General features: G+C 66.0%; 45 protein-coding genes and 3 tRNA genes (2 of these 48 cut by a window edge). 27 read left to right on the top strand and 21 right to left on the bottom strand.

The genetic code is table 11. The features are described 5' to 3' along the window. The 6 genes from ACZ52D_RS12660 to ACZ52D_RS12685 all read right to left on the bottom strand — a co-directional run. Positions 1-410: the 5' portion of an aminotransferase gene (locus ACZ52D_RS12660; protein WP_464441542.1), read on the bottom strand. Its footprint begins 943 nt before the window's first position; only the first 410 of its 1,353 coding nucleotides appear in the window; it begins with the start codon at positions 408-410; its stop codon lies off the left edge, out of view. Between the two features lie 201 nt (positions 411-611). After that, positions 612-686 (bottom strand) — tRNA-Gly (locus ACZ52D_RS12665). Between the two features lie 156 nt (positions 687-842). Then, a tRNA-Gly gene (locus ACZ52D_RS12670) sits at positions 843-917 on the bottom strand. Between the two features lie 101 nt (positions 918-1,018). Continuing rightward, complete coding sequence (locus tag ACZ52D_RS12675) at positions 1,019-1,921, bottom strand: NaeI family type II restriction endonuclease (RefSeq protein ID WP_222455852.1); 903 nt, start codon at positions 1,919-1,921, stop codon at positions 1,019-1,021. A gap of 93 nt (positions 1,922-2,014) precedes the next feature. Next, positions 2,015-2,974, bottom strand: coding sequence for a DNA cytosine methyltransferase (locus ACZ52D_RS12680; protein WP_222455853.1), 960 nt, complete (start codon positions 2,972-2,974; stop codon positions 2,015-2,017). 141 nt (positions 2,975-3,115) lie between these two features. Continuing rightward, a tRNA-Gly gene (locus ACZ52D_RS12685) sits at positions 3,116-3,190 on the bottom strand. Positions 3,191-3,348: 158 nt separating this feature from the next. Between ACZ52D_RS12685 and ACZ52D_RS12690 the strand changes: the two genes are divergently transcribed. Next, positions 3,349-3,531 carry a hypothetical protein gene (locus tag ACZ52D_RS12690; RefSeq protein ID WP_369924019.1) on the top strand — a complete coding sequence of 61 codons (183 nt, stop codon included), beginning with the start codon at positions 3,349-3,351 and terminating at the stop codon, positions 3,529-3,531. Between the two features lie 75 nt (positions 3,532-3,606). Here ACZ52D_RS12690 and ACZ52D_RS12695 read toward each other — a convergent pair whose 3' ends face one another. The 4 genes from ACZ52D_RS12695 to ACZ52D_RS12710 form a co-directional block, all read right to left on the bottom strand. Further along, a complete protein-coding gene (locus tag ACZ52D_RS12695) occupies positions 3,607-7,050 on the bottom strand; it encodes a pyruvate carboxylase (RefSeq protein ID WP_464441543.1) in 3,444 nt (1,147 codons plus the stop codon). Between the two features lie 336 nt (positions 7,051-7,386). Then, on the bottom strand, positions 7,387-8,541 hold the full coding sequence (locus ACZ52D_RS12700; protein WP_464441544.1) for an alpha-hydroxy acid oxidase: 1,155 nt from the start codon (positions 8,539-8,541) through the stop codon (positions 7,387-7,389). A 61-nt stretch (positions 8,542-8,602) separates the two neighbouring features. Further along, the gene (locus ACZ52D_RS12705) at positions 8,603-9,010 is read right to left on the bottom strand and encodes a ribbon-helix-helix domain-containing protein (RefSeq protein WP_464441545.1); all 408 of its coding nucleotides are present in this window, start codon (positions 9,008-9,010) and stop codon (positions 8,603-8,605) included. Positions 9,011-9,073: 63 nt separating this feature from the next. After that, positions 9,074-9,631, bottom strand: coding sequence for a DJ-1/PfpI family protein (locus tag ACZ52D_RS12710; RefSeq protein WP_222455858.1), 558 nt, complete (start codon positions 9,629-9,631; stop codon positions 9,074-9,076). 159 nt (positions 9,632-9,790) lie between these two features. On the opposite strand from ACZ52D_RS12710, the gene ACZ52D_RS12715 reads away from it, so the two are divergent. Then, complete coding sequence (locus ACZ52D_RS12715) at positions 9,791-12,139, top strand: ATP-dependent helicase (RefSeq protein WP_464441546.1); 2,349 nt, start codon at positions 9,791-9,793, stop codon at positions 12,137-12,139. A gap of 430 nt (positions 12,140-12,569) precedes the next feature. On the opposite strand, the gene ACZ52D_RS12720 is transcribed toward ACZ52D_RS12715, so the two are convergent. Next, positions 12,570-12,779, bottom strand: coding sequence for a DUF1127 domain-containing protein (locus ACZ52D_RS12720; RefSeq protein ID WP_222455861.1), 210 nt, complete (start codon positions 12,777-12,779; stop codon positions 12,570-12,572). Positions 12,780-13,130: 351 nt separating this feature from the next. On the opposite strand from ACZ52D_RS12720, the gene ACZ52D_RS12725 reads away from it, so the two are divergent. The 9 genes from ACZ52D_RS12725 to murD all read left to right on the top strand — a co-directional run bounded on the left by ACZ52D_RS12725 (position 13,131) and on the right by murD (position 24,584). Beyond that, positions 13,131-14,195: an Mrp/NBP35 family ATP-binding protein gene (locus ACZ52D_RS12725; RefSeq protein ID WP_464441547.1), complete on the top strand. Its 1,065-nt coding sequence runs from the start codon at positions 13,131-13,133 to the stop codon at positions 14,193-14,195. A gap of 874 nt (positions 14,196-15,069) precedes the next feature. Then, positions 15,070-15,573 carry a division/cell wall cluster transcriptional repressor MraZ gene (gene mraZ / locus ACZ52D_RS12730; protein WP_222455863.1) on the top strand — a complete coding sequence of 168 codons (504 nt, stop codon included), beginning with the start codon at positions 15,070-15,072 and terminating at the stop codon, positions 15,571-15,573. Positions 15,574-15,576: 3 nt separating this feature from the next. Continuing rightward, positions 15,577-16,572: a 16S rRNA (cytosine(1402)-N(4))-methyltransferase RsmH gene (gene rsmH, locus ACZ52D_RS12735; protein WP_464441548.1), complete on the top strand. Its 996-nt coding sequence runs from the start codon at positions 15,577-15,579 to the stop codon at positions 16,570-16,572. Continuing rightward, on the top strand, positions 16,569-16,928 hold the full coding sequence (gene ftsL, locus ACZ52D_RS12740; protein ID WP_369926268.1) for a cell division protein FtsL: 360 nt from the start codon (positions 16,569-16,571) through the stop codon (positions 16,926-16,928). The genes rsmH and ftsL overlap by 4 nt, the downstream gene beginning before the upstream one ends. Continuing rightward, entirely contained in the window at positions 16,925-18,712 is a 1,788-nt protein-coding gene (locus ACZ52D_RS12745; protein ID WP_222455866.1) for a peptidoglycan D,D-transpeptidase FtsI family protein, read from the top strand. The genes ftsL and ACZ52D_RS12745 overlap by 4 nt, the downstream gene beginning before the upstream one ends. A 20-nt stretch (positions 18,713-18,732) precedes the next feature. Beyond that, positions 18,733-20,232 carry a UDP-N-acetylmuramoyl-L-alanyl-D-glutamate--2,6-diaminopimelate ligase gene (locus ACZ52D_RS12750; protein ID WP_464441549.1) on the top strand — a complete coding sequence of 500 codons (1,500 nt, stop codon included), beginning with the start codon at positions 18,733-18,735 and terminating at the stop codon, positions 20,230-20,232. Then, on the top strand, positions 20,229-21,635 hold the full coding sequence (locus ACZ52D_RS12755; protein ID WP_464441550.1) for a UDP-N-acetylmuramoyl-tripeptide--D-alanyl-D-alanine ligase: 1,407 nt from the start codon (positions 20,229-20,231) through the stop codon (positions 21,633-21,635). The genes ACZ52D_RS12750 and ACZ52D_RS12755 overlap by 4 nt, the downstream gene beginning before the upstream one ends. Before the next feature lie 19 nt (positions 21,636-21,654). Then, positions 21,655-22,737 (top strand): phospho-N-acetylmuramoyl-pentapeptide-transferase, encoded by a 1,083-nt coding sequence (gene mraY, locus ACZ52D_RS12760; RefSeq protein ID WP_222455869.1) that lies wholly within the window; start codon positions 21,655-21,657, stop codon positions 22,735-22,737. A gap of 449 nt (positions 22,738-23,186) precedes the next feature. Then, on the top strand, positions 23,187-24,584 hold the full coding sequence (gene murD, locus ACZ52D_RS12765; RefSeq protein ID WP_464441551.1) for a UDP-N-acetylmuramoyl-L-alanine--D-glutamate ligase: 1,398 nt from the start codon (positions 23,187-23,189) through the stop codon (positions 24,582-24,584). Between the two features lie 90 nt (positions 24,585-24,674). Here murD and ACZ52D_RS12770 read toward each other — a convergent pair whose 3' ends face one another. Beyond that, positions 24,675-25,856, bottom strand: a complete 1,182-nt coding sequence (locus tag ACZ52D_RS12770; protein ID WP_464441552.1) for a BaiN/RdsA family NAD(P)/FAD-dependent oxidoreductase — start codon at positions 25,854-25,856, stop codon at positions 24,675-24,677. A 183-nt stretch (positions 25,857-26,039) separates the two neighbouring features. Here ACZ52D_RS12770 and ftsW point away from each other — a divergent pair, with 183 nt between their 5' ends. The 14 genes from ftsW to ACZ52D_RS12840 all read left to right on the top strand — a co-directional run bounded on the left by ftsW (position 26,040) and on the right by ACZ52D_RS12840 (position 42,856). Beyond that, the gene (gene ftsW, locus ACZ52D_RS12775) at positions 26,040-27,209 is read left to right on the top strand and encodes a putative lipid II flippase FtsW (protein ID WP_369926276.1); all 1,170 of its coding nucleotides are present in this window, start codon (positions 26,040-26,042) and stop codon (positions 27,207-27,209) included. 155 nt (positions 27,210-27,364) lie between these two features. Further along, the gene (locus tag ACZ52D_RS12780; RefSeq protein ID WP_222455873.1) at positions 27,365-28,456 is read left to right on the top strand and encodes a UDP-N-acetylglucosamine--N-acetylmuramyl-(pentapeptide) pyrophosphoryl-undecaprenol N-acetylglucosamine transferase; all 1,092 of its coding nucleotides are present in this window, start codon (positions 27,365-27,367) and stop codon (positions 28,454-28,456) included. A 4-nt stretch (positions 28,457-28,460) separates the two neighbouring features. Further along, complete coding sequence (gene murC, locus ACZ52D_RS12785) at positions 28,461-29,858, top strand: UDP-N-acetylmuramate--L-alanine ligase (protein ID WP_222455874.1); 1,398 nt, start codon at positions 28,461-28,463, stop codon at positions 29,856-29,858. A 70-nt stretch (positions 29,859-29,928) separates the two neighbouring features. Beyond that, entirely contained in the window at positions 29,929-30,183 is a 255-nt protein-coding gene (locus ACZ52D_RS12790) for a DUF2484 family protein (RefSeq protein ID WP_369926278.1), read from the top strand. Between the two features lie 110 nt (positions 30,184-30,293). Then, positions 30,294-31,217 (top strand): UDP-N-acetylmuramate dehydrogenase, encoded by a 924-nt coding sequence (gene murB / locus ACZ52D_RS12795; RefSeq protein ID WP_464441553.1) that lies wholly within the window; start codon positions 30,294-30,296, stop codon positions 31,215-31,217. 294 nt (positions 31,218-31,511) lie between these two features. Beyond that, positions 31,512-32,432: a D-alanine--D-alanine ligase gene (locus tag ACZ52D_RS12800; RefSeq protein WP_464441554.1), complete on the top strand. Its 921-nt coding sequence runs from the start codon at positions 31,512-31,514 to the stop codon at positions 32,430-32,432. Beyond that, entirely contained in the window at positions 32,420-33,316 is an 897-nt protein-coding gene (locus ACZ52D_RS12805) for a cell division protein FtsQ/DivIB (RefSeq protein ID WP_222455878.1), read from the top strand. The genes ACZ52D_RS12800 and ACZ52D_RS12805 overlap by 13 nt, the downstream gene beginning before the upstream one ends. A 1-nt stretch (position 33,317) precedes the next feature. Beyond that, entirely contained in the window at positions 33,318-34,652 is a 1,335-nt protein-coding gene (gene ftsA, locus ACZ52D_RS12810) for a cell division protein FtsA (protein WP_222455879.1), read from the top strand. Positions 34,653-35,025: 373 nt separating this feature from the next. After that, on the top strand, positions 35,026-36,771 hold the full coding sequence (ftsZ, locus tag ACZ52D_RS12815) for a cell division protein FtsZ (protein ID WP_222455880.1): 1,746 nt from the start codon (positions 35,026-35,028) through the stop codon (positions 36,769-36,771). A gap of 199 nt (positions 36,772-36,970) precedes the next feature. Continuing rightward, entirely contained in the window at positions 36,971-37,918 is a 948-nt protein-coding gene (lpxC, locus tag ACZ52D_RS12820; protein WP_464441555.1) for a UDP-3-O-acyl-N-acetylglucosamine deacetylase, read from the top strand. A 229-nt stretch (positions 37,919-38,147) separates the two neighbouring features. Further along, positions 38,148-38,999, top strand: coding sequence for an outer membrane protein assembly factor BamD (locus ACZ52D_RS12825; RefSeq protein WP_222455882.1), 852 nt, complete (start codon positions 38,148-38,150; stop codon positions 38,997-38,999). Positions 39,000-39,056: 57 nt separating this feature from the next. Further along, positions 39,057-40,706 (top strand): DNA repair protein RecN, encoded by a 1,650-nt coding sequence (gene recN, locus ACZ52D_RS12830; RefSeq protein ID WP_464441556.1) that lies wholly within the window; start codon positions 39,057-39,059, stop codon positions 40,704-40,706. Between the two features lie 85 nt (positions 40,707-40,791). After that, positions 40,792-42,474, top strand: a complete 1,683-nt coding sequence (locus tag ACZ52D_RS12835; RefSeq protein ID WP_464441557.1) for a chloride channel protein — start codon at positions 40,792-40,794, stop codon at positions 42,472-42,474. Between the two features lie 190 nt (positions 42,475-42,664). Further along, positions 42,665-42,856 (top strand): hypothetical protein, encoded by a 192-nt coding sequence (locus tag ACZ52D_RS12840; protein WP_222455885.1) that lies wholly within the window; start codon positions 42,665-42,667, stop codon positions 42,854-42,856. 332 nt (positions 42,857-43,188) lie between these two features. On the opposite strand, the gene ACZ52D_RS12845 is transcribed toward ACZ52D_RS12840, so the two are convergent. The 5 genes from ACZ52D_RS12845 to ACZ52D_RS12865 all read right to left on the bottom strand — a co-directional run bounded on the left by ACZ52D_RS12845 (position 43,189) and on the right by ACZ52D_RS12865 (position 49,852). Then, on the bottom strand, positions 43,189-43,530 hold the full coding sequence (locus ACZ52D_RS12845) for a DUF427 domain-containing protein (RefSeq protein WP_464441558.1): 342 nt from the start codon (positions 43,528-43,530) through the stop codon (positions 43,189-43,191). Positions 43,531-43,593: 63 nt separating this feature from the next. Next, positions 43,594-45,384 carry an aminopeptidase P family protein gene (locus ACZ52D_RS12850; RefSeq protein WP_464441559.1) on the bottom strand — a complete coding sequence of 597 codons (1,791 nt, stop codon included), beginning with the start codon at positions 45,382-45,384 and terminating at the stop codon, positions 43,594-43,596. 395 nt (positions 45,385-45,779) lie between these two features. Further along, positions 45,780-47,657, bottom strand: a complete 1,878-nt coding sequence (cobT, locus tag ACZ52D_RS12855; protein WP_222455888.1) for a cobaltochelatase subunit CobT — start codon at positions 47,655-47,657, stop codon at positions 45,780-45,782. A 166-nt stretch (positions 47,658-47,823) separates the two neighbouring features. Continuing rightward, positions 47,824-48,810, bottom strand: coding sequence for a cobaltochelatase subunit CobS (gene cobS / locus ACZ52D_RS12860; RefSeq protein ID WP_222455889.1), 987 nt, complete (start codon positions 48,808-48,810; stop codon positions 47,824-47,826). A gap of 418 nt (positions 48,811-49,228) precedes the next feature. Continuing rightward, positions 49,229-49,852 carry a DnaJ domain-containing protein gene (locus ACZ52D_RS12865; protein ID WP_222455890.1) on the bottom strand — a complete coding sequence of 208 codons (624 nt, stop codon included), beginning with the start codon at positions 49,850-49,852 and terminating at the stop codon, positions 49,229-49,231. A gap of 106 nt (positions 49,853-49,958) precedes the next feature. Here ACZ52D_RS12865 and ACZ52D_RS12870 point away from each other — a divergent pair, with 106 nt between their 5' ends. After that, on the top strand, positions 49,959-50,213 hold the full coding sequence (locus ACZ52D_RS12870) for a BolA family protein (protein WP_464441560.1): 255 nt from the start codon (positions 49,959-49,961) through the stop codon (positions 50,211-50,213). A 55-nt stretch (positions 50,214-50,268) separates the two neighbouring features. Here the strand turns inward: ACZ52D_RS12870 and ACZ52D_RS12875 are convergent, their stop codons facing one another. The 3 genes from ACZ52D_RS12875 to gatB all read right to left on the bottom strand — a co-directional run bounded on the left by ACZ52D_RS12875 (position 50,269) and on the right by gatB (position 53,873). Continuing rightward, positions 50,269-50,784, bottom strand: a complete 516-nt coding sequence (locus ACZ52D_RS12875) for a DUF4177 domain-containing protein (RefSeq protein WP_464441561.1) — start codon at positions 50,782-50,784, stop codon at positions 50,269-50,271. A gap of 135 nt (positions 50,785-50,919) precedes the next feature. Next, positions 50,920-52,161, bottom strand: coding sequence for a peptidase T (gene pepT, locus ACZ52D_RS12880; protein WP_464441562.1), 1,242 nt, complete (start codon positions 52,159-52,161; stop codon positions 50,920-50,922). 197 nt (positions 52,162-52,358) lie between these two features. Continuing rightward, the gene (gatB, locus tag ACZ52D_RS12885) at positions 52,359-53,873 is read right to left on the bottom strand and encodes an Asp-tRNA(Asn)/Glu-tRNA(Gln) amidotransferase subunit GatB (RefSeq protein WP_369926301.1); all 1,515 of its coding nucleotides are present in this window, start codon (positions 53,871-53,873) and stop codon (positions 52,359-52,361) included. 335 nt (positions 53,874-54,208) lie between these two features. Between gatB and ACZ52D_RS12890 the strand changes: the two genes are divergently transcribed. Continuing rightward, entirely contained in the window at positions 54,209-56,575 is a 2,367-nt protein-coding gene (locus tag ACZ52D_RS12890) for a Tex family protein (RefSeq protein ID WP_464441563.1), read from the top strand. Between the two features lie 64 nt (positions 56,576-56,639). Here the strand turns inward: ACZ52D_RS12890 and ACZ52D_RS12895 are convergent, their stop codons facing one another. Beyond that, positions 56,640-57,671: the 3' portion of a hypothetical protein gene (locus ACZ52D_RS12895; protein ID WP_464441564.1), read on the bottom strand. 321 nt of this gene lie beyond the right edge of the window; 1,032 of the gene's 1,353 nt are visible here — the last part of the coding sequence; its start codon lies beyond the right edge, outside the window — the gene reads right to left on this strand; the stop codon is at positions 56,640-56,642.

The following is a 57,671-nucleotide window of genomic DNA, read 5'->3' on the forward strand; positions in this document are numbered from 1 at the left end:
TGATAGCCGCGCTCGCGGGTGATGATCTTGCGCTTCTCCGGCTTGCCGATGGCGTTGAAGTAATAGCGCAGCATCTTGTAATGCGTGTCATTGGCGTCCGAGCCGGAATTGCCGAAGAAGATATAGGCATCCTCCACCGGCACCATCGCTTTCAGCTTCTCTGCCAGCTTCTGGATCGGCTCATGGGTCTTGCCGCCGAAGGTGTGCGAAAACGGCAGCTTGTGCAGCTGCTCGGTGATCGCGTCCATCACCTCGGTATTGCTGTAACCCAACGAGGTGCACCACAGCCCCGCAAGACCTTCGATGTATTTGTTGCCATCGCTGTCATAGACATAGATGCCTTCGCCGCGGTCCAGGCACAGCTGCTCGGTCGCAGTGAAATTGGTGGTGGGATAGATCACAGGGGCCATGGCCAAACTCCTCCGTTAGCGCGCCCGCAGGGGCGGTTTGCCGTAGCATTGGCGCGTTTTGCATGGCGCGTCAAAAGGAATTTGATCAAATTGGTGGCCTTGCCGGAATTTCCCGCGGCTGGCCTTGCGAGGCGTGGGGGAGAGTGGAAGACAGGCCGAAACGCGAAAGGCCGCCCCGAGGGACGGCCTTTTCGTTTCAAATGGAGCGGGCGAGGCGATTCGAACGCCCGACCCTAACCTTGGCAAGGTTATGCTCTACCCCTGAGCTACGCCCGCGCTGCCATTTGGTGAGGCGGTGAATAGAAAATCATCCGCCGGACTGCAAGCAAAAAAATGCACCTTCGGGCAAGAAATTCGCCTGCGCCAGGCTGCGTCGTTACCGGGGAGAAAAACAAAAAAAGCCGCCCGGATGGGCGGCGTTTTTGATCCAAATGGAGCGGGCGAGGCGATTCGAACGCCCGACCCTAACCTTGGCAAGGTTATGCTCTACCCCTGAGCTACGCCCGCGCTGCCATTTGGTAGGGCGGTTTCTAGGACTTTCGATGCAGGGCTGCAAGCGGAAAATTGACCCAAGCGCCAAGTATCTGTGGATAAATGCGAAACCCGCCTCAGCCCGGGCGGTGTGGCAGCTTGTGGCGGGAGTGTTCAAGCAGGCGCGCCTGCGCCGCATCGTCGATCCGGCAGGAGATGAAGGCGCTGGCCGGGCAGGGGGGCAGCTCCAGCGCCTTGATCAGCTGGGCATCCTTCTGGCCTTCCAGCAGCACGATCCGCTCGCGCGCCAGCATGTCGCGGGTGCCATGGCCGCCATCGGCCCGGATTCGACGCATGAAATCCTTCTGTTGCGCCACGGCTTCCACCACGTCGCGCGGAATCGCGCGGCGCTGGATCAGGCGGAACAGCCGCGCCATGCGCTCGTTGCCGGTTTCCCCGGCAAAGATCTGCGCCACCGCGGTCTCATCCGCGCTGCGCCAGAAATTGGCGGGATAGGGCTGATCCTTCAGCAGCCACAGGATATGGCGGAACCCGTCAGCAGAGATGCTGCGCTTGGCGTCCTTGTTCTGCCCGGCGGTCAGGTGCTCGGGGCGGGCGACGATCAGCCCGAGATAGCAACGGGCGCGCGCCTCATCCGCCGCCACCAGCAGGCAGGCGCAATTCAGCGCCTCGGTGGGAATCATCCAGTTGCCGCCCATGGTGTGCTTGATGTCGACATCCTGACCCAGGATCACGGTATCCAGCCGGCCCTTGGGCAGGCGCAGCAATGCCCGCAACTCGATCTCCACCCGCGTCCCGATGTAGGTCTTCTCGGTCTTTTCCAGCTCCTCATAGGCGCGCCGCCCGGTCTTGGGTGTCATGATCACATCGTCGATGCACTGGCGCAGCATCTGCGGCACGTCATGTTCCAGCGCCATGCTGCCGCCCGCCCTAGAAGTGATCTCTTCGGCCAGCGACGACAGCAGCGCAAAATCCGGGTGGCCCGGGCGCACCAGGCTGTCGGGAAGCTTCTGTTTCATGACATGTATCGCCCCGCCGAACACTCACACAGCGCGCAGTCCGCTTCGCGCGGAGCGGGCGCTGCTGTCGGCTCTGTAATCCGGATGATTTTCTCAGGCCCGTACGGCATGCAGCTTGGGCTTGGCAATCGCCGCTTTCAGCTCGCGCGCCACGGCTTCGGCCACCGGCGGCGGGAAGGCGTTGCCAACTTGGCGGTAGGCATTGGTCTTGGCGCCGGTGAAATGCCACTCGTCCGGGAAGCCCTGGATGCGCGCCACCATCCGCACCGTCAGCCGCGGCATGCCGTTGTGGAACGGGTCCGGTGCCTCATAGGCGATGGTGCGCCCCTCGACCCCCAGCGCCGCCCAGGCGCGTCGCGCCCGCGTCGGCCCCAGATCCGGTCCGCCGTGTTTCTTGGAGCCACCAACGATGGTCGGCGCAATCTCGTCGGCCTTTGCCGCCCAGTCCTCGGCGCCGCGCCAGCCGCGCTCCTGCATCAGGTCCAGGAGCGTCTCGCCGACGGTGCGCGGGTTGTGCGGCAGCGGCTCGGGCCAGTTGAACTGGCCGGAAAATTCCTTGCGCAGCGCGATGATCGCCACCCGCGGCCGCAGCTGCGGCACGCCGAAATCAGAGGCGTTCAGCAGCCGCCAGTCGGTTTCATACCCCAGTTTGGAGAGCTGCTTTTTCAGTTTTTCGCGGTAGTCGTGGAACACCGCATCCAGAAAGCCGCGCACGTTTTCGATCATCACCGCGCGGGGGCGGGTGGCGTCGACAATCTCGATCGCATCATCGAACAGGTTGCGTTCGTCCTTCTCGCCCAGCTGTTTGCCGGCCACCGAAAACGGCGGGCAGGGCAGGCCACCAGCGAGGAGGTCAATGCCGCGATAATCGCCCGCGACCTCCTTGAACTTGCGCACGTCCTCTTCCAGCACGTTCCACTGCGGGCGGTTGTGGCGCAGCGTGGCGCAGCAGTGCTTGTCGATCTCCACCAGCGCAGTGTGGTCGAAGCCGGCAGACTCCAGTCCCAGGGCCTGACCGCCCGCACCTGCGCATAGTTCTACCGATGTCAGCATCCTGCTCCGCCCGTCAAATTTGTTCTCGCTCCGTTCCTAGGCGCAAAGGTGATTCCGCACAAGGTTTTCCGCAGGGGCAGACTAGGCGGAAATCCCGAAATGCGAAAGGCCGCCCCGAAGGACGGCCTCTTCACTTTCGAATGGAGCGGGCGAGGCGATTCGAACGCCCGACCCTAACCTTGGCAAGGTTATGCTCTACCCCTGAGCTACGCCCGCGCTGCCATTCGGTGAGCGGTGATTTAGGGCCTGATGCGCGCGGCTGCAAGCGGAAAATCGGGCGCTGTCGAAAAAAATTTGCCGCTCCGGCGACGGAACCCGGGCTGCGCGCCGTGTCAGCCTGCAAAGCAACGCTGTTCACACAGGAGACCACGGTCATGCCAGTCAGGGAGTTTCTTCGTATCGGGGCGCTCGGCGGCGCCATCGCCTTGGGGCTTGCCTTGACCCCGGTCCCGCCCGAGGCGACGGCGGGCGCAGGCTGGGCACCGGACGTGGAGGCGATCCTGCCGGTGCGGGTCGAAATCACCACCCTGCCGCTGACGCCCTCGCATCCGGCCTGAGCCCGGCCGCGACATGCAAAAAAACGCCCCGCCAATTGGGCGGGGCGTTGATCGTTCTGCCGGATGGCGCCGGGGTTATTCCAGCTCGACCAGCAGATCCTTGGCGTCGATCTGCGCACCGGGCTGCACGTGGATGGCTTTCACCACCGCCTCGCGCTCGGCATGGATGCCGGTCTCCATCTTCATCGCTTCGATGGTCAGCAGCATGTCGCCCTCGTGGACCTGCTGGCCAACCTGCACCGAGAGGCTGGCGACCACGCCCGGCATCGGCGCGCCGACATGGTTGGGGTTGCCCGCTTCCGCCTTCGGGTTAGCCTGGGTCGAGGCTTTCACCAAGCGGTTCGGCACCCGGATCACGCGCGGCTGGCCGTTCAGTTCGAAGAAGACCTTCACTTCGCCTTTCTCGTCGGTCTCGCCCACCGCCTGCAGGCGGATTTCTAGCGTCTTGCCTGGGTCGATCTCGGCGGTGATTTCCTCACCCGGCTCCATGCCGTAGAAGAAGGTCTTGGTCGGCAGGGTGCGCACCGGGCCGTATTGGCGGTGGCGGCCCATGTAATCCAGGAACACCTTGGGATACATCAGGTAGCCGTTCAGATCCTCGTCATCGATCTTGAAGCCTTCCAGCTGCTTGGAGAGATCCGCGCGGGCTGCCTCCAGGTCCACCGGCTTCAGATGCTTGCCGGGGCGTTCGCGGTTCGGCTCTTCGCCCTTGAGCACCTTCTTGACGATCGCTTCCGGGAAGCCGCCGGGAGGCTGACCCAGGTTGCCGCGCATCATGTCCACCACCGAGTCGGGGAAGGCCACGTCGGTCTTGGGATCCTCGACCTCGGCGCGGGTCAGGCCCTGGCTCACCATCATCAGCGCCATGTCGCCGACAACCTTGGACGACGGCGTCACCTTGACGATGTCGCCGAACATCTGGTTCACGTCGGCATAGGTCTGCGCCACCTCGCTCCATTTCTCTTCCAGCCCCAGCGAACGCGCCTGCGCCTTCAGGTTGGTGAACTGGCCGCCCGGCATCTCGTGCAGGTAGACTTCCGAGGCCGGCGCCGCGAGGCCGCTTTCAAACGCGGCATATTGCGCCCGCACCTGTTCCCAGTAGTCCGAAATCTCGCGCACCTTGGCGATGTCGATGCCGGTATCGCGGTCGGTGTTGCGCAGCGCTTCGACGATCGAGCCGAGGCAGGGCTGCGAGGTGCCGCCCGAGAACGCATCCATCGCCGCATCCACCGCGTCGACGCCGGCATCCGCCGCCGCCAGGATGGTGGCCCCGGCCACGCCGGAGGTGTCATGGGTGTGGAAATGGACCGGCAGGCCGACCTCTTCCTTCAGCGCCTTGATCAGCTGGCGCGCGGCGGCGGGCTTCAAGAGGCCAGCCATGTCCTTCAGGCCCAGCACGTGGGCGCCCGCGGCTTCCAGCTCCTTGGCCATGCCGACATAGTACTTCAGGTCGTACTTGGCCCGGTTTGGATCCAGGATGTCGCCGGTGTAGCAGATGGTGCCTTCGCAGACCTTGCCGCTCTCGATCACCGCGTCCATCGCGACGCGCATGTTCTCGACCCAGTTCAGCGAGTCAAAGACGCGGAACACGTCAACGCCGGTCTTCGCGGCCTGCTTCACGAAGGACTGCACCACGTTGTCGGGATAGTTGGTGTAGCCGACACCGTTGGAGGCGCGCAGCAGCATCTGCGTCATCAGGTTCGGCATCCGCTCACGCAGGTCGCGCAGGCGCTGCCACGGGCATTCCTGCAGGAAGCGGTAGGCGACGTCGAAGGTCGCACCGCCCCAGCACTCGACCGAGAACAGCTGGCTGAGGTTTTGCGCATAGGCCGGTGCCACCTTGATCATGTCGATCGAGCGCATCCGGGTCGCCAGCAGCGACTGGTGCCCGTCGCGCATGGTGGTGTCGGTCAGCAGAAGCTGCCGCTGTGCCTTCATCCAGTCGGCGACGGCCTGCGCGCCCTTCTGCTCCAGCAGGTTGCGGGTGCCGTAAGGCAGGTTGCCCGGCTCCACCTTGGGCGCGCGCGGCTCTTTCAGATCGGCCGCAGGCGCCGGACGGCCCTCGGTCTCGGGGTGGCCGTTCACGGTGATGTCGGCGATATAGGTCAGCACCTTGGTGCCGCGGTCACGGCGCTTGGCGAACTGGAACAGCTCCGGCGTCTCGTCGATGAACTTGGTGGTGTATTCATTCGACAGGAAGGTCGGATGCTTCAGCAGGTTCTCGACAAAGGCGATGTTGGTCGACACGCCGCGCACCCGGAACTCGCGAAGGGCGCGGTCCATGCGGGCGATCGCCTTCTCCGGGGTCGGCGCCCAGGCAGTGACCTTAGTCAGCAGCGAGTCGTAGTAGCGGGTGATCACGCCGCCCGCATATGCGGTGCCGCCGTCGAGACGGATGCCCATGCCGGTGGCCGAACGGTAGGCGGTGATGCGGCCGTAGTCCGGGATGAAGTTGTTCAGCGGATCTTCGGTGGTGACGCGCGTCTGCAGCGCGTGGCCATTCAGGCGGATCTCATCCTGGCTCGCCTTGCCGGTGGCTTCGGCAATGCTCTTGCCCTCGGCGATCAGGATCTGCGCCTGCACGATGTCGATGCCGGTGACCTCCTCGGTCACGGTATGCTCCACCTGCACGCGCGGGTTCACTTCGATGAAGTAGAACTTGCCGCTTTCCATATCCATCAGGAATTCGACCGTGCCCGCGCATTCATAGTTCACATGCTGGCAGATCCGGCGGCCCAGGTCGCACAGCTCGGCACGCTGCTCTTCGCTGAGGTAGGGGGCAGGTGCGCGCTCGACCACTTTCTGGTTGCGGCGCTGCACCGAGCAATCCCGCTCGTAGAGGTGATAGATGTTGCCGTCCTTGTCGCCGAGAATCTGCACCTCGACGTGGCGGGCGCGGGTGATCATCTTCTCCAGGTAGCCTTCGCCGTTGCCAAAGGCGGCTTCCGCCTCGCGGCGACCTTCCAGCACCTTTTCCTCCAGCTCCTTTTCGCCGTAGATCGGGCGCATGCCGCGACCGCCGCCGCCCCAGCTCGCCTTGAGCATCAGGGGATAGCCGATCTCGGCCGCTTCCTTGCGGATCGCGTCCATGTCATCGCCCAGCACTTCGGTCGCGGGAATCACCGGCACGCCGGCGGCAATCGCCACCTTGCGGGCCGAGGCCTTGTCGCCGAGCGCGCGCATGGTTTCCGCCTTGGGGCCGATGAAGGTGATGCCGTTGCGCGCACAGGCATCGACGAAATCCGGGTTCTCCGACAGCAGGCCGTAACCCGGGTGGATCGCATCGGCGCCGCTCTCCTTGGCGACGCGGATGATCTCGTCGATCGACAGGTAGGCCGCAACCGGTCCCAGACCTTCGCCGATACGATAAGCCTCGTCGGCTTTGAACCGGTGCAAGCCCAGCTTGTCCTCCTCGGCGTAGACGGCGACGGTGCGCTTGCCCATTTCATTGGCTGCGCGCATCACGCGGATCGCGATTTCGCCACGGTTGGCAATCAGGATCTTTTTGAAGTCGGTCATTTCACCCTCGGGGTCCGTGCAAGTTGGAGAATTGTTAGGCGGATAATAACCGTTCAGACAACCGTAGTTCTGGGTAGAACCGGCATGATTGCGCTCTCAAGCGGCCTGATGTTTCCTGTCCGATGCGCGATGCGACGATTGGCTGCAAAAACGCGGCGGCGGGCGATGTTACCGCAAACATGCAAAAACAACAGGCTTTTCCGGGATTCTCTGCCTGTCTTGTAACGGCCGTGTGTCTCCGCAGTGCAGCATTTCGTAGCTGCATTGCGGCATTCTGGCGCAGGTCGGGCGTCGGACGGGCGTGGGGTGGTTTGGCGTTTTCACAAACTGCGCGGGTTAGTCCGGTTGCGCAAGATTGTGTCGCGTCAGGTCTCGGATTGCGGCCAGATCCGCCAGTCCCAGCTGGGCCATATTGGCCTCCAGATCGCGGGCCAGGATGTCGATCAGATGCGCCGGACCGCCCGCGCCAAGTGCCGCCAGAGCATAGTGAAAGCCGCGTCCCAGCATCACGAAGTCCGCCCCCAGCGCCAGCGCACGCAGGATGTCCAGCCCGCCCTCGATGCCGCTGTCAAAGATCACCGGCACATCCACTGCGGCACGCACGGCGGGCAGCATGTCTATCGCCGCCGGGCAGCCGTCAAACTGGCGGCCCGCGTGGTTCGACACCCAGATCGCATCCGCGCCTTCATCAGCCAGCCGCGCGGCATCTTCGGCCCGCAAGACGCCCTTGATGACCAGCGGTCCGTCCCAGTGCTGTCGCAGCCAGCGCACATAGTCCCAGTCGGGCGAGGTGCGCAGCAGGTAGCCCACATGCGCCGTCGACGACAGGCTGGCGCTGGCGCCCTCGATGTATTTGTCCAGCGTGCGCATATGCGGCATCCCCTGTCGCGCCATGCCCATGGCCCAGGCGGGGCGCATGGCTACTTGCGCCAGCAGCCGCGGGGTCAGCCGCGGCGGCTGCGTCAGGCCCGAGCGCACCTGCCGCTCCCGGCGCGAGGCGGCGGGCACGTCCACCGTCAGCACCAGCACCTTGAAGCCCGCATCGCGCGCCCGCGCCAGCATGTCGGCACGGATGCCCTCGTCCTTGGGCGGGTACAGCTGGAACCAGCCATGGCGTCCCAGATGCGGTGCCAGGTCCTCTGGTGACTGGCTGGCCACGGTGGACAGGCAATAGGGGATGTCGGCGGCGGCAGCGCTGCGCGCGAGAATGCCTTCGGCATCGGGCCAGATCAGCCCCGACATGCCCACCGGGGCGACGCCGAACGGCAGCGGCAGCGTCTCGCCAAAAAGCGGCGTGGACAGATCCGGCGTCAGCGGCCCGTGCAGGATCGAGGGCACAAGCCCCACCCGGTCCAGCCCGGAGCGGTTGCGCGCCTGCGTGGTCTCGCGCCCGGTGGCGCTGTCCAGATACTCCCACACGAACCGCGGCAGGCGGCGGCGGGCGCGGCGTTTCAGGTCATCCAGACCGGGGTAGCGCTGATGCAGATCCATAGAGGGCAAACTGCCGCCGGAGCTGCGCGTCTGTCCAGCGTAAAATCAATCGCTTGTCGGCTCAGTTCACCCGCCGCTGCGGCGTCGGCCGGGCCGGGGTGGCGGCGTCCTTGCGCGTGGCGTCCCGCGCCGCCCGCTCCCGCGCCAGAATGCCCGGCGCATCGACGCCCGCCAGCGGCGTGGCGGTATCGCGGGGGACCTCGCCATTGCTGGCCAACGCCAGGTAACGCCCGCAGCACACCCGCAGGAAAGAGGTGAAATTGCCCAGATCATGATCCGCATCCAGACTTTCGTGATAGAGTTTGGTGATCAGCTGGTTCACCGTCATCGCGTCCCGCGCGGCGATCTCTTCCAGAATGTCCCAGAAAAACCGCTCTACCCGGATCGAGGTCGCCATGCCGTCGATCCGCAGCGACTTGGTGCGGCTCTCCCAGAGGTCGGGGTCGGCACCGATGAACAGCTCGCACATGTCTCTCTCTCCCGTCTGGCAGCAAGTGCCCCGCCAGCCCGAGCGGGCGGGGCAGGGCGCGGATTACAGCAGCGCCATGAACTGGCGCAGCCAGGCCGGGTGCGCAGGCCAGGCCGGTGCGGTCACCAGATTGCCATCGGTCACCGCCTCTGTCACCTCGATATCGGCATAGGTGCCGCCCGCTGCCTTCACCTCGGGTGCGCAGGCCGGATAGGCCGAGCATTGCCGCCCCTCCAGCGCTCCTGCCGCCGCCAGCAGCTGCGCGCCGTGGCAGATCGCCGCCACCGGTTTGTTGGTCTCAAAGAAATGCCGCACCATCGCCAGCACCTCCTCGTTCAGCCGCAGATATTCCGGTGCGCGGCCGCCGGGCACCACCAGCGCGTCATATTTCGCGGGATCGACTGCGGCGAAATCCGCGTTCAGCGCAAAATTATGGCCGGGCTTCTCGCTGTAGGTCTGGTCGCCCTCAAAGTCGTGGATTGCCGTCTTCACCGTCTCGCCCGCTGCCTTGCCGGGGCAGACCGCATCCACCTCGTGGCCGCAGGCCAGAAGGGTCTGGAACGGCACCATGGTCTCATAGTCCTCGGTGTAGTCGCCGGTGATCATCAATACGCGTGCCATCTTGATCCTCCTCTGCAATTGGCAGGGAAGGGGCTAGCACCTTTGCCGCCTGCCGGGGTATTAGGCGGATACTACATTGCCGCGGTGGGGTGGAATTGGTGGGAACAGAATGTGAACGTCCCCTTTCCGCCGCGCCTGAATCACGCTAGGATCACGGGTATGAGCAGTTTTGACGAAATGGACGCCTTTGAGGGCGCATCGCTGTCGGCCCGGGCCATGCAGGCGCGGCCGATGCCCTATCTCGACAGCCTCAACCCGGCGCAGCGCGAGGCGGTGGAATGTCTGGACGGCCCGGTCCTGATGCTGGCAGGCGCCGGCACCGGCAAGACCAAGGCGCTGACCACCCGCATCGTGCATCTCCTCAGCACCGGGCGGGCGCGGCCCAATGAAATCCTGTCGGTGACCTTCACCAACAAGGCCGCGCGCGAGATGAAGGAACGGGTGGGCGGCATGCTCGGCCAGGCGGTCGAAGGCATGCCCTGGCTTGGCACTTTCCACTCCATCTGCGTCAAGCAGCTGCGCCGCCACGCCGAGCTGGTCGGGCTGAAATCGAATTTCACCATCCTCGACACCGACGACCAGATCCGCCTGTTGAAGCAACTGGTTCAGGCCGCGGGCGTGGACGACAAACGCTGGCCCGCACGGATGCTGGCGGGCATCATCGACGACTGGAAGAACCGCGCCCTGACGCCCGACCGTGTGCCCTCGGCCGATGCGGGGGCCTACAACAACCGCGGCATTGAATTCTACGCCCAGTACCAGACCCGCCTGCGCGAGCTGAACGCAGTCGATTTCGGTGACCTGCTCTTGCACATGGTGACGATTTTCCAGAACCACGGGGATGTGCTGGAGCAGTATCAGCGCTGGTTCCGCTACATCATGGTGGACGAATACCAGGATACCAACGTCGCCCAGTACCTCTGGCTGCGGCTCTTGGCGGGGGCACACAAGAATATCTGCTGCGTCGGCGACGACGACCAGTCGATCTACGGCTGGCGCGGTGCCGAAGTCGGCAACATCCTGCGGTTTGAAAAGGATTTTCCCGGTGCCATGGTGGTGCGGCTGGAGCAGAACTACCGCTCCACCGGTCATATCCTGGCCGCCGCCGCGGGCGTCATCCGCGGCAATCAGGGGCGTCTTGGCAAGGAGCTGTGGACCGATGCCGGTGACGGAGAAAAGGTCCGGCTGATCGGCCATTGGGACGGCGAGGAAGAGGCCCGCTGGATCGGCGAGGAGATCGAGGCGATGCAGCGCGGCACCCGTGGCCAGCGCCCCATCGGCCTCAACAGCATGGCGATTCTGGTCCGTGCCTCGCATCAGATGCGCGCGTTCGAGGATCGCTTCCTCACCATCGGCCTGCCGTATCGCGTGATCGGCGGCCCGCGCTTCTATGAGCGGCTCGAGATTCGCGATGCCATGGCCTATTTCCGCGTCGTGACCTCGCCCGAGGACGATCTTGCGTTCGAGCGCATCGTCAACACGCCCAAGCGCGGCCTTGGCGACAAGGCGCAGCAGACCATCCAGATCCTCGCCCGTGAAAACGGTGTGTCATTGGTCGAGGGCGCGCGGCTGGCGGTCGAGTCGGGCCAGATCAAGGGCAAGGGCGCGGGCAAGCTGCGCGAGCTGGTCGACAGCATCGCCCGCTGGGGTCGCATGGCCGGTGATGGCGACATCAGCCACATGGAACTGGCCGAGATTATCCTCGATGAGAGCGGCTATACCGCCCATTGGCAGAACGACAAGAACCCGGATTCGCCCGGCCGCCTCGAAAACCTCAAGGAACTGGTCAAGGCGCTGGAGAATTTCGAGAATCTGCAGGGCTTCCTCGAACATGTCAGCCTGGTCATGGACAATGACAAGCAGGACGCGGACGAGAAGGTGTCGATCATGACCCTGCACGCGGCCAAGGGGCTGGAATTCCCCGCGGTCTTCCTGCCGGGCTGGGAGGACGGGTTGTTCCCCTCGCAGCGCTCGATGGATGAAAGCGGCCAGAAGGGGCTCGAGGAAGAGCGTCGCCTCGCCTATGTCGGCATCACGCGGGCCGAGGAAATCTGCACCATCTCCTTTGCCGGCAACCGCCGGGTGTTCGGCCAGTGGCAGTCGCAGCTGCCCTCGCGCTTTATTGACGAGCTGTCCGAGGAGCACGTCGAAGTGCTGACCGGCAGTGGCTATGGCGCCGGCGCGGCGGGGGCATCTGATTACGGCGTGCGCTCCACCATCGAGGACAAGATGGCACAGGCCGACGGCTACAACTCGCCGGGCTGGAAGCGGCTGCAGGCGCGCTCCGGTCAGCGCGGGCTGAGCCAGCCCAAGGAAAGCCGCCACCAGGTGATCGATCTGACCGCCACCTCCAGCTTCACCCTGGGCGAGCGGGTGTTCCACCAGAAATTCGGCTACGGCGCGATTCTCGGCATCGAAGGCGACAAGCTGGAAGTCGATTTCGAGAAGGCCGGTCCGAAGAAGGTCGTGGCCCGCTTCGTTTCGGCAGCGGACGACATCCCGTTCTGAGCGACGCGCGGCCCTGAACGCGTTGGATAAGCCTCTTCACGACAGATAAATGCCCCGGTATGGCCGGGGGATCGGATCGCCTTGGCGATCCGATCCGGGCGCGGCAGCGGCGGCGGGCAGCAGGGCTGCCCGCCGCCGCTGCCGCGCTGCCCTTCATTGCAAGGCTCTGGCGCAAAGCGGCCTGCCCTGCGCAGTCCGGCGCGGGCAGGGGGCTGGGTCGCGGATGGCTGAAAATACAAAAACGGCGGCGCCCAGGGAGGAGGAGGGGGCACCGCCGTTCTGTCATACACCGGGATTAAGGGAGGAGGAGGTCCCGGTGATCCAAGCCCGGCTTTCGGCCGGTATAGGGTGCGGCGGCATCAGGGAGGAGGAGGATGCCACCGCGTAGTACAGGCTCTTCAAGGGAGGAGGAGAAAGAGCCTGATCTCTGTTATTCGTTTTCGTAAGCCGCCTGATAGGCGATACGCTTGATTTCGGAACGGTGCAGGCCCAGGTCCGCCAGCTCGCGGCCGCTCAGCTCCGACAGTTCCTTGACGGTCTGGCGGTACAGGCGGTAACGGGCGAATTTCGCCATCAGGCCGTCCAGTGCAGCAAAAGGCGACGCCAGTTTCACTGCGGTGATCTGTTGTGCTGCTGCCATCTTTTCGGTTCCTTCGTCTTGCCGTCCGGCCGTTTCGTCCTGCGCCCCAGTGGCGCCTCTTGTGATACAATTTACGGATATGCTGCGGGCGCACAATCCCGTGTCTGGTCAATGCCGCTATGCAGCAAATGCATGGGTGGAAGCCGCTACCGTTCTGATAGTGCCGGATTTTTTGGCATCACCTTTGTGATGTGCCGCGGATCTCGGCGCAGGCTTGCATGGATTGCATAGGGGAACTGGCGTCAATCTTGACAGGTCTTTGCACGGTCTGGCCCCGGGGCTGTCGTCGCGGCTTCCATCGCCTCGACTCGCTGCATATATATGTGTCGGTCAAGAAGCAGGAGAGCAGCCATGCCGGTCACCCAGGAACAGATTCACGCAGCGCTGGAGCGTCTGCAGCTGCCGGACGGCGGCACGCTGGTGTCGCGCGACATGCTGCGCGCCCTGCGCATCGAGGACGGCAAGGTCAGCTTCGTGATCGAGGCGCCCAGCCCCGAGGTGGCCAAGCAGATGGAACCGCTGCGCCGGGCCGCCGAGGCCGCGGTGGCGCAGCTGGCGGGGGTCAGTGGCGTGTCGGTGGCGCTGACCGCCCATGCGGCGCAGCAGCCCGCGCCCAGCCTCAAGGTCGGCGGCCACCCCAAGCCGCAGGCGGAGCCGCTGAAACCGGCGGGGGTGAAGCGCATTCTGGCAGTGGCCTCGGGCAAGGGCGGCGTGGGCAAATCCACCGTGGCCTCCAACCTCGCCGTGGCGCTGGCCAGGCAGGGCCGCAAGGTGGGCCTGCTGGACGCCGACATCTACGGCCCCTCGCAGCCCCGCATGATGGGCGCCAAGGGCCGCCCGGCCAGCCCTGACGGCAAGATCATCGAGCCGCTGCACGCCCATGGCGTCACTCTTATGTCGATCGGCTTCATGCTGGAGGAGGGCAAGGCGGTGGTCTGGCGCGGCCCGATGCTGATGGGCGCGTTGCAGCAGATGCTGGGCCAGGTCAACTGGGGCGAGCTGGACGTGCTGATCGTCGACCTGCCGCCCGGCACCGGCGACGTGCAGCTGACGCTGTGCACCCGGGCCGAGCTGACCGGCGCCATCGTCGTCTCCACGCCGCAGGACGTCGCGCTGCTGGACGCGCGCAAGGCGATGGACATGTTCAAGACGCTGAAGACCCCGGTGCTGGGGCTGATCGAGAACATGTCCTTCTTTACCTGCCCGGATTGCGGCGGCGAACATCACATCTTTGGTCACGGCGGTGTCACGGCCGAGGCCGAAGGGCTGGGCCTGCCGCTGCTGGGCGCGCTGCCGATTGATCTCGAAACCCGTCTGGCGGGCGATGGTGGCACCCCGATTGCGGCGGGGGATGGGCCGATGGCCCAGGCCTACGCCCGGATCGCCGAAGGGCTGGTCAAGGGCGGCATGGCCTGATCGCCCCGCGGCCAACCCGGCTGCCTTTCGTATTTCTGCACAGCGGCCCGTCTCTCGGCGGGCCGTTTTGCGTCGCCCCGCCGCCGGTCGGCGCCGACAGGGCCGCCGTTTCGGGAGGCGGAATGGGCCGGGATGGGATCGCCTGCCGGATCCGGCGCGGTCTGGCCCTCCCGGTGGCGGAGGGCTGCGCATGGGACCACTGGGAAACCGTGGGAAGATTGGGAAACGACGGGACAGGCGGGAATTCATGGGCGGCATGGGAATTCATGGCCATCTCGCGCGCACTTTCAGCTTGCCGTTGCGAATCACTCGGTGTTGAACCGTGGGAAAGGGCCGGTTTTACTGCGAAGGTGGGGCTGTTTGCGGAACATGACGCGAACATCCTTGAATCGGGGATGTCAGGATCAGGAATCGCGGGAAACTATGGGAAAAAATATCGCTCTGCAATCTGGATCTATATGTAGTGTTTGCGGAGAGTTTGCGCACCACAGAAGCTAAGGTGGGGCCAAAATCAGGGAGATTCTGCTGCGAATCCCCTTCAATTTCTGCAAGAGTCCAGAGGCTTTGGGCAGAAAATGGTTGCAGGGCCATCAATTCCCATAGTATCCCTAATTCATCGACGGAAACGAGGGACGGGGCGCCAAACGACCCCAGACCACAAAAACAAAAGCAGGTTTCATACAGGCCTTCGCTTTCCTCGAAAAACAGAGATCCGGCGCGCGGGCGAGCAGACATCCCCCCAGGTGGCGCGCGCAGTCGGACATCCCGCAAGGCGGGCCAAGGCGGCGGGTTGATCAGTGGCAGCAGATCAACCCGCCCCTTTTCATTCTGGGGGACGGATCAACGCGAGGGACGCGCGAAAAAGGACGGTAGATTGGGCCGCAGGTTCAGAGGTGAAAGCCACCACAAGGTGGACAGCAAGGGGCGGGTGTCAATCCCGGCCTCTTTTCGCCGTGTGCTGGAGGCATCCGATCCCAACTGGCAGCCCGACCGCAACCCGGAATTGGTGATTGTCTACGGTGACCATCGCCGCAAGTTCCTGGAGTGCTATACTATAGAAGCAATCGAGGAGGTCGACGCCAAGATCGACCGCCTGCCGCGCGGCTCCATGCAACGCAAGATGCTGCAGCGGATGTTTCATGGTCAGTCCTTCCCGACCAACGTGGATGAGACCGGCCGCCTGGTGCTGCCTGCCAAGCTGCGCCAGAAAATCGGCCTCGAGGGCGAGGCCTTCTTCATCGCGGCGGGGGATACCTTCCAGATCTGGAAGCCCGAAACCTACGAGGAAGAAGAGCTGGCCCAGACCGAGAAGTGGATGGAGGAACTGCCGGAAGACTTCGATCCGATGCAATTCCTTGATGGCGACGGAGACATTTAAGACATGACCCAGGACCAGACAGCTGCCAATGGTCCCCATATTCCGGTTCTGCTGCGTCCGCTGCTCAAGGCGGTTGCCCCGGTGTCGGGGCGCTGGCTGGATGGCACCTTCGGCGCTGGCGGCTATACCCGTGGCCTGCTGGAGGCCGGGGCCGAACAGGTCATCGGCGTCGACCGCGACCCGCTTGCCTTCGAACTCGCGAAACCCTGGGCGGGAGACTATGGCGACCGGCTGATCCTGCAACCGGGCGTGTTTTCGCGCATGGATGAATACGCCCAGGATCTCGATGGCGTGGTGCTCGACCTCGGTGTCTCCTCGATGCAGCTGGACCTGGCCGAGCGCGGCTTTTCCTTCATGAAAGACGGCCCGCTGGACATGCGGATGTCGCAATCCGGCCCCTCCGCCGCCGATCTGATCGCCGAGCTGAGCGAGGCGCAGATTGCCGACATCCTGTTCCACTACGGCGAAGAGCGCGCCAGCCGCCGCATCGCCAAGGCGATCGTGCGCGAACGCACGGTGGAGCCGATCACCACCACGCTGCGTCTGGCCAAGATCATCGAAAGCTGCCTGCCGCGCCCCAAGCCGGGCCAGTCGCACCCGGCGACCCGCAGCTTCCAGGGGCTGCGCATCGCGGTGAATGCCGAATACGAGGAGCTGTTCGAGGGCCTTCTGGCCGCCGAGCGGGCCCTGAAGCCGGACGGGCTTCTGGCCGTGGTGACCTTCCACTCGGTCGAGGATCGCATGGTGAAACGTTTCTTCCAGCATCGCGCGGGCAAGACCGGTCGCGCCAACCGTTACGCGCCCGAGCAGGCCGAAGCCCCCGCGCAATTCGAGCTGGTCACCCGCAAGGCCGTCGGTCCCGATGATCAGGAACTGGCAGAGAACCCGCGCAGCCGCAGCGCCCGCCTGCGGGTTGGTCGCCGCACCGCGGCCGCGCCGGGGCCGATCTCGGCCAAGGAACTGGGCATGCCACAACTGAAGGAGGGCAACGGTCGATGAAAACCCTGCTTTATGTCGCCACCTGCCTGACCGTTCTGGCGTTGGCTTTCTGGGCCTACCGCGAGAATTACGCCACTCAGGAGGTGCTGAAGGAAACCCGCGCCCTGCGCCAGCAGATCGGTGCCGCCAAGGTGCGGCTGGGGGTGCTGCGGGCGGAATGGGCCTATCTCAACCGGCCGGAGCGGCTGCGGGACCTGGCCGAGCTGAACTTTGATCGCCTGGGTTTGCTGCCGCTGCGCCCGGACCAGTTTGGCCGGGTGGACGAGGTCTCCTACCCGGTGCCGCCTGAACTGGACCTCAGCAATGGCATCGAGGTCTCGGGCCTGAATGCCGCCGCCGCAGGAGGACACCCATGATCCGCACTCCGCTGCGCCCGCTGGCCCGGATTCTGCACGCTCGCGCGGTGGGGGAGAACCCTGACCGGATCGAACAGGAAAACATCACCCTGCGCCACCAGGAGATGCAGGTGCAGGCCCGCCAGCGCTCCGAGGGGCGGCTTCTGGTCATGGGGGCGCTGTTCGTCTTTGCCTTCGCCACCATCGGTGCCCGCATGGGCATCACCGCCTTGTCCGAACCGGCCGAGCCGGTCGCCAGCGTGCCGGGCAGTGCCATCGCCATGCAGCGCGCCGACATCGTCGACCGCAAGGGGCGCCTGCTGGCAACCAACTTCGAGACCCATTCCCTTTATGCGCAGCCGCCGCAGATGGTCGACCCCGTCGGGGCCGCCGAAAAGCTGGTGGAGATCTTCCCCGACCTTGATCGCGACGAGCTGATCGAGGATTTCACGGGGAAGCGCAAGTTTCTGTGGATAAAGAAGAAAATCAGCCCCGAGCAGCAGCAGGCGGTGCATGACATCGGCGACCCCGGCCTTCTGTTCGGCCCGCGCGAGATGCGGCTTTATCCCAATGGCAGCCTCGCCGCCCATGTGCTGGGCGGGGCCGGTTTCGGCAAGGAAGGCGTCAATGCCGCCGAGGTGATCGGCGTCGCAGGGGTGGAAAAGCAGTTCGACAGCTACCTGCGCGACCCCGCCAACGGCGGCAAGCCGTTGCAGCTGTCGCTGGATCTGACCGTGCAGGCGGCGGCCGAGCGGGTGCTCTACGGTGGCATGAAATTGATGAACGCCAAGGGTGCCACCTCGATCCTGATGGATGTGCACACCGGCGAGGTGATCTCGGTGGTGTCGCTGCCGGATTTCGACCCGAACGACCGGCCGCGGCCGCCGACCTCGGGGTTTGACCCCTCGGTCAGCCCGCTGTTCAACCGCGCGGTGCAGGGGGTGTACGAACTGGGCTCCGCCTTCAAGATCTTCACCGCCGCGCAGGCGGTCGACCTTGGCCTTGCGAACTCCGAGACCATGATCGACGCGTCCGGCCCGATGCGCATCGGCCGCTTTCCGATCGGCGAGTTCAACCACAAGAACTTTGGCGAGCTGAGCCTTGCGGATGTGATCGTCAACAGCTCCAACCGCGGCACCGGCCGCCTGGCGCTGCAGATCGGGGCCCTGCGCCAGCAGGACTTCCTGCGGGCGCTCGGCATGTTCGAGCCGACCCCGATTGAAATCGCCGAAGCCGCAGGTGGCCGCCCGTTGACGCCGCGCAAATGGGGGGATCTCAGCACCGTCACCATTTCCTATGGTCACGGCTTGTCCGCCAGTCCGATGCATCTGGCGGCGGGCTATGCGGCGATCGCCAACGGCGGGCGCTACGTGAAGCCCACGATTCTGCGCCAGGACGGGCCGCAGGAAGGCCAGCGTGTGATGTCCGAGGAAGCGGCGCGCCAGTCCCGCGCCATGCTGCGCAAGGTGGTGACCAGCGGCACCGCCTCCTTTGCCGAGGTGCCCGGCTATCAGGTGGGCGGCAAGACCGGCACCGCCGACAAGCCCAAGCCGCAGGGTGGTTATTACGAGGACAAGGTGATCGCCACCTTTGCCGCGATGTTCCCGGCCCATGACCCGAAATACGTTCTGGTGGTGACCCTGGATGAGCCGGAGGTGATCGCCCACGGCAAGCCGCGCCGCACCGCGGGCTGGACGGCGACGCCGGTGGCGGCCGAGATGATCGGTCGGGTCGCACCTCTGCTCGGGCTGCGTCCGCAAGTTGAACCCATCGAGATGGCTGGTATAACCCTCACCTCGAACTAGACCTCGGTAGGGACCCGGCCATGAGCAGCAGCAACAGTAGTACCCCGGAGCCGCAGCCGCTCAGCCAGCTGGGTCTGACGGCCCGTGGCGGGGCGGATCCGCAGATCAGCGGACTCGCGGTGGACAGCCGCGAGGTGCGGGCAGGCTACCTGTTCGCGGCCTTGCCCGGCAGCCAGGTTCATGGCGCCAAGTTCATTCCCGCAGCGCTGGAGAAGGGCGCGGTCGCGGTGCTGACCGATGCCGCCGGAGCTGAGATCGCCGCGCGGGTGCTGGCCGACAGCCATGCCGCGCTGGTGGTGGTCGAGGACCCGCGCCAGACGCTGGCCTATGCCGCCGCGCTGTGGTTCGGCGGTCAGCCGCAGACGGTCGTCGCGGTGACCGGCACCAACGGCAAGACCTCCGTTGCGACCTTTGTTCGCCAGATCTGGATGGAGCTGGGCCACCGGGCGGTCAACATGGGCACCACCGGCATCGAGGGCGCCTGGAGCTACCCGCTGGCCCATACCACGCCGGAACCCATCACCCTGCACCGGGCCCTGGCCGCCGCTGCCGCCGAGGGCGTGACCCATGCGGCGATGGAGGCGTCATCGCACGGGCTCGACCAGCGCCGTCTGGACGGGGTGCAGCTGGCGGCGGCGGGGTTTACCAATTTCACCCAGGATCACCTCGACTACCACGAGACCTTCGACGCCTATTTCGCCGCCAAGGCCGGGCTGTTCCGCCGGGTGCTGCCGGACGAGGGCGTGGCGGTCATCAACATGGACGATCCCCGCGGTGCCGAGATGCGCGCGGTGGCGGCGGCGCGCGGCCAGGAGATCATCAGCGTCGGCCGCGGCCTTGGCGATCTCAGCCTGATGGGTCTGCGCTATGACGGCACCGGGCAGGACATGCGCTTTGCCTGGCATGACAAGCCGTACCAGGTGCGGCTGAACCTGATCGGCGGCTTTCAGGCGGAAAATATCCTGCTCGCCTGCGGGCTGGTGATTGCCGGCGGTGAAGACCCTGAGCGGGTGTTCGAGACCCTGCCGCATCTGACCACCGTGCGCGGCCGGATGCAGCTGGCGGCCGAGCGCGACAATGGCTCGGCAGTGTTCGTGGACTACGCCCACACCCCGGATGCGGTGGCCAGCGCCATCAAGGCGCTGCGCCCGCATGTCTTGGGGCGCCTGATTGCCATCGTCGGCGCAGGCGGCGACCGTGACACCTCGAAACGCCCCTTGATGGGGCAGGCGGCGCATGAGAACGCTGATGTGGTCATCGTGACGGATGACAACCCGCGCAGCGAGGATCCGGCGGCGATCCGCGCCGCGGTCAAGGCCGGAGCGCCCGATTGCATCGAGGTCGGCGACCGCGCCGAGGCGATCCTGCGCGGGGCGGACATGCTGGGGCCGGGCGACGCGCTGATCATCTGCGGCAAGGGCCATGAGACCGGCCAGACCGTGGGGGACACGGTGTTGCCCTTTGATGACGTGGAACAGGCCAGCATCGCCGTGGCCGCATTGGACGGGAGGCTGGCATGAGCCTGTGGACCGCAGCTGAGGCCGCCGCCGCAACCGGCGGGCAGGCGCAGGGGGAGTGGCAGGTCTCTGGCCTGTCGATCGACACCCGCACCATCCAGCCCGGTGATCTGTTCGTGGCGCTGACCGCGGCGCGCGACGGGCATGATTTTGTCGCGCAGGCGCTGGAGAAGGGCGCCGGGGCGGCGCTGGTTTCGCGCGTGCCGGACGGCGTGTCGGCGGAGGCGCCGCTGCTGATCGTCGAGGACGTGCAAAAGGGGCTGGAGGCCCTGGGCCGCGCCGCGCGGGCGCGCACGCAGGCACGGGTGGTGGCGGTCACCGGCTCGGTCGGCAAGACCTCGACCAAGGAGATGCTGGCGCGGATGCTGTCCGATCAGGGCCGCACCCATGCGGCGGTGGCCAGTTACAACAACCACTGGGGCGTGCCGCTGACGCTGGCGCGGATGCCGCGGGACACCGACTATGCGGTGATCGAGATCGGCATGAACCACCCCGGCGAGATCGCGCCGCTGTCGAAACAGGCCCGTCCGCATGTGGCAATGGTCACCACCGTGGCCGCGGTGCACCTGGAGGCCTTTGACGACGTGGCGGGCATCGCCCGCGAGAAGGCCGCCATCATGGAAGGGCTGGAGCCCGGTGGCGTGGCGGTGCTGAATGCCGATATCGCCGAGGCGCCCGTGCTGGCCCGGGTGGCGGCGGATCTGGGCGCCGAGGCCCGCTGGTTCGGTGAGACGGCGGCGGCGTATCAACTGCGCTCGGCGGCGATCAAGGGGGCGGAAACCCTTGCCCATGTCACGGTTTCGGGGCGCGAGATTGATCTGCATATCCAGTCACTTGGCGCGCATTTTGCGATGAACGCCCTGGGCGCGCTGGCATGTGTCGAGGCGCTGGGGGGTGATGTCGAAAAGGCCGCGCAAAGCCTGTCGTTGTGGTCGCCTGTCAAAGGCCGCGGCGTGCGCGAGACGATCCGGCTGGACGGCGGCGCGGTGACCCTGCTGGACGACAGCTACAACGCCAACCCGACCTCGGTCGCGGCGGCGCTGGCGGTGCTGGCGGCGACGCCGGTGCAGGGCGGCGGGCGCAAGCTGGCCTGGCTCGGCGACATGAAGGAACTGGGCCCGCAGGAGCTGGCGCTGCATGCCGATCTGGCGCAGCTGGACGCGGTGCGGGACATCGACCGCATTCACTGCATCGGCCCCTTGATGCGGGCGCTGCATGATGCGCTGCCCGCGGACAAGCGGGGCGGCTGGTACGCGACCAGCGCCGAGGCGGTGCCCGCGTTGCAGGACAGCATCGCGGCGGGCGATATCGTGCTGGCCAAGGGGTCATTGAGCATGGCGCTGGCCAAGATCGTTGACGGCATCCGCGAAATGGGCCAATCCGGCCGCAATTCTGAAAAACCGTAAGGATCGGGGGACGGGCCGCATGCTCTATTGGCTGACCGCTTTGTCGGACGGGGGAGATTTCTTCAACCTCTTCCGCTATATCACATTCCGCGCAGGCGGCGCCTTTCTGACCGCGCTGATCTTTGGCTTTCTGTTTGGCAAGCCGCTGATCAACGTGCTGCGCAAGCGCCAGGGCAAGGGGCAGCCGATCCGCGACGACGGGCCGGAGGCGCATCTGTCGAAGGCGGGCACGCCCACCATGGGCGGGCTGCTGATCGTCGGCGCGCTGCTGACCGCGACCCTGATCTGGGCGCGCTGGGACAACCCCTTTGTCTGGATGGTGCTGTTCGTGACGCTGGCCTATGGCCTGATCGGCTTTGCCGATGATTATGCCAAGGTGTCGAAACAGAACACCAAGGGCGTTCCCGGCAAGGTGCGGCTGCTGCTGGGCGTGCTGATCGCCGTCACCGCAGCGCTGTGGGCGGCGGCCTATCACCCGGCGCCGCTGCAGAATCAGCTGGCGCTGCCGGTGTTCAAGGACACGCTCATCAACCTTGGCATCTTCTACGTGCCGTTTGCGATCTGCGTCATCGTCGGCTCGGCCAATGCGGTGAACCTGACCGACGGTCTGGACGGGCTGGCGATCATGCCGTCGATGATTGCGGCCGGGACGCTGGGCGTCATCGCCTATGCGGTGGGGCGCGTCGACTTCACCGAGTATCTGGACGTGCATTACGTGCCGGGCACCGGTGAAATCCTGATCTTCACCTCGGCGCTGTTCGGCGCTGGCCTGGGCTTCCTTTGGTACAACGCGCCGCCTGCGGCGGTGTTCATGGGCGACACCGGCTCGCTGGCCCTGGGCGGTGCGCTGGGGGCGATCGCGGTGGCCACCAAGCATGAGCTGGTGCTGGCGATCGTCGGCGGTCTGTTCGTGGTCGAGGCGCTGTCGGTGATCATCCAGGTGCTGTATTACAAGCGCACCGGGCGGCGGGTCTTCCTGATGGCGCCGATTCACCACCACTACGAGAAGAAGGGCTGGGCCGAGCCGACCATCGTGATCCGCTTCTGGATCATCTCGCTGATCCTGGCGATGATCGGTCTGGCGACGCTGAAGGTGCGCTGAGCCGCGCCGCTTTGCAGCCCGGCCAAGGCGGCGGGGCTGTCCTGTCTGCTTTCATGGCAACCGCGCCGGGCTGATGCTGGGCGCGGTTTTGTTTCGCAAGGAAGGCGGCGCCGCCAAAGGGCGGAGCATCGGATGACCGGTGTCAGCGGTCATGTCCGTCTATCGGCCTGTTGCGGACCCGCCCTGCACCCAATGAGGAGGTGGTCTGAGGGGGCCGGTCTCCTGGTCTTCTCGTTGCAACGCATTGACCCTAGAGCGGGCGGGTGAAGATCGCGTGAGGGCAGCGTGCGCCGGGTGCGCAACACCTGTGTCCAGGGGCGGTGCCCGTCCGCGGGCGGACGCGAAGCGCCCGCCCATCGGGCGGACGGGCGCTGCCCTGATGGCTTGCAAATCTCCTTCGCTGCGGTACAGGGTACGGCGCAAAGAGTGATCGTGCGAAAGGGCAAGCGATGATCCCGGTCAGAGGTTTTGAAGGCGCAAACGTGGCGGTGCTGGGGCTGGGGCGCTCGGGCCTGGCAACGGCGCGGGCCTTGCGGGCGGGCGGCGCAGAGGCGATCTGCTGGGACGACAACCCGGCGGCACGCGAGGCGGCCGAGGCCGAGGGCTTCACCTGTCGCGACCTGCACAAGTCGGGCGCCTTCGACGAGATCGCCGCGCTGGTGACGTCACCCGGTATCCCGCATCTCTACCCCAAGCCCAACCCGGTGATCCGGGCGGCCCTCGCGGCGGGGGTGCCGGTGGACAATGACATCGGCCTGTTCTTCCGCTCCTTTGCGGATGCCGAGTGGCAGATGCACGACCAGCCGCCGCGGGTGGTGGCGGTGACCGGGTCAAACGGCAAGTCGACCACGGTGGCGCTGCTGCACCATATCCTGCAGGAGGCGGGCCGCGAGAGCCAGCTGGCAGGCAATATCGGTCGCGGCGTGCTGGACATCGACCCGCCGGGCAATGGCGGCGTGGTGGTGCTGGAGCTGTCGAGCTATCAGACCGAGCTGGCGCGGGCGCTGACCCCGGATGTGGCGGTGTTCACCAACCTCAGCCCGGATCACCTCGACCGGCATGGCGGTATGGGCGGCTATTTCGCCGCCAAGCGCCGCCTGTTTGCCGAGGGCGGTCCCGACCGCGCGGTGATCGGTGTCGACGAGGACGAGGGGCTGTTCCTGGCCGGGCAGCTCTCCGAAAGCCTGAGCGATGACCGGGTGATCCGCATCTCGGCCGCGCAGAAGCTGACCGGGCCGGGCTGGCAGGTGTTTGCCCGCAAGGGGTTTCTGAGCGAGTACCGCAAGGGGCGGCAGGCGGCCTCGATCGATCTGCGCGAGATGCAGGGGCTGCCGGGGGCGCATAACCATCAGAACGCCTGTGCGGCCTATGCAGCGGCGCGCACGCTGGGGCTGGCGCCGCGGCTGATCGGCGATGCGATGGCCACTTTCCCCGGCCTGCCGCACCGCAGCCAGACCATCGCCGAGGCGGCGGGCGTGCGCTATGTCAATGACAGCAAGGCGACCAATGTCGACAGCGCTGCCAAGGCACTGAGCGCGTTCAAGAACATCCGCTGGATCTGTGGCGGCCTCGAGAAGGACGGCGGCCTCGACGGGCTGGCGGGGCAGACCTCGAATGTGACCAAGGCCTATGTGATCGGGCGCGAGGCGGCCGGTTTTGCCATGCAGCTGGACGTGGAGGCCGAGGTCTGCACCACCATGGCTACCGCGGTGGAGCGGGCGATGGCCGAGGCGCAGCCGGGCGATACGGTTCTGCTGGCCCCGGCCGCGGCCAGCTTTGATCAGTATGACAACTTCGAACAGCGCGGCGAGGATTTCATCGCGCAGGTGCGCGGGCGTCTCGGCTAGAAAGGGCGGCGCAGGTTCCGCGACGGGTCGATCCGGGGGGATCTGGGCCGATCCGGGCGGACATTGCGCGGAATCGGCCCTTGTGCAGGATCAGCCGGTGGCGGCAATCGCGGTGCCGGCAGCGAAACCGGACGACCAGGCCCACTGGAAGTTGTAGCCGCCCAGCCAGCCGGTCACATCGACGGCTTCGCCAATGGCGTAGAGACCGGGCACCGATTTGGCTTCCATCGTCTTGGAGGACAACGCATCGGTGTCGATGCCGCCCAGCGTCACCTCTGCCGTGCGGTAGCCCTCGGTGCCTGCGGGCAGCAATTGCCAGTTCTTGAGCGACTCGCAGAGGGTCCGGAGCGCGGCATCGGACTGGTCGGCCAGACGTCCCTTGAGCGCCAGCACCGGCGTCAGGAAGTCTACCAGCTTGGCGGGCAGGTGGCGTGACAGTTCGGTTGTCAGATCGCGGCCACCCCCGGCCTGGCGCTGTTCGCGCAGGCGGTCGAACAGCGGTGTGTCGGGAATCAGGTTGACGGTGATCGCCTCGCCCTCGCGCCAGTAGGACGACAGTTGCAGCACCGACGGCCCGGAGAGGCCGCGGTGGGTGAACAGCAGCGCCTCGTCAAAGGAGGTGCGGTCGTTCGAGAGCCGCGCGGGCAGGGCGACCCCGGCCAGCGGCTTGAAGCGGCCATCGGGAAAGGTGAAGGGCACCAGCGCCGGGCGGGTTTCGGTGAGGGGCAGTTCGAACTGGCGGGCGAGATCATAGGCCAGCCCGGTGGCGCCCATCTTGGGGATCGATTTGCCGCCCGTGGCCAGCACCAGATTGCGGCAGGAAACCGCCTGACGCCTGCCCTCGCGCAGCAGGGTGACGCGAAATCCATTGGCGGTGCGCTCGACGCTTTCGACCGAGGTTTGCAGCCAGAGGTCCGCCCCGGCGGCGCGCAGCTCATCCACCAGGAGGGCGATGATCTGCTTGGCCGAGCCGTCGCAGAACAGCTGGCCCAGGGTCTTTTCGTGCCAGGCGATGCCGTGGCGGCTGACCAGCTCGATGAAGTCCCACTGGGTGTAGCGCGTCAGCGCCGATTTGCAGAAATGCGGGTTCTGCGACAGGTAGTTGGCGGGCCCGGCATACATGTTGGTGAAGTTGCAGCGGCCACCGCCGGAGATGCGAATCTTCTCGCCCGGCGCCTTGGCGTGGTCGATCACCAGCGTGCTGCCGCCGGCATGGCGCGCGCACATCATGCCGGCCGCGCCGGCGCCGAGAATCAGGGTTCTTATCTGCATGGCGCGCATCGACCACGGATGCGGCAACGGCGCAAGCTGCCATGTGCGAAAACCCGCGCAACAGAAGGTAAAGCGGGTGGCAAAAAATACTCTTTCGGGTTAGCATTCCTGCAACAGACCCCGAAAACGGGGCAGGGCAGGCCCCGCATGGGGCACAACGAGGCATATAGTGGCGGTATTCCCATGACTGAGATGGTCTATGGCGCGGTTCCCGTGCAGGCAGGCGAGCCGATTCTTCCGAAATGGTGGCGGACGCTGGATAAATGGACGGTGTCCTGCATCCTGATGCTGTTCGTGATCGGGTTGCTGCTCGGTCTGGCGGCCTCGGTGCCGCTGGCAGAGCGCAATGGATTCGGCAGTTTCCATTATGTGCAGCGGCAGCTGGTGTTCGGTGTGACCGCGCTGGCGGCGATGCTGGTGACCTCGGTGATGTCGCCGACGCTGGTGCGGCGGCTGGCGGTGCTGGGCTTTGCCGTGGCCTTCGTGGCGCTGGCCTTCCTGCCGATCTTCGGCACCGATTTCGGCAAGGGGGCGGTGCGCTGGTATTCCCTCGGCTTTGCCTCGATCCAGCCGTCCGAGTTCCTGAAGCCGGGGTTCATCGTGGTCGCGGCCTGGATGATCGCGGCGAGCCAGCAGATCAACGGCCCGCCGGGCACGCTGATGTCGTTCGGCCTGTGCATGGCGGTGGTGATGATGCTGGTGCTGCAACCGGACTTTGGCCAGGCCAGCCTGGTGCTGTTCGGCTGGGGCGTGATGTATTTCGTCGCCGGGGCGCCGATGATCCTGCTGGTCTGCATGGCGGCGGTGGTGGTGCTGGGGGGCATCTTTGCCTACAACAGCTCGGAACATTTTGCGCGCCGCATCGACGGCTACCTGAATCCTGACATCGATCCCACCACCCAGCTGGGCTATGCCACCAACGCGATCCGCGAGGGCGGGCTGTTCGGCGTGGGCGTCGGCGAGGGCCAGGTGAAATGGTCGCTGCCGGATGCGCATACCGATTTCATCATCGCCGTGGCCGCCGAGGAATACGGGCTGGTGCTGGTGGCGGTGCTGATCGTGCTTTACGCGCTGATCGTGGTGCGCTCGCTGCTGCGGCTGATGCGCGAGCGCGATACCTTCATCCGGCTGGCGGGCACCGGGCTGGTCTGCATGCTGGGCGTGCAGGCGATGATCAACATGGGCGTTGCGGTGCGGCTGTTGCCGGCCAAGGGGATGACGCTGCCGTTTGTCAGCTACGGTGGCTCGTCGCTGATTGCCACCGGCATCGCGGTGGGCATGTTGCTGGCCTTTACCCGCACGCGGCCGCAGGGTGGCATTGCCGATTACCTGAACGGGCGCGGCCGCGGCTGATCCGAGGTGCGCGGGGCGTTGCGGCACACGTGACACGGGCCGCGCCGCCTAGCCGGTTGGCGCGGTTTGGCCTGCGGCCGGGCGGGGCCGATTGAAACCGACGAGGTGCTGTCTGCGTTGGCAGTTGCATAGAAGACAGGAAGATTTCAGGACCGATGGCACAGAAACTGCTTTTGATGGCCGCAGGCGGTACCGGCGGCCACATGTTCCCGGCGCAGGCGCTGGCAGAACGGATGCTGGCGCGCGGCTGGCGGGTGAAACTGTCGACGGACGCGCGCGGCGCGCGCTATACCGGCGGCTTTCCCCACACGGTGGAAATCAGCCAGGTGTCCTCGGCCACCTTTGCCCGCGGCGGATTGCTGGCCAAGGCGATGGTCGGGCCGAAGATCGCGGGCGGCGTGCTGTCGATGATGATGCAGATGCGGCGCGAGCGCCCGGATGCGGTGGTGGGTTTTGGCGGCTACCCGTCGATCCCGGCGCTGGGGGCGGCGACGCTGCTGAAGCTGCCGCGGATGATCCATGAGCAGAACGGCGTGCTGGGCCGGGTGAACCAGCTGTTTGCCAAGCGCGTGCAGGGTGTTGCCTGCGGCACCTGGCCCACCGACCTTCCCGAGGGGGTGCCGCACGAGCATGTGGGCAACCCGGTGCGCCAGGCGGTGATGGAACGCGCGGGCGCGGCCTATATTCCGCCGGGCGACTACCCGATGTCGCTTCTGGTGATGGGCGGCAGCCAGGGCGCGCGCATCCTGTCGGACGTGGTGCCGGGCGCGGTTGCCGCGCTGCCCGAGGCGATCCGGCAGCATCTGCGGGTGTCGCACCAGGCCCGCGCCGAGGACCAGGAGCGGGTTGCCGCCTTTTACGCCGAGCATGGCATCAATGCCGATGTGCAGCCGTTCTTTCACGATGTGCCTGCCCGCATGTCGGAGGCGCAGCTGGTGATTTCGCGCGCGGGCGCGTCCTCGGTTGCGGATATTTCGGTGATCGGGCGCCCCTCGATCCTGATCCCCTTTGCGGCCGCCGCCGGCGACCACCAAAGCGCCAATGCCCGCGGTCTGGCCGCGGCGGATGCGGCGGTGGTGATCCCCGAAAGCGCGCTTGATGTTTCGGTGCTGGCGGAGCATATGGGCGCAATTCTGAGTAACCCGCAGGCCGCCACCCAGATGGCGACCGCTGCACTGAACGCCGGAATTCCCGATGCCACCGACCGTCTGGCGGCACTGGTGGAGCAACTGGCACAGGAAGGATAACGTGATGAACCCTGCAACCAAGCTGCCCGGTGACGTCGGCCCGATCCATTTTGTCGGCATTGGCGGCATCGGCATGTCGGGCATTGCCGAAGTGCTGCTGAACCTCGGCTACAGCGTGCAGGGCTCGGACCTGAAGGCCAGCAAGATCACCGGACGGCTGGAAGAGCTGGGCGCGCGGATCTTTGTCGGCCAGCAGGCGGAAAACCTGGAAGGCGCCGCCGTTGTGGTGATCTCCTCGGCGATCAAGCCCGGCAACCCGGAGCTGGACGAGGCCCGCCGCCGCGGCCTGCCGGTCGTGCGCCGGGCCGACATGCTGGCCGAGCTGATGCGGCTGAAGTCCAACATCGCCATCGGGGGCACCCATGGCAAGACCACCACCACCACCATGATGGCCGAGCTGATGGTGGCCGGCGGCTTTGATCCGACCATCATCAATGGCGGAATCATTCACGCCTACGGCTCCAACGCGCGGATGGGGCAGGGCGAATGGATGGTGGTCGAGGCGGACGAGAGCGACGGTTCGTTCAACCGGCTGCCCGCGACCATCGCCGTGGTCACCAACATCGATCCCGAGCATATGGAGCACTGGGGCGACTTCGACCGGCTGCGCGACGGCTTCCTCGAGTTTGTCTCCAACATCCCCTTCTACGGCATCGCGGTCTGCTGCACCGACCATCCCGAGGTGCAGGCGCTGGTGGGGCGGATCTCGGACCGCCGGGTTGTCACCTACGGTTTCAACGCGCAGGCGGACGTGCGGGCGGTGAACCTGACCTACAAGGCGGGGGTGGCCCATTTCGACGTGCACCTGCAGGCCGAGGGTCAGGTGATCGAGGGCTGCAGCCTGCCGATGCCGGGCGACCACAATGTCTCCAACGCCCTGTCGGCGGTGGCGGTGGCGCGGCATCTGGGCATGAAGAAGGAAGAAATCCGCGCGGCGCTTGCGGCCTTTGGCGGGGTGAACCGGCGCTTCACCAAGGTGGGTGAGGTGAACGGCGTCACCATCATCGACGATTACGGCCACCACCCGGTGGAGATTGCCGCGGTGCTGAAGGCGGCGCGCCAGGCCAGCGAGGGCCGGGTGATCGCGGTGCATCAGCCGCACCGTTACTCGCGCCTGTCCAGCCTGTTCGACGATTTCTGCGCCTGTTTCAACGAGGCCGACGTGGTGGCCATCGCCGAGGTCTTTGCCGCGGGCGAGGATCCGATCGAGGGCGCCAGCCGCGATGATCTGGTGGCGGGGATGATCCGCCACGGCCACCGCCACGCCCGCGCCATTCTGGACGAGGACGATCTGGAGCGGCTGGTGCGCGAGCAGGCCCGGCCTGGCGACATCGTGGTCTGCCTTGGGGCGGGCACCATCAGCACCTGGGCCAACGGGCTGCCTGCGCGGTTGGCGCGGTGAGCCATGCAAGCGTGACCGGGGGCGTGGCCCCCGGCGGCCTGCGGCGGCTTGGGCCGGGGTGTGTGGAGCAATGACGCTGTCGCTGACACTGGCGGCGGTCTGGGCCTTGGCGGCGAATGTGCTGGCGGTTCTGCCCAGCCGCGACAACCATTGGCGTCGCGCCTATGCGCTGATCGCGCTGGGGATTCCGCTTCTGGGTTACGTGACTTATGAAAACGGCCCCTGGTGGGGGCTGGCGGTGCTGGCCGCGGGCATGTCGGTATTGCGCTGGCCGGTGATCTATTTCGGCCGCTGGCTGGCTCAGCGGTGGCGTCGCGGCACCTGAGCCGACCCGCTGGCGGCGAGATTTTGCCGATGCCACTTGCGAGCGGTCCATTGTCTTGCGGCCGCATTCCTTGCTAGAGGCTGGCGGCAAAGGTTCGAGGGATAGATGTGATGAATTTCGACGGAATCCGTGGCAAGTTGACGGCCAATCGCGATCTGGCGGGGCTCACTTGGCTGCGCGTGGGCGGGCCTGCGGATTACCTGTTTCAGCCTGCCGATGTGGACGACCTCGCAGCCTTTCTGCGCCAGCTGGACCCAGCCGTGCCCGTGTTTCCGATGGGTGTGGGCTCCAACCTGATCGTGCGGGATGGCGGCCTGCGGGCGGTGGTGATCCGGCTGGGGCGTGGCTTCAACGCGATCTCGGTCGAGGGCGATAAGGTCACCGCAGGCGCTGCGGCACTGGATGCGCATGTGGCACGCAAGGCGGCGGATGCGGGGGTCGACCTGACCTTCCTGCGCACCATTCCCGGCTCGATCGGCGGGGCAGTGCGGATGAATGCCGGCTGCTATGGCAGCTACGTTGCGGATGTGTTCGTCTCGGGCACCCTGGTGACGCGCCAGGGTGAAATTCGCGAGATCACCGCCGAGGAGTTGCAGTTTCAGTATCGCCAGACGGCCTTCCCCGAAGGCGCGGTGCTGGTTTCGGCCACCTTGCGGGGCACCGAGGGCGACCCCGAGGAGCTGCATGCGCGGATGCAGGCGCAGCTGGAGAAACGGGATGCCACCCAGCCGACCCGGGAGCGGTCGGCGGGATCGACCTTCCGCAACCCCGCGGGATTTTCCTCGACCGGGCAGGCAGATGACGTGCACGACCTGAAGGCCTGGAAGGTGATCGACGACGCCGGCATGCGCGGCGCCAGCCGGGGCGGCGCCCAGATGAGCGAGAAGCATTCGAACTTCCTGATCAATGCCGGTGGCGCCACCGCCGCGGATCTGGAAGGGCTGGGGGAAGATGTACGGAAAAAGGTTTACGAAAATTCCGGCATTACGTTAGAGTGGGAAATTATGCGGATTGGTGAACCGCTTCCCCGATAACTGGATTTAACCGGGCAACGTCAATGGGTTGACCTTTGGTTTCCCGCTGTCCATTCCGGGTGAGCACGGAGGCGTGCGGTGATTCCCGTGGCCCATGGTAAAAACTCTGTTAACGCCCCGGTAACGATTTGGGCGTTAGGGTGGCGGGCAGGCGGCGCGGACTGCAGGCCTGCGGCGTCGGGGCAGGCTATCGCCGCGATTGGCCGGGGATGATCCGGCAACACGACATAAGGCGGATCCGGAAAGGATTCCAAGAAACTGGGGCAAAAGCCCCGCATATTGAGGCGCTTGGTGGTGAGTAGGTCGAGCAGGACACTCCCGAAGGTCGCGGTGCTGATGGGCGGGCCATCAGCCGAACGCGAGGTATCGCTGTCCAGCGGTCGCGAATGTGCGGCGGCGCTGCGCGGTGAGGGGTATGAGGTTGTCGAGGTGGATGCCGGCGCGGATCTGTGCGCGCGGCTGACCGAGGTGCAACCCGATGTGGTTTTCAATGCGCTGCATGGCCGCTGGGGCGAAGACGGCTGCGTGCAGGGCATGTTGGAATGGCTGAAGATCCCCTATACCCACTCGGGCGTGCTGGCCTCGGCGCTGGCGATGGACAAGCAGCGCTCCAAGGCGGCGTTCCGGGCGGCCGGGCTGCCGGTGGTGGAGAGCGGGCTGTTTGCCAAGTCAGAGGTCAGCGCCGGTCACGTGATGGCACCGCCCTATGTGGTGAAGCCCAACAACGAAGGCTCCAGCGTCGGCATCTACATCGTGCATGAGGCCGCCAACGGCCCGCCGCAGCTGGCACCGGAGATGCCGGATGAGGTGATGGTCGAGACCTTCGCGCCGGGCCGCGAACTGACCACCACCGTGATGGGAGACCGGGCGCTGACGGTGACGGATATCCTCACGGACGGCTGGTATGACTACGATGCCAAGTACAAGCCCGGCGGCTCGCGCCATGTGCTGCCCGCGGATCTGCCGCAGGAGATTTTCGACCTCTGTCTGGACTACGCGCTGCAGGCGCACGCGGCCCTGGGCTGTCGCGGTGTCAGCCGCACCGACTTCCGCTGGGACGAGGCGCGCGGCGCGCGTGGGCTGATCCTCCTTGAGACCAATACCCAGCCCGGCATGACGCCGACCTCGCTGGCGCCGGAGCAGGCAGCCCATTGCGGCATCAGCTTTGGTCGCTTGTGCGCCTGGATGGTGGAGGACGCTTCATGCGGGCGCTGAAGCAGCGGTTTGGCCGTCCGGCCTCGGCAGGGCGGGCCGATCCGGCACCTTCGCGGCTGAAGTACCGATTGCAGCGCTGGATGCTGACCCCCGGAATTCGCTTCGGGCTGCGGTTCGGGGTTCCATTTTGCCTGATCCTGGCGGCGGCCGGTGGTTACCTGGCCAACGAGGAGCGGCGCGCGGATCTGCTGGCGCTGGTGCAGGACGCCCGTACCGCGATCGAGCAGCGGCCGGAATTCATGGTCAACGTGATGGCGGTGGACGGGGCCGGTCCAAGCGTTGCGCAGGACATCCGCGAGGTGATCTCGGTGGATTTCCCGGTCAGCTCCTTCGATCTGGATCTTGAGCATATCCGCGATGTCATCACCGGGCTGGACCCGGTCCGGAGCGCCAGCGTGCGGATCCGTCCCGGTGGCATCCTGCAGGTGGACGTGGTCGAGCGTGAACCGGCCCTGGTCTGGCGCAGCCGCGAGGGGCTGGCGCTGCTTGACAAGGACGGCATTCACGTCGCCGAGCTGGGGCGGCGCAGCCTGCATCCGGACCTGCCGCTGATCGCGGGCAAGGGGGCGGCTGCCAAGGCGGAGGAGGCGTTGCGCCTGTTCGCGGCGGCGCGCCCGCTGGGGCCGCGGCTGCGCGGGCTGGTGCGGGTCGGCGAGAGGCGCTGGGACGTGGTTCTGGACCGGGGGCAGCGCATCATGTTGCCTGCCCGAAATCCGGTGCCGGCGCTGGAGCGGGTGCTGGCGGTGAATGAGGTGCAAGATTTGCTGGAACGCGATGTCGCCGCGGTGGACATGCGTCTGGCCGGGCGTCCGACGGTGCGCATGGCCGAGAATGCAGTGGAAAACTGGTGGCGGATCAGGCAGTTGAATGGGGGCGGGCAGTAAAATGACAGATCTCTATCAATCGCAGCGGGCGATGCGGCAGATGCGCCGTCAGGCGATGCAGCGCGGCGTGGTTGCCATTCTGGACGTGGGTAGCTCCAAGATTGCCTGTCTGGTGCTGCGGTTTGACGGCAGCGCGCGGCTCAGCGAGGATGGTTCGATCGGCGCCCTGGCCGGTCAGTCCGGGTTCCGGGTGATCGGCGCGGCGACCACGCGCTCGCGCGGGGTGCAGTTCGGCGAGATCACCGCGATGCAGGAGACCGAGCGGGCAATCCGCACCGCGGTGCAGGCGGCACAACGCATGGCCGAGGTGCGCGTCGATCACGTGATCGCCTGTTTCTCGGGGGCCAACCCGCGGTCCTATGGGCTGGATGCGACCCTCGACCTGAAGGGGCAGGAGGTCACCGAACAGGATGTGGCGGAGGTGCTGGCCGCCTGCGAAGTGCCCGAATATGGTGCCGGGCGCGAGGTGCTGCACGCGCAGCCGGTGAATTTCGCGCTCGACAACCGCTCCGGCCTTGCTGACCCGCGCGGTCAGCTGGGGCAGACGCTGGCGGTGGACATGCACATGCTGACCGTGGATGCGATGGCGGTGCAGAACCTGGTGCGCTGCATCCAGCGCTGTGACCTGGAGCTGGCCGGGATCGCCTCGTCGGCCTATGCGTCGGGGTTTTCGGCGCTGGTCGAGGACGAGCAGGAGCTGGGCGCAGCCTGCATCGACATGGGCGGTGGGACGACCTCGATTTCGATCTTCATGAAAAAGCACATGATCTATGCCGACGCCGTGCGTCTGGGTGGCGATCATGTGACCAGCGACATCTCGATGGGGCTCGGGGTGTCGATGTCGGTGGCCGAGCGCACCAAGAACAAGCATGGCGGCGTGCATGCCACCGGGGCGGATGACCGCGAGATCATCGAGATCGGCGGCGACACCGGCGATTGGGAACACGACCGTCGCACTGTCAGCCGGGCCGAGTTGATCGGCATCATGCGGCCGCGGGTCGAGGAGATCCTCGAGGATGTCCGTGCCCGGCTCGACGCCGCCGGTTTCGAGTACCTGCCGAGCCAGCAGATCGTGCTGACCGGTGGCTCCAGCCAGATCCTCGGGTTGGACGGTCTGGCCAGCCGGATCCTGGGCCAGCAGGTGCGGCTGGGCCGCCCCTTGCGCGTGCACGGGCTGCCGCAGGCGGCGACCGGTCCGGGCTTTGCCTCGGCGGTGGGGCTGTGCCTTTTTGCGGCGCACCCACAGGATGAGTGGTGGGATTTTGACATGCCCGCCCGCAGCCACCCGGCCGGCACGCTGGGGCGCGCGGTCCGTTGGTTCCGCGACAACTGGTAGGACAGCAGGAAATCACGCGCTCGCGGTAAAGATCACGTGACAGGGCTGGTCACAGCCGTTAGAATCGCGTTAACGCCCGCAAAAAATATGCGGCGATTCAGCAGGCCGGGCAGTGGCCAGCCAAACTTGGAAATCCGATCCTCCGTGCCCTGTGGGCAGGGCTGGTGCGGTTTTGTTGTGTTCCGGTTGTGCCTCTTCCCCCATATCTGCTAGGGACGGCAAAATACCGCGGGTTTGTCCTCAGAATGGGGCCTATTTCGTGGAAGATCGCGCTTTTTGGGATGACGGAACTGGCCCTGCGCGGTAAGATTATAGTGAACTGGACAGGAAAAAGCCCTTTGCGGGAAGGGCGGGTAACACAGGCGGTAAGAGCATGACGTTGAATCTATCGATGCCCGGGCAGGAAGAGTTGAAGCCGAAGATCACGGTGTTTGGTGTCGGCGGGGCCGGCGGCAACGCCGTCAACAACATGATCGCCAAGGAGCTGGACGGCGTCGAGTTCGTCGTCGCCAACACCGACGCCCAGGCGCTGCAGCAAAGCTCGGCCAAGAGCCGCATCCAGCTGGGTGTGAAAGTCACCGAAGGCCTGGGTGCAGGCGCTCGTCCGCAGGTGGGCTCTGCCGCCGCCGAGGAAAGCATCGAGCAGATCGTCGACCACCTGGCGGGCGCGCATATGTGCTTCATCACCGCGGGCATGGGCGGCGGCACCGGCACCGGTGCGGCCCCGATCATCGCGCAGGCTGCTCGCGAGCTGGGCGTGCTGACCGTCGGCGTGGTGACCAAACCCTTCCAGTTCGAAGGTCTGAAGCGCATGCGTCAGGCCGAAAGCGGTGTCGAGAGCCTGCAGAAGGTGGTCGATACGCTGATCATCATCCCGAACCAGAACCTGTTCCGCCTCGCCAACGAGAAAACCACCTTCACCGAGGCGTTCTCGATGGCGGATGACGTGCTGTACCAGGGCGTCAAGGGCGTGACCGACCTGATGGTCCGTCCGGGCCTGATCAACCTCGACTTTGCCGACGTCCGCGCCGTGATGGACGAGATGGGCAAGGCGATGATGGGCACCGGCGAAGGTGAGGGCGAGGATCGCGCGGTTCAGGCCGCCGAGAAGGCGATTGCCAACCCGCTGTTGGACGAAATCAGCCTGAAAGGCGCGCGCGGCGTGCTGATCAACATCACCGGTTCGCACGATCTGACCCTGTTCGAGCTGGACGAGGCCGCCAACCGCATCCGTGAGGAAGTCGACCCGGACGCCAACATCATCGTTGGCTCTACCTTGGATACCGAGATGGAAGGCCGCATGCGGGTGTCCGTTGTGGCCACCGGCATCGACGCCAGCGATGTGAACACCGACATTCCGGTGCCGCGCCGCCCGATGTCCGCACCGCTGCGCCAGACCGTGAGCGTCGAGGAAACCCGCGCCGCGGCGCCGCTGGAACTGGATACCCCGGTCGAGCAGCCCGCAGCCGAAGTGGCCGCCACGCAGCCCGCCCCGGCACAGCCGGCCCCCCAGGCGCCTGCTGCTGAAAGCGTGCACGCGGTGGAGGAACCCTCGCTTTTCGCCGAGATGAACACGCCGGAAGCGGCTGACGACCACGGTGGCGAAGTCATCGAGACCAACGACCAGCTGGGCGACGACGGCCTGCCGCCGCCGGCCTACCAGCCCGACGTTCCGGAATTCCGCCCGCAGGCAGATGCGGTCGAGCCGCAGGCCGACAGCTTCATCGCCCCCAAGGCACCGGCCCCCGGCACCCCTTCGCCGCAGGCGCTGGAGCGGTTGCAGGCCGCCGCCAAACGCGCGCAGCCGCCGGTTGGACAGCCGCAGCGTCCGGCCATCGTCTCGGCCACGCAGACTGCGCAACCGCATCAGCAGCCGCAACAACAGCAGCCGCAGCAGCAGGGCGAGGGCCAGCGCCGCTTTGGTCTGAACTCGTTGATCCACCGCATGACCGGCAGCGCCGAGTCCGCCTCTGGCGGTGCCAAGCACCAGCCCCAGCAGATGCGGCAGCAGCCCGCGATGCAGGCGCAAGCGCCGCAGCCGCAACCGCAGACCCAGCAGGCTGACCCGGATCAGGAACGCATCGAAATCCCTGCTTTCCTGCGTCGCCAGGCCAATTAAGCGATCACAACTGAAGTCTGAAGGAGCCGCCTTTGAGGCGGCTTTTTCTATATTAAACAAGTGATTAGATGGCCCTGCGCGGTGTTTTGCCTATCTGTTACAGTCATGTTTCAATCCGTTACAAAGATTGAGTTGTAGGTTTTTTTCCTAAACCTTAACTCTCATCCGCAACACGGCCGCAGAGGTCGGACACAGTGGAATGAGGCACATCGTGCAAAATACGCTCAAGGCATCGGTGACATTTGAAGGGGTTGGTCTGCACACCGGCAAGCCTGCCCGCATGACGCTGATCCCGGCTCCGGCGGGGCACGGGATCGTGTTCAAGCGCACCGACATCGCTCTGGGCAATACGCTGATCCCGGCGCGCTGGGATCTGGTCGAGCGCAGCCCGCTGTGCACCCGGCTGGTCAATGCCGCCGGTGTCAGCGTGTCCACGGTCGAACACATCATGGCGGCGCTGGCCGGGTGTGGCGTGCACAACGCGCTGGTGGAGATTGACGGCCCGGAAGTTCCGATCGTCGACGGCTCCTCGGCGCCGTTCGTGCGGGGCATCATGCAGCAGGGCGTTCAGCGCCTCGGCGTGCCGATCGTCGCCTACCAGGTGCTGAAGCCGGTGACGGTTGAAAAGGATGGTGCGCGCGCCACGCTGCTGCCCAGCGATGGCCTGACCATCGAATTCCACATCGACTTCGCCGAGGAGGCCATCGGCCGCCAGAGCCGGACGCTGGATATGCGCAACGGCAGCTTCGCGCGCGAGCTGTGCGACAGCCGGACCTTCTGCCGCCAGGCGGATGTGGAGGCCATGCAGGCAAACGGTCTGGCGCTGGGTGGCGTGCCCGGCGAGAACGCCGTGGTGTTTGATGGCGCGCGGGTCGAAAGCGGCCTGGGGCTGCGCCATGCGGATGAACCTGTACGCCACAAGATGCTGGACGCCCTGGGCGATCTGGCGCTGGCTGGGGGGCCGATCTTGGGGCGCTATGTTGGCGAGCGCGCGGGGCATGCGCTGACCAACACGCTGCTGCGCGCCCTGTTTGCGGAGCCGGGCGCAGTCCGGGCCGTCGCCTGTGATGCGGCGATGACCGCCCGGCTGCCGGGGCAGGGGCTGATCTGGTCGGAAATTCCGGCCGAACAGCGCCGCGTTGCATAAGGCAAAAACCTGAAACGAGCATTCAACTGGCCCGGGGCGTCTGCGCTCCGGGTCTTTTCCTGCGGGCCTTTTATGCGCGCAGGGGGCAGGCGCTCTTGACCATGGCGCGCTTTCTCTGCCATCTGGGCGCGCATGGCGCAAAAGACGTTTTGCGCGCCATTTGAATATGCTAGACCCGGCATAACCGGGGCGCAGACCCGCGAAGGAAACGACGGTGAGGTTAGGCACTATGAACGGCATCAGAGCAGGAGCCAGAACCCTCGGCGTGGTCCTCTTGGTGGCGGCCCTTGCAGGGTGCGGCGGCGCGGATGGCGACGCGGCGACCCGGAACGAGGCGCTGGAAACCTACACGCCGGAGCAGATCTACCAGCGCGGCGAATACGAGCTCGCCAACAAGAAGCCCAAGGATGCCGCTTATTACTTCTCGGAGATCGAGCGGTTGTACCCCTACTCCGAGTGGGCCAAGCAGGCGCTGATCATGCAGGCCTTTGCCTATCACAGCACCAAGGATTACGAGAACAGCCGTGCGGCGGCGCAGCGGTTCATCGATTTCTACCCGGCGGATGAAGATGCCGCCTATGCGCAGTATCTGCTGGCGCTGAGCTATTATGACCAGATCGACGAGGTCGGCCGCGACCAGGGGCTGACCTTCCAGGCCCTGCAGGCGCTGCGCACCGTGATCGAGGTCTATCCCGACAGCGAATACGCCACTTCCGCGATCCTGAAGTTCGACCTTGCGTTCGATCATCTTGCAGGCAAGGAAATGGAGATCGGCCGGTATTACCTGCGCCGCGGGCATTATACTTCGGCGATCAACCGTTTCCGCGTTGTGGTGGAGGAGTTCCAGACCACCAGCCACACCGCTGAAGCGCTGCACCGACTGGTCGAAGCCTATCTGTCGCTGGGCCTCACCGGCGAGGCACAGACGGCGGCCGCGATCCTCGGCCACAATTTCCGCTCGACCGAGTGGTATGAGGACAGCTATCGCCTGCTGACCTCGAACGGGCTTGAGGCCAAGGATCGTGGCAACAACTGGCTGAGCCAGATCTATCGTCAGTCGCTGAAAGGCCAGTGGCTGTAACGCTGGCAAGGGCATTGGGGGCGGCCCGCGAGGGCCGGACGTAATGGGGGCGGAGCGATGCTGCGCGCGCTTGATATACGCGATCTACTGATCATTGATCATCTGGAGCTGAACTTTCAGCCCGGCCTGAACGTGCTGACCGGCGAAACCGGCGCCGGCAAGTCGATCCTTCTCGACAGTCTAGGCTTCGTGCTGGGCTGGCGCGGACGCGCCGAGCTGGTGCGCCAGGGCGCCGCGCAGGGTGAGGTGCTGGCCGAGTTCGATCTGCCCGCGGGCCACCCGGCGCATGCGATCCTCGAAGAGGCGGGCCTGCCCGGCGGCGACACGCTGATCCTGCGCCGGGTCAATACCGCCGAAGGGCGCAAGACCGCCTGGGTCAACGACCGGCGCTGCTCGGGCGAGGTGTTGCGGGCGCTGTCGGACACGCTGGTGGAGCTGCACGGCCAGCATGATGACCGTGGCCTGCTGAACCCGCGGGGGCATATGGCTCTGCTGGATCAATATGCCGGGGTGCAGGATCTGCTGGACAAGGTGCGCCGGGCCTGGAGCGAGGCCGCCAAGGCGCGCAAGACGGTGGAGGCTACGCGCGCCGCGCTGGAGGCGGTGCGCGCGGAGGAGGAGTTTCTGCGTCACGCGGTGGCGGAACTGGACAAGCTGGACCCACAGCCGGGTGAGGATGAGGCGCTGGACATCCGCCGTCGCCAGATGCAGGCGGCGGAACGGATCCGCGGCGACATCGCCCGCGCCCATGCGCTGCTGAGCGAGGGTGCAGAGAGCGCCATGGGCGAGGCGCAGCGTTGGCTGGAAGGCGTCGAGGGCCAGGCCGAGGACACCGGGCTGGAAGCGCCCCTGGCCGCACTGAGCCGCGCGATGATCGAGCTGGGCGACGCCCAGGACGGGGTCGAGCGGGTGCTGAACGCTCTGGAGTTCAATCCCGGAGAGCTGGAAGACTGCGAGGAGCGGCTGTTTGCGATCCGCGCGCTCGCCCGCAAGCATGGGGTCACCGCCGACGAGCTTGGCGAGTACGCCGAGACGCTGCGCGGCAAGCTGGCGGCGCTGGATGCGGGCGATCAGGATCTTGCCGATCAGGAGGCTGCCCTGAAGGCGGCCGAAACCGCCTATACCGAAGCCGCGAAGCAGCTGGGGGCGGTACGTCGCCAGCAGGCAGCAGCGCTCGACAAGGCGGTGATGGCCGAACTGGCGCCGCTGAAGATGGAACGGGCGGTTTTTGAAACCCGCATCACCAGCGCCGAACCGGGGCCAGATGGCATGGACGCGGTCGCCTTTACCGTGGCCACCAACCCCGGTGCGCCGGCCGGACCGTTGAACAAGATCGCCTCGGGCGGCGAGCTGAGCCGGTTCCTGCTGGCGCTGAAGGTCTGCCTGCGCGGTCAGGATGCCAGCAAGACGCTCATATTCGACGAGATCGACCGCGGTGTCGGCGGCGCCACGGCGGATGCCGTCGGACGGCGCCTGCGCAGCCTTGCCAGCAACGGGCAGGTTCTGGTGGTGACCCATTCGCCGCAGGTGGCGGCGCTTGGCGGGCATCACTGGCAGGTGCGCAAGCAGGTGATCGACGGCATGACGTTGTCGCAGGTTGTGCCGCTGGCCGAGCCTGACCGGGTCGACGAGCTGGCCCGCATGGTGGCGGGTGACACCATCACCGAGGAGGCCCGCGCCGCGGCCCGCGCACTGCTGGCAGGTTAGCGGCGAAACGCCAATGGGGTGAGGCTTCGTTAACTCGCGGTATGGCAATGTAAGTCATTGAACTCAAAAGACCTGCAGGCCCATTATGGTAGACGAAATCCGCCGTTCCCTTTCCGCCGCCCTGCTGCATTGGCTTGCCGGGTTGAAAGACCTGGGGCGGGTGCTGCGCCATCGCGGGCCAAGCCAGTTCCAGTTCTGGGTGATCGCGCTGTTGATCGGCATCGCCGCGGGCTTTGCGGCGCTGTTCTTTCGCAAGGGAATCGCGGCGTTGCAGGCCGGGGTCTACGGCGCCCCGGACGTGCATTTCCTGCACAGCCACGCGCAGGATCTTCCGTGGTACACGCTGGTTGGCATCGCCGCGGGCGGCGGGCTGGTGGTGGGGCTGATCCTCGACCGCTTTACCCCGGATGGACGGGTGCGGTCGGTGGCCGATGTGATCGAGGGCGCCGCGCTGCATGACGGGCGGGTGGAGACCCGCGCGGGCATCGCCTCGGCGCTGGCCTCCTTCATCACCCTGTCCACTGGCGGCTCCTCGGGGCGCGAGGGGCCGGTGGTACATATGGCGGGGGTGATCTCGACCTGGGTCAGCAACCATATCAACGCCGACGGCATTACCGGGCGCGATCTGTTGGGTTGCGCGGTGGCTGCCGGGGTTTCGGCCAGTTTCAATGCGCCGATTGCGGGCGCGCTGTTCGCGATGGAGGTGGTGCTGCGGCACTTCTCCGTCAACGCCTTTGCCCCCATCGTGGTCGCGTCGGTCGCTGGCACCGTCATCAACCGGTTGGAATACGGCGACGTGACCGAGTTTACCCTGAACACGCCGGGCGCACTGCAATTCTACGTCGAACTGCCGGCCTTCCTGCTGCTCGGGCTGATCTGCGGCTTGGTGGCGGTGGTGCAGATGAAGGCGATCTTCTTTGCCGACAAGGTGGGCAACCAGGTGCAGGAGCGGCTCAGCCTGCCGCGCTGGCTGCGCCCGGCGGTCTCCGGCGCCATGCTGGGCGTCATCGCGGTCTGGTTTCCGCATATCATCGGTGTCGGCTACGAAACCACGGTGCTGGCGCTGACCGGCGGTCTGCTGCTGGGGCAGGCGGTGGTGTTCACCGCGGTCAAGACGGCGGCGGTGGCGATCACCATGGGGGGCCGCATGGGGGGCGGCGTCTTCTCGCCCTCGCTGATGATCGGGGCGCTGACAGGTCTGGCCTTTGGCCTGATCGCCACGGCGGTGCTGCCGGATGTTTCGGGCACCCACACGCTTTATGCCTTTGCAGGCATGGGCGCCGTTGCAGCAGCGGTGCTTGGGGCACCGATCTCGACCACGCTGATCGTGTTCGAGCTGACCGGGGACTGGCAGATCGGCCTTGCGGTCATGGTCTCGGTCTCCATGTCCACCGCGCTGGCGTCGCGGCTGGTGGACCGCTCTTTCTTTCTGACCCAACTGGAAAAGCGCAACATTCACTGCGCGGCGGGACCGCAGGCCTATTTGCTGGCGCTGATCCGGGCCGGGGCGGTGATGCGTCCGATGGGCGATAGTCGCTGCGCGTCGCTCGAGGCGTGTCAGGAGCTGGTAGAGCAGGGCCTGCTGGTGCGGGCCTCTGCCACGCTGGAGGCCGCGATGCCGGTGTTTGACCGGGCTGACCTGGCCTATCTGCCGGTTGTCCTCGAGGAGAACGGCCAACAGGAGATCATCGGCGCCCTTTATCACATCGATGCGCTGAAGGCCTACAACCGGGCGCTGGCGGCGACCGCGGCCGAAGAGCACCGTTAACCGGCAACGTCACCGCGCCGCAAAAGGCCGGGGACCACGTTACGGGGAAAATTCCGGCGGCGTTCCCCGTCAGCTGTGCGAATTCGGTTACAGGTAAACAAGAAGTTAACTTTCTATTTGATTAACGAAGCCGCAGTTATCAACATTGAAAGCAGGGACAGGACTAAACTCTGACTTTGGCAGGAAAACCATGCGCAATTTCGAAATCGGCCCAAAAGAGGCTGGTGCGAATCATAAGGCGGACAAGCAGGCGAATGAACGTGCGGCATTGGAGGCAGCGATCAACTATGCGCTGCAATGTGCACGGGAAACCGACATTCTCGGGACGGGGGATGCGCTGGAGGCAGCGCGTCAGAACCTGAGCCGGGCCGTGCTGAGCTGAACTGATCGCACAATACGCCATCACGCTTTCAGGGGCGGCACGTCCGTCCCTTCGCGGGTGGTGACGCAAAAAACGCCGCTGTGAACAGTGCCGCACGCCCTAGGGGCGCGGCAGGGGCCGGTATTCATTGATCAAGCCGATGATCTGTCGGCCCCGTTCTCGGCCCCAGGCGGGCCGAGCAAGGGCATTTGCTCTCTAGGCTGCGGGGTATCGGCAGGGTGTGGGCCGGGACGGCGAGGCCTGTCAGGTCAGGCCTTGCAGGTGCAGGGCAGGGCAGCCCTGCGAATTGGCCCCGCAGCGCAAGCAGGCCGCGGGGCAGTCACGGGTGTTGGTCAGACCTGTTCGACCTTGACCGAATCGCTCAGCACAAAGGCGATGTGGCCCTTGATCGCGCTGGCGGTCTCGATCGGGTCCTCGTAGCTCCAGGCGGCGTTTTCGGTGACAGAGGATTTGTTGACGATCGAGTAGTAGCTGGCATCGCCCTTGTGCGGGCAATGGGTGCTCTTGTCGGTGCGGTCGAGAAACGCCATCGCGATGTCGCCGCGCGGGAAATAGATGACCGGTGCCATATCGCCCTCCGACAGCTCAAGCGCGTTGGCGCTTTCCCCCAGTACGGCGCCGCCGGAGCGGACGACCCAGGTGCCTTCGGCCTTGCGGATACGGATATTGGTCATGCGTGTTTTCCCATTCTCTTCATGCGTGTCGTCTTTGTGTTCAGTCTATGTAACGCGGCTGTGTCACAATGGCGTGGTAGCGGCATCCAGCCAGCGCTTTGCGTCCGGGCTGAGCCGAGGGCCGATCAGGGCCGCCACCTCGCGGTGATAGGCGTTCAGCCAGTTGCGCTCCTCGGTGCTGAGCATGTCCACAGCCACCAGCCGCCGGTCGATCGGGGCATAGGTTAGGGTGCGCCAGGCCAGCATGTCACGTTCCGGGTCGCTGCTGTCAAGTGCGGCAGCCGGTTCCACCACCAGCAGATTCTCCAGCCGGATGCCAAAGGCGCCCTCGCGGTAGTAACCGGGTTCGTTGGACAGGATCATGCCCGGCTCTAGCGGGACGTGGCTGGTGCGCGCCAGCCGCTGCGGGCCTTCGTGCACGCTGAGATAGGCGCCGACGCCATGGCCCAGCCCGTGATTGAAGTCCTGTCCCGCAAGCCAGAGCGGCATGCGGCCGACGGCCTCGATATCACGGCCTGCCAGCCCCTTGGGCCAGCGCAGGCGCGACATGGCGATCATGCCCTGCAGCACGCGGGTGAAGGCGGCGCGCTCCTCGGCGCCTGGGGTGCCGATGGCGATGGTGCGGGTGATATCGGTGGTGCCGTCGAGGTACTGGCCGCCGCTGTCGAGCACCAGAAGATGGCCGTCTTGCAGCGTGGTGTTGGTCTCTTCGGTCACGCGGTAGTGCATCACGGCACCGTTTTCGCCGGTGCCCGCGATGGTCTCGAAGCTGATGTCGCGCAGGGCCGGGTCCTTGCGCCGATTGGCCTCGAGCTGCCGCACCACGTCGATCTCGGTGAGGGTGCCGGGGGCCTGCGCGTCCAGCCAGGCGAGGGTTTCCACCACCGCCGCGCCATCGCGCAGGTGGGCAGCGGCGCTGCCCGCGATCTCGGCCTTGTTCTTGCGCGCCTTGGGCAGGGCGCAGGGGTCACCGGAGGGGGACAGCCGGTCGCCGAGGGTGTCGGCAACGATCTGCGGCAGGGTGCCGCTGTCTGCTGCGACCTGGCCGTCGAGCGCGGCGAGGGCGGTCAGGAAGTCCTCGGGCGCGTGCAGGCGGACGCTGCTGTCGAAATGGCCGTCGAGACCGGCAAGTTTCTCAGCCGCCATGAACAGGTCGACGCGGGCGTCGTCATGCAGGATGGCAAAGCCGTGCGCCACCGGGTTGCGCGCCACGTCAGAGCCACGGATGTTCAGCAGCCACATGATGCTGTCGGGCAGGGTGATCACCGCCGCGCTCTGACCGGCATCGCGCAGGCCCGTGGCGAGGCGCGCGCATTTCTCCGCAGCGCTTTCGCCCGCGTATTCAAGCGGGTGCGCGGTGACCGGGTTCATTGGCGGTGCGGGCTGATCGGCCCAGATGCGGTCAATCAGATTGTCGCACTGCGTCAGGGTGATGCCGCTGCCCTGCAGCTCCTTGGTCAGCGAGGCGATCTGGCCCGCGGCGTGCAGCCAGGGGTCAAAGCCGACCTTGCCGCCCTGCGGCAGCTGCTGCTTCAGCCAGTCGGCCAGCTGTACCTCGGGCCAGGGCACGGGGGTGTACTCCGCGGCGACCTGGCGTTTTACCTGGGTGCGGTAGCGGCCGTCGATGAAGACGCCTGCGATGTCCTGCAGCACGGCGCAGAAGCCCGCCGAGCCGGTGAAGCCGGTGAGCCAGGCCAGCCGCTCGTCGCGCGGCGCCACGTATTCGCCCTGATGGGCATCGGCGCGCGGCACCAGGAAACCGTCCAAGCCTTCCGCGGCCAGTTCCTGACGCAGGGCGGCCAGCCGGGGGGGACCCTGTTCCGGGCGGGCAGTCACGTCAAAGCTCTGGTACATGCGGGCGGGTCTCCTGTTTGGGGGCATGGGGCAGACAAGGCCTGGGGCAACCGCAATGGGTCGCGGGGCCGGGGTGGCTGACTGTGCGCCTCCTTGTCCCAAATCGGCGTGCCAGTGGCAAGCCCGGTGGGGGAGAAAGCCGCGTGGGACGAAATATGCCGGTAAATGGCGGTGGTGCGCAGCGCGGGTGATGTTGCGCTCGGGTGCCGGGGAATGCTGGCGGATCCCGCTGTCGCCCGTTCCCGGCCGGTGGCTGGGTAGTGGCGGCCCGGGGCAGCCGCTGGTGCCGCGCGCGTCAGCGCGCGGCCGGGCCCAAGACTGCGGATGGCATCGCAAGATGCCGTCCAAGGGCGCGGGAGGGCCCCGGTCTGCGTCGGGAGACCGGGACTGGGACGTCAGCCCGCGCGTTTCATTCCCATCACCCGGGCACGTGCACGCGGGTCGCTGTCGAAGAGGGCGGCCAGCTGCTCGGTCATGGCGCCGGCCAGCTGCTCCACATCGGTGATGGTCACCGCACGTTCGTAATAGCGGGTCACGTCGTGGCCGATGCCGATGGCCAGAAGCTCCACCTGCTTGCGGCGCTCGACCATGGCGATGACGTCGCGCAGGTGCTTCTCGAGGTAACTGGCAGGGTTCACCGACAGTGTCGAATCGTCGACTGGCGCGCCGTCGGAGATCACCATCAGGATCTTGCGTGCCTCGGGGCGGTTCACCATGCGGCGGTGCGCCCATTCCAGCGCCTCGCCGTCGATGTTTTCCTTCAGCAGCCCCTCTTTCATCATCAGGCCGAGGTTGTCGCGGGTGCGGCGCATCGGGGCGTCGGCGCCCTTGTAGATGATGTGGCGCAGGTCGTTCAGGCGACCGGGCTGCTGCGGGCGGCCCTCGTTCAGCCAGGCCTCGCGGGCAAGGCCGCCTTTCCACGCGCGGGTAGTGAAGCCGAGGATTTCGACCTTCACGTTGCAGCGCTCCAGCGTGCGGGCGAGCACGTCGGCGCAGATCGCGGCAATCGAGATCGGACGCCCGCGCATCGAGCCGGAGTTATCGAGCAGCAGCGTGACCACGGTGTCGCGGAACTCGGTGTCTTTCTCGATCTTGAAGGACAGCGGCGTGGTCGGGTTGGCGACAACCCGCGCCAGTCGACCGGCGTCCAGAATGCCTTCCTCAAGGTCGAACTCCCACGAGCGGTTCTGCTGCGCCTGCAGGCGGCGTTGCAGCTTGTTGGCAAGGCGGCTGACCGCGCCCTTCAGCGGCTCCAGCTGCTGGTCGAGATAGGCGCGCAGGCGTTCCAGCTCGGCCGGTTCGGCCAGATCTTCGGCGGCGATTTCCTCGTCATGGGCGTCGAGGAACACCTTGTAGTCCGGGTCGGCATCCGACACCGGCGGCGGTGCGGGCGGCTCCAGCGGTGCCTCGCCGTCGGGCATCTCGGTGTCTTCGGCCAGCTCCTCATCCGCCATGTCATCGGCGGAGATCTGCGCCTGGGATTCGTCCTGCTGCTGTTCCTGGCTCTGCTCGGGGGAGGCGTCGGCCTCCTCGTCGTCCGAGTCGTCTTGGCCGGAGCTGTCGGGATCGTCCTGCTCTTCTGGGGAGTCCTCGGCTTCGTCGTTGGCGTCATCGTCCAGATCGTCCGGGTCGTCGCCCAGCTGGTCGCCATAGCCGAGGTCCGAGATCACCTGCCGCGCCAGTTTGGCAAAGGCGGCCTGGTCGGCGATTGTCTCGTCCAGGTTTTCCAGCGTGCCGCCGGCCTGGGATTCGATGAAGCCGCGCCACAGTTCCATGATATTGGCAGCACCTTCCGGCAGCGGGCGGCCGGTGGCTAGGTGGCGGATCAGGTAACCGGCCGAGGCTGCTAGCGGCGCCTCGGAGGAGGATTTCATCTGGTCGTAGCCGCGGCGCAGCGCCTCGTTGCGGATCTTCACATCGATGTTGGAGGCGGTGCCGGGCATGTGGCGCGCGCCCATCGCCTCGCAGCGCGCGGTTTCCATTGCGTCGTAGAGGTCGCGGGCCATTTCGCCCTGAGGCGCATATTTGGCGTGCGTCGCGTCATTGTGGAACTTGTGCCGCAGCGCCAGCGCATCCGCGGTGCCTCGGGCCAGCAGGACTTCTTCGCGGCTCATCCGGCGGGAGACCTGCGGCAGCCGCATCGAGTCGCCCGACAGCCCCGAGGGGTCGACGGTGTAGCTGACCGAAAGTTCCGGGTCGTCGGCCATCACCTTGGTGGCTTCGGCCAGCGCCTTCTTGAACGGATCGGCGGGGTTGTCGTTCGGCTTTTTCATGGTCGCACCTTATCCCTTTTGAGCATCCCCCCTTGTTTCGGGAAAGTCCAGTGGGACAGCTGCGGTTGGGGCAGCGCCCGGCCCGGCGGGGTGGGAAGCGAAGCGCCCGCCCCGTTGGGGGCGGGGCGGGCGCGGCCCGGCCTGACGGCCGGGCGGTACGTCACATTCAGCCCAGCGAAACGCTTGCGGCGCTTTCGGGCAGCTCTTCGTCAAAGCAGCGCTGGTAGAATTCGGCCACGGTCTGGCGCTCCAGCTCGTCGCATTTGTTCAGGAACGACAGGCGGAAGGCATAGCCCACGTTGCGGAAGATCTCGGCGTTCTGCGCCCAGTTGATCACGGTCCGCGGGCTCATCACGGTCGACAGGTCGCCGTTCATGAAAGCGGTGCGGGTCAGGTCGGCAACCGTCACCATCTGGGAGATGGTCTTGCGGCCCTCGGCAGTGTTGTAATGCGGCGCCTTGGACAGGATGATGGCTGCCTCGGCATCGTGGCTGAGGTAGTTCAGCGTCGAGACCAGCGACCAACGGTCCATCTGCGCCTGGTTGATCTGCTGGGTGCCGTGATACAGCCCGGTGGTGTCGCCGAGGCCGACGGTGTTGGCGGTGGCGAACAGGCGGAAGAACGGGTTCGGGGTGATGATCTCGTTCTGGTCCAGCAGCGTCAGCTTGCCGTCATGCTCCAGCACCCGCTGGATCACGAACATCACATCGGCACGGCCGGCGTCGTATTCGTCGAACACGATGGCAACCGGGTTGCGCAGTGCCCAGGGCAGGATGCCTTCGTGGAATTCGGTCACCTGCTTGCCGTCGCGCAGCTTGATCGCGTCCTTGCCGATCAGGTCGATCCGGGAGATGTGGCTGTCGAGGTTCACCCGCACGGAGGGCCAGTTCAGCCGGGCCGCGACCTGTTCGATATGGGTCGACTTGCCGGTGCCGTGGTAGCCCTGGATCATCACCCGGCGGTTGTGGCTGAAGCCCGCGAGGATCGCGAGCGTGGTTTCGGGGTCGAACTTGTAGGTGGGGTCCAGCGCCGGCACCCGGTCGGAGCCTTCGGCAAAGCCCTTGACCGTCATATCCGTGTCGATTCCGAATACATCGCGCACCGAAATCGTTTCGGTCGGTTTCGCATTCATGTCCACAAAGCCGTCGGTCATCCCAGTCGATCCTTATCTGTCTGCCCTGCCGTCAGGGTCCAATTCGCGGGATTGGTGCCTGATCTGCGGCCGAAGGGCAAGGGAAACCGTCCCGACAACCGGGCGAAGGCGGCAATTGTGACAGGACAACTGTTGCGACAGCCAAGGCTGACGTCAGGGGAGAAGCCGCGCCAGCCAACGAACAGCGCCCCCAGCCGGGCAGCGGGGGGCGCGTTATGTCGGCAATGTTTTGCGCTCTCGGGGGGAAGGGCTGCAACCGACATCCCCTGCCTAACCGCGCTGCCGGAACAGGTCAAAGCAATAAAGTCTCTATCGTAAACGGTCGGCAAAAGACCGCTTAGACAGACCGAAAACGCCAATGGCTCCGCACCGGGGAGGCCCGCAAGCCCCCCGGTGATGCTGCGGATGCGGTCGGCGGTTACTTGAAGCTTTTGCTGTCCTTGATCTGGTCCCAGGCCCAGCGGACCTCCTGCAGCTGCTCTTCCTGGCTGCGGTCACCACCGTTCATGTCGGGGTGCAGCACCTTGATCAGCTTCTTGTAGGCCTTGCGGATCTCGGCCTTGGACCAGTCGTCCTTGGCCTCGAGGATTTCGATCGCCCGGCGCTCGGTGGGCGGCAGGCGTCGGCCCGCCTTGGCGTTGCGTCCCGGGTTGAGGGTCGCGTTCGCCCCCAGCACCTGGTGCGGATCCTCGATGCCCAGCCGGGCCCAGGCCCGCGCCTCGGGGTCGCCCATCGGCTTGGTCTGGCGCTCCCACACCTTGTCCTTGGATCGCTGGGCGTTCAGCTCGGCTTCGGTCGTGCCCTCGAAGAAGTTCCACTTGTTGTTGTATTCGCGCACATGCTCCTGGCAGAACCAGTAGTAATCATCGAGCACGTCCGGTGCCTTGGGAGCGCGGAACTTGCCGGCCTCCTCGCACCCCGGGTGATCGCAGACGCGGGTCGAGGTCTCGGAAGCCCCCGTGGCTGCGCGCCGCCCGCGCGGATTTTTCTTTTTGGCAGAGCGGACGGACATATCAAAGCCAAAGGGATCGGATTTGGTCATGGGGCGCACCTTCTAGACGCATCTGTTCGACTCGGAGGCAGCAGTTTAGTCTAAGGGGCGCCAGATAGAAGGGGGCGTGTAGAAAAAAGATGGGGATGAGCGGAAAATGAACGTGAAGCAGGAGATGGAAACGGCCTTGCAGGCGGCCTTTGATCCGACAGTTCTGGAAGTGGTGAACGAAAGCCACAAACATGCCGGTCACGCGGGCGATGACGGCTCGGGCGAGAGCCATTTCGCGGTGAAAATCCGTGCCACCGCCTTTGAGGGCATGAACCGGGTGCAACAGCACCGTGCCGTGCACAAGGCGCTCGGGGATATCGTGCCGCGCATTCACGCGCTGGCCCTGGACATCGGCAGCTGACGCCCGGGACTGCCGGGCGCTGCCCGTATCAGTACCCAGACAGCGCGGGGAGGGCTCAGCTCTCCCCGTTTTCTTTCTGCTCGTCCTTCTTGGCGGCTTTCTCTGCCCGCCGCTTCAGCGCGGCCGTCATGCCGGAGACCGGGCTCAGCTCTTCGACGCCGTCATCGGCTTGCATCCGGGCCGCGCCGGGGCCGGGAACGGGGGTGGCGTCTGCCGGGGCTTCCGGGTCGCCTGCGGTGGCCGTCAGCCGAGGTTCCCGGGCGGGGGCTTCGGGGGCGGTGCGCGCTGGCGCCCGCAGGGTGGCGTCTGCGGCGGGTGCGTCGGCGGGGGCCTGTGCCGCCACGGGGCGACGGAACACCAGCACGTTGCGCCAATTGGTGGTGCTGCCCGTCAGCCCGGCACGTTCCTCGCTCGGCAGCAGCTCGGCGCGCTGGTACTCCCAGCCCTCGGCCGCCATTTCGTTCATCAGGAGCTCGATCGTGTGGGCAAAGCGGGCTTCCGGGGTCTTGATGCCCTTGGCCTTGGTGCCTTTGGCCGGGGCGGGGACGACTTTGTACTCAAAGGCCTGCATGACTGTCTCCGGAATTTGCGTGTTGGTTCATTGGGGTAGATGCCCGGTTCCAGAGCGCGAGGTCAAGCGCCGAGTTGGGCGGGCATTCGCGTCCGCGCGGGGCGCGGACGGCGCCTTCAGCTCTACCTGCGTCGTTCAATCCTGCTTGGCGGCCATCTGCGCCAGCGTCAGGCAGACCTCGGTGGCGCGGGCCATGTCCTGCACCGAGATCCATTCCAGCGGTCCGTGGATTTCCTGCATGCCGGTGAAGATATTGGGCGTGGGCACGCCCAGCTCGGTCAGTCGCGAGCCGTCGGTGCCGCCGCGGATCGGCGTCGAGACCGGCTCGATCCCATGCGCGCGGCAGGCGTCGCGGGCCAGCTCCACCGGGGTCATGTCCTCTTCCAGCCAATAGCGCATGTTGCGGTATTGCGGGGTGATCTCAACGCTGATCTCGGCGCGGGGTTCACCCGCCTGCACGGCGGCGCAGACTTGGCGCAGCAGATCGCCCTTGTCCTCCAGGCCCTCGCGCTCGAAGTCGCGCAGGATCAGCTTCAGCTCCATCTCGGAGGAGCCGCCGTTCATGTCGGTCACATGCAGGAAACCTTCGCGCCCGTCGGTGGTTTCCGGCGTCATTGTCGCCTGCGGCAGGGTCTGCACGATCTTGGCTGCCAGGTGGGCGGCGTTGACCATCTTTTCCTTGGCCTGACCGGGGTGGATCGAGACCCCCTTGATGCGCACCACGGCGCGGTCGGCGCTGAAGCTTTCATAGATGATTTCGCCGACTTCGCCGCCGTCCAGCGTATAGGCGAAATCCGCCTGCAGGTCGCGGGGCAGCTGCGGGCCGACGCCGCGGCCGATTTCCTCGTCCGGGGTGAAGGCGATGCGGAGGGTGGGGCGGGGCAGGTCCGGGTTGTCCAGCAGGTGCCGCGCCATGGTCATGATGATGGCCACGCCCGCCTTGTCATCGCCGCCCAAGAGGGTCAGCCCCGAGGCCGTGATGATGTCTTCGCCCTGCTTGGAGGCGAGATAGGGGTTTGCCTCGGGCGACAGAACCAGATCCGGGTTGTCGGGAAAGCTGATGTCGCCGCCGTTGTAGCCCTGGATCACCCGCGGTTTGACGCCGGTGGCATTGAACTGCGGCGCGGTGTCCACATGGGCGAGAAAGCCCACGGTCGGCCCCGGCCTGGTGCCGGGAATGGTGGCCAGAACGACGCCGTAGTCGGTCAGCTGCACGTCCGCGGCCCCGATGTCGCGCAGTTCGTCGACGAGGAGGTTCAGCATGTCGAACTGGCAATCGGTACTGGGGGTGGTGGATGAGTTCTCGTCGCTCTGGCTGTCGATGGCAGCGTAGCGGACCAGACGGTCCTGTAGTTCCTGATCGAATTTGCGTGACATGTGACCTCCGGGGGTTTTCGCCGCAGCAAAGCCGCTGGCAAGGGGGAGGTCAAGCGGGATGGCTTCGGGGGGGGCGGCGGCGGGGCAGCCCGATGCAGACCCGAGGACAGGATGTGCGACCAATCCCCATGCGAAAAGGGCGCCGCTGTGGGCGCCCTTAGCAAAATCTGGTGCAAAGAGTCCGGCTTGTGGCGGGGTCAGCCGCCCAGTTTCTTGGCGACCAGTTCGTTGACCGCTTTGGGGTTGGCCTTGCCGCCGGTGGCTTTCATCACCTGGCCGACGAACCAGCCTGCCAGTTTCGGGTTCACCTTGGCCTTTTCCACCTGCGCCGGGTTGGCGGCGATGATCTCGTCCAGCGCGGCCTCAATGGCGCCGGTGTCGGTCACCTGCTTCATGCCGCGTTCCTCGACGATCTGCGCCGGATCGCCGCCTTCGGTATAGACGATTTCAAACAGATCCTTGGCGATCTTGCCGGAAATCGCGTCCGAGGAAATCAGGTCGATGATACCGCCCAGCTGCGCCGGGGAGACCGGGGATTCGGTGATCGGCTTGTCGTCGTCCTTCTTCAGGCGGCCGAACAGCTCGTTGATGACCCAGTTTGCGGCCAGCTTGCCATTGCGCCCTTTGGCCGTCTCTTCGAAGTAGGCGGCCGATTCCACCTCGGCCGTCAGCACCGATGCGTCGTAGTCGGACAGGCCGAAGTCCTTGATGAAGCGCGCCTTTTTCTCGTCCGGCAGTTCCGGCAGCTTGGCGGCGATATCGTCCACCCATTCCTGCTCGATCTCCAGCGGCAGCAGGTCCGGGTCGGGGAAATAGCGGTAATCATGCGCTTCTTCCTTGGAGCGCATGGAGCGGGTCTCCCCCTTGTCCGGGTCATAGAGGCGGGTTTCCTGCTCGACCTCGCCACCGGCTTCGATGATGGCGATCTGGCGGCGGGCCTCCACCTCGATGGCCTGCTGGATGAAGCGCATCGAGTTCATGTTCTTGATCTCGCAACGGGTGCCGAGATGCGAGAAGTCCTGCGTTTCCTGATATTTCTCGTATTGACCGGGCAGGCAGACCGAGACGTTCACGTCGGCGCGCAGGTTGCCGTTCTGCATGTTGCCGTCGCAGGTGCCGAGGTACTGCATGATCTGGCGCAGCTTGGCGATATAGGCGGCCGCTTCCTCAGGGCCGCGAATGTCGGGGCGGGAGACGATTTCCATCAGGCAGACGCCGGTGCGGTTCAAGTCCACGAAGGACATGTTGGGGTCCATGTCGTGGATTGACTTGCCTGCGTCCTGTTCCATGTGGATGCGCTCGATCCGCACCTTGCGGGCGGTGCCGTCGCCCAGTTCCACCAGCACTTCGCCCTCGCCCACGATCGGGTGGTAGAGCTGCGAGATCTGGTAGCCCTGTGGCAGGTCCGGATAGAAGTAGTTCTTGCGGTCGAAAGCCGACCACAGGTTGATGTCGGCCTTCAGGCCCAGGCCGGTGCGCACCGCCTGCTCGACGCAGTATTCATTGATGACGGGCAGCATCCCCGGCATCGCCGCGTCCACGAAGGCGACGTTCGAGTTCGGCTCGGCGCCGAACTTGGTGGAGGCGCCGGAGAACAGCTTGGCATTGGAGCTGACCTGGGCATGCACCTCCATGCCGATGACCAGTTCCCAGTCATGCTTGGCGCCCGCGATCACCTTGGGCTTGGGGAGTTCATATGTCAGGTCGAGCATGGTTTTCCGCCGTATCCGAATGTCAGTTGCAGTGACGTGGCGCGATGTTTCATCGGCACACTGTCAATTTCAGTTGCACAGCGTTCTAGGCCCGGCGGCGCGCAGGAGCAAGAGGGCAGGTGGCACAGAGAGCTTTGAGGTGGGCGGAAGACCCTTGAATCGCATGGGCTGACGCCTTGGCAGCGCTGGTCCGTCCCCATGGGCGGGCGCTATGCTTCTGCCCGCGGACGGGCGCTGGCCTTCGCGATGGTTCGCCTGTGCCTGATTCAGCCTCTTGGCGGGGTGCCGCAGGAGGGCTAGAACTGGCAACCCGAGCAGAACTTCAGGAGGTCGCCTTGGACACATCCGCCCGTATCAGCCAGACCATTGCCGCAGAGATCGGCGCTGCCGCCAAGCAGGTGAGCGCCGCGGTGGCGCTGCTGGATGAAGGCGCCACCGTGCCCTTTGTCGCGCGATACCGGAAAGAGGCAACCGGGGGGCTGGATGACAGCCAGCTGCGCACCCTGGCGGAACGGCTGGAATACCTGCGCGAGCTGGAAAAGCGCCGCGCGGCCATCCTCGAGTCGATCAAGGGGCAGGACAAGCTGACCGATGAGCTGGCGGCCTCGATCGCCAAGGCCGAAACCAAGGCGCAGCTCGAGGACATCTACCTCCCCTACAAGCCGAAGCGGCGCACCAAGGCGATGATCGCGCGGGAAAACGGGTTGGAGCCGCTGGCCGAGGCCATACTGGACAACCGCAACGCTGACCCGGAGAAACTCGCCGAAGGCTACATCACCGAGGCAGTGCCGACGGTGAAGGATGCGCTGAACGGCGCGCGGGACATCCTGACCGAGCGGCTGACCGAGAACGCGGGCCTGCTGGGGCGCTTGCGGACGTTCCTGCAGCGCGAGGCCGTGCTGACTGCGCGCGTCGTCGAGGGCAAGGAGCAGGAAGGCGCCAAGTTTTCGGACTATTTCGACCACAGCGAGCGCTGGGCCGATGTGCCGTCGCACCGGGCGCTGGCGATGCTGCGCGGTGCCAATGAGGGTGTGCTGACGCTGGATGCCGGACCGGAGCCGGAAGAGGGCGCGGCCCGCGCCGAGGCGATGGTTGCGGCGGAGCTGGGCGCGGGCGGCAACGGGCCGGGGGACGTCTGGTTGCGCAAGGTCGCAGGCTGGTGCTGGCGGGTGAAATTGAGCCTGTCGATGATGCTGGAGCTGATGAGCGATCTTCGGGCACGCGCCCAGGAGGACGCCATTCAGGTTTTTGCCCGCAACCTCAAGGACCTGTTGTTTGCAGCGCCAGCCGGTGCGCGACCGACCCTCGGGCTGGATCCGGGCATTCGCACCGGCGTCAAGGCCGCGGTGGTTGACGCAACCGGGAAATTGCTGGCCACCGAGACGCTGTACCCGTTTCAGCCGAAGAATGATCTGCGCGGTGCGCAGGTGGCGATCGTCAAGATGATCGCGGAACATGGGGTCGAGCTGATCGCCATCGGCAATGGCACTGCCAGCCGCGAGACCGAGCGTATGGTCGCGGAGGTGCTGAAGCATCTGCCCGCCAAGATCAAGGCACCGACCAAGGTGGTGGTGAGCGAGGCAGGGGCCTCGGTCTATTCCGCGTCGGAACTGGCGGCGCGGGAATTCCCCGATCTGGACGTGTCCCTGCGCGGCGCGGTGTCGATCGCGCGACGCCTGCAGGATCCCTTGGCGGAACTGGTGAAGATCGAGCCCAAGAGCATCGGCGTTGGCCAGTACCAGCATGATGTCGACCAGCACAAGCTGACCAAATCGCTGGAAGCGGTGATCGAGGATGTGGTGAACGCTGTCGGCGTCGACCTCAACATGGCCTCTGCGCCGCTGCTGTCCCATGTATCGGGTCTTGGTCCCGGTCTGGCCGAAGCGATCGTTGCGCATCGTGACCAGAACGGGCCGTTCGCCTCCCGCAGGGAGTTGCTGAAAGTGGCGCGCCTCGGGCCCAAGGCCTTTGAGCAATGCGCGGGCTTCCTGCGCATCCGGGATGGCAAGGAGCCGTTGGACGCCTCGGCCGTGCACCCGGAATCCTATGATGTGGCGCGCAAGATCGTGGCAGCCTGCGGCCGTGACATCCGCGAGATCATGGGTGATGCCGCGGCGCTGAAAAAGCTGAGGCCGGAAGAGTTCGTCAGCGGCGATGTCGGCCTGCCGACGGTGCGGGACATTTTCGCTGAACTGGAGAAGCCGGGCCGAGACCCCCGACCGTCCTTCGTCACCGCCGCTTTCAAGGATGGGGTGGAGGAAATCACCGATCTGAAACCGGGCATGGTGCTGGAAGGCACGGTGACCAATGTGGCCGCCTTTGGTGCCTTTGTGGATATCGGCGTGCATCAGGACGGGCTGGTGCATGTCAGCCAGTTGGCGGACCGTTTCGTGAAAGATCCGCATGAGGTGGTCAAGACTGGCCAGGTGGTCAAGGTCACGGTGACCGAGGTCGACGTGCCGCGCAAGCGCATTGGCCTGACGATGAAGAAGGATGGCGGCGCGTCTGCGCGGGACGACCGCAACGCGCGCGGCGGCGCCCGGGCAGGCGACCGCGCGGGGCCCAAAGGCGGGCCTGCGCGCGGCGGCGGCAAGCCCGGCGGCGCCAAGGCCGGGCGGGGCAAGTCGCAGGGGGACCAGAAAGGCGGCTCGGGAACGGGCGCGCTGGGCGCGGCGCTGATGGACGCTTTCAAGAAGACCTGAGGACGAGCAACGCGGCTCGGCGTGTTGCGGACGCGCGCCGGGTCGCGGCGGCGGGCAGGTGTTCTCAGGCCGGGGTGAACCGTGGGCCTTCCGCGGTGAAGGTCACGGTTTGACCGGCGGAGATTTCCTCGCGGAAGTGTCCGGCGATGGCGGCCAGCCCATCCGCCTCTCCGCGGGCGGCAAACCGGCTGACGGAGCGCACCCGAGCGCTGTTGTCGAACCCTTCTGCGGCATGGGCCCAGACCATTGGGTGCAGCTCTTGCAGGTGGTCTCGGATCAGCCAGTCGGCGGCGCTGGCGATCTGTCGCCGGTTCGCGGCCGCCTGACGCGACGCTTCCAACTGGGTGTCTTCGGCCCGGCGCAGGGTAACGCAGCAATACGCGGTGAGGAGATTGATCATCTCCTGCGAGGGTGCGGCGGCGACAATGTCGCGCAGACCGGCTAGGAAGACCCGCGTGTCAACGCGGGCGCAGGCCTGATCATCCAGCGCCAGGGCATCGAAATAGACCCAAGTATACCCGCCCGCGCCCCAGGTTTCGGCGGTGTTGGCCGCGGTGCGGCGGGCCTCCAGTTCGAGGGCGGCGTAGGAGCCTGCACTGCGGGGCAGCATCAGGGTTCCAAGGCTGCGCATCGGACGGTGATTTCGGGGCAACAGGGCGATCAGGGCGCCGAATTCATCGGCGACGTCCTCGGGGGCGTGGCCCTGGCCCGCCAGCAATGCACATTGCGCGGCCCTCAGAAAGGGGCTGTCCGCGCTGAGTTCTGCAATGGGGTGCAGCAGCGCGGCGGCGCGGTTGAAATGGGCGGCGCAGCGTCGCTGGTTGGGCGGGGTGACGGCTTGGCCGGTGTCCGGTCTGCGCCAGGCCCAGCCGATGTCGATATGCGCCAGTGCCACCAGTGCGGTCAGATAGGGATCGCGGCGATGTTCGGCGCGCAGCGCCTCAAAGGCCATCAGGCCCCGGATCAACGCCCGGCTGCCCGCATCCTTGCCTTCTGCCAGCGCGTGCTCGGTGGCATGCACCACATCCGCGCGCGCGCCAAAGGCGATGAGCTCGGCGATCGGCAGACCAGAGCTGGTCACGGTCCTGGCCTGATC

It is taken from the genome of Leisingera sp. S2M4 (assembly GCF_055398055.1).

Excerpts from the sequence above, each read along its gene's own strand:
- ACZ52D_RS12675 (WP_222455852.1), bottom strand. The coding sequence starts at position 1,921 with ATGAAACAGAAGCTTCCCGACAGCCTGGTGCGCCCGGGCCACCCGGAT.
- ACZ52D_RS12680 (WP_222455853.1), bottom strand. The coding sequence starts at position 2,974 with ATGCTGACATCGGTAGAACTATGCGCAGGTGCGGGCGGTCAGGCCCTG.
- ACZ52D_RS12690 (WP_369924019.1), top strand. The coding sequence starts at position 3,349 with ATGCCAGTCAGGGAGTTTCTTCGTATCGGGGCGCTCGGCGGCGCCATC.
- ACZ52D_RS12695 (WP_464441543.1), bottom strand. The coding sequence starts at position 7,050 with ATGACCGACTTCAAAAAGATCCTGATTGCCAACCGTGGCGAAATCGCG.
- ACZ52D_RS12700 (WP_464441544.1), bottom strand. The coding sequence starts at position 8,541 with ATGGATCTGCATCAGCGCTACCCCGGTCTGGATGACCTGAAACGCCGC.
- ACZ52D_RS12705 (WP_464441545.1), bottom strand. The coding sequence starts at position 9,010 with ATGTGCGAGCTGTTCATCGGTGCCGACCCCGACCTCTGGGAGAGCCGC.
- ACZ52D_RS12710 (WP_222455858.1), bottom strand. The coding sequence starts at position 9,631 with ATGGCACGCGTATTGATGATCACCGGCGACTACACCGAGGACTATGAG.
- ACZ52D_RS12715 (WP_464441546.1), top strand. The coding sequence starts at position 9,791 with ATGAGCAGTTTTGACGAAATGGACGCCTTTGAGGGCGCATCGCTGTCG.
- ACZ52D_RS12720 (WP_222455861.1), bottom strand. The coding sequence starts at position 12,779 with ATGGCAGCAGCACAACAGATCACCGCAGTGAAACTGGCGTCGCCTTTT.
- ACZ52D_RS12725 (WP_464441547.1), top strand. The coding sequence starts at position 13,131 with ATGCCGGTCACCCAGGAACAGATTCACGCAGCGCTGGAGCGTCTGCAG.
- rsmH (WP_464441548.1), top strand. The coding sequence starts at position 15,577 with ATGACCCAGGACCAGACAGCTGCCAATGGTCCCCATATTCCGGTTCTG.
- ftsL (WP_369926268.1), top strand. The coding sequence starts at position 16,569 with ATGAAAACCCTGCTTTATGTCGCCACCTGCCTGACCGTTCTGGCGTTG.
- ACZ52D_RS12745 (WP_222455866.1), top strand. The coding sequence starts at position 16,925 with ATGATCCGCACTCCGCTGCGCCCGCTGGCCCGGATTCTGCACGCTCGC.
- ACZ52D_RS12750 (WP_464441549.1), top strand. The coding sequence starts at position 18,733 with ATGAGCAGCAGCAACAGTAGTACCCCGGAGCCGCAGCCGCTCAGCCAG.
- ACZ52D_RS12755 (WP_464441550.1), top strand. The coding sequence starts at position 20,229 with ATGAGCCTGTGGACCGCAGCTGAGGCCGCCGCCGCAACCGGCGGGCAG.
- mraY (WP_222455869.1), top strand. The coding sequence starts at position 21,655 with ATGCTCTATTGGCTGACCGCTTTGTCGGACGGGGGAGATTTCTTCAAC.
- murD (WP_464441551.1), top strand. The coding sequence starts at position 23,187 with ATGATCCCGGTCAGAGGTTTTGAAGGCGCAAACGTGGCGGTGCTGGGG.
- ACZ52D_RS12770 (WP_464441552.1), bottom strand. The coding sequence starts at position 25,856 with ATGCAGATAAGAACCCTGATTCTCGGCGCCGGCGCGGCCGGCATGATG.
- ftsW (WP_369926276.1), top strand. The coding sequence starts at position 26,040 with ATGACTGAGATGGTCTATGGCGCGGTTCCCGTGCAGGCAGGCGAGCCG.
- ACZ52D_RS12780 (WP_222455873.1), top strand. The coding sequence starts at position 27,365 with ATGGCACAGAAACTGCTTTTGATGGCCGCAGGCGGTACCGGCGGCCAC.
- murC (WP_222455874.1), top strand. The coding sequence starts at position 28,461 with ATGAACCCTGCAACCAAGCTGCCCGGTGACGTCGGCCCGATCCATTTT.
- ACZ52D_RS12790 (WP_369926278.1), top strand. The coding sequence starts at position 29,929 with ATGACGCTGTCGCTGACACTGGCGGCGGTCTGGGCCTTGGCGGCGAAT.
- murB (WP_464441553.1), top strand. The coding sequence starts at position 30,294 with ATGAATTTCGACGGAATCCGTGGCAAGTTGACGGCCAATCGCGATCTG.
- ACZ52D_RS12805 (WP_222455878.1), top strand. The coding sequence starts at position 32,420 with ATGCGGGCGCTGAAGCAGCGGTTTGGCCGTCCGGCCTCGGCAGGGCGG.
- ftsA (WP_222455879.1), top strand. The coding sequence starts at position 33,318 with ATGACAGATCTCTATCAATCGCAGCGGGCGATGCGGCAGATGCGCCGT.
- ftsZ (WP_222455880.1), top strand. The coding sequence starts at position 35,026 with ATGACGTTGAATCTATCGATGCCCGGGCAGGAAGAGTTGAAGCCGAAG.
- lpxC (WP_464441555.1), top strand. The coding sequence starts at position 36,971 with ATGAGGCACATCGTGCAAAATACGCTCAAGGCATCGGTGACATTTGAA.
- ACZ52D_RS12825 (WP_222455882.1), top strand. The coding sequence starts at position 38,148 with ATGAACGGCATCAGAGCAGGAGCCAGAACCCTCGGCGTGGTCCTCTTG.
- recN (WP_464441556.1), top strand. The coding sequence starts at position 39,057 with ATGCTGCGCGCGCTTGATATACGCGATCTACTGATCATTGATCATCTG.
- ACZ52D_RS12835 (WP_464441557.1), top strand. The coding sequence starts at position 40,792 with ATGGTAGACGAAATCCGCCGTTCCCTTTCCGCCGCCCTGCTGCATTGG.
- ACZ52D_RS12840 (WP_222455885.1), top strand. The coding sequence starts at position 42,665 with ATGCGCAATTTCGAAATCGGCCCAAAAGAGGCTGGTGCGAATCATAAG.
- ACZ52D_RS12845 (WP_464441558.1), bottom strand. The coding sequence starts at position 43,530 with ATGACCAATATCCGTATCCGCAAGGCCGAAGGCACCTGGGTCGTCCGC.
- ACZ52D_RS12850 (WP_464441559.1), bottom strand. The coding sequence starts at position 45,384 with ATGTACCAGAGCTTTGACGTGACTGCCCGCCCGGAACAGGGTCCCCCC.
- cobT (WP_222455888.1), bottom strand. The coding sequence starts at position 47,657 with ATGAAAAAGCCGAACGACAACCCCGCCGATCCGTTCAAGAAGGCGCTG.
- cobS (WP_222455889.1), bottom strand. The coding sequence starts at position 48,810 with ATGACCGACGGCTTTGTGGACATGAATGCGAAACCGACCGAAACGATT.
- ACZ52D_RS12865 (WP_222455890.1), bottom strand. The coding sequence starts at position 49,852 with ATGACCAAATCCGATCCCTTTGGCTTTGATATGTCCGTCCGCTCTGCC.
- ACZ52D_RS12870 (WP_464441560.1), top strand. The coding sequence starts at position 49,959 with ATGAACGTGAAGCAGGAGATGGAAACGGCCTTGCAGGCGGCCTTTGAT.
- ACZ52D_RS12875 (WP_464441561.1), bottom strand. The coding sequence starts at position 50,784 with ATGCAGGCCTTTGAGTACAAAGTCGTCCCCGCCCCGGCCAAAGGCACC.
- pepT (WP_464441562.1), bottom strand. The coding sequence starts at position 52,161 with ATGTCACGCAAATTCGATCAGGAACTACAGGACCGTCTGGTCCGCTAC.
- gatB (WP_369926301.1), bottom strand. The coding sequence starts at position 53,873 with ATGCTCGACCTGACATATGAACTCCCCAAGCCCAAGGTGATCGCGGGC.